Below are 57,671 nucleotides of genomic sequence, written 5' to 3'. Positions count from 1 at the left end.
GACGGCGCGAACACGAAGTTCTCGATGACGAGCACCGCGGCCGGCGAGACCACCGAGATGCGCATGGTCGACAAGGTCATGTACATCAAGCTGCCCGCCGCCCAGCAGCAGCAGATGGGCACGGACAAGGCGTGGGCCAAGATCTCGGCCGACGGCACCGACCCGATCTCGCAGGCGATGGGCAGCGCGATGTCGCAGTCGGCCGAGCAGAGCGACCCGAGCAAGATCCTGGACCAGATCTCGAAGACCGGCCGGATCATTTCGTCCGACCAGACGGAGCTGAACGGCGAGCAGGTCAACCACTACAAGGTGGAGCTCGACGTCGCCAAGGCCATCGACCAGTTCACCAGCCAGGTCCCCGAGTCGGCGCGCGCCCAGCTCACCGACAAGCTCAAGGGCAAGGACGTGAAGATCCCGGCCGAACTGTGGCTGAACAAGGACAACCTGCCGGTGCAGGTCACGATGGACCAGACCGCGATGCTGAAGGCGCTGGGCATGCCCGGCGGCACCGAGTCGAAGTTCACCATGAAGTACACCGACTGGGGCACCCAGGTCGACGTGGCGGCCCCGCCCGCCGAGCAGGTCGTCGACCTCGGCGAGCTGATGAAGAAGGCCGGTCGCTGACCGAACGACGCTGAGTAGCGGCGGCTCCCCCGAACGGGTTCGGGGGAGCCGCTGTGTTTTTGTGTGCACCATGCGCAAAGCCGCCGTCGTGCTGCTGCTCGCCCTGCTCGCCGGCGCGTGCTCGAGCCCACCCCCACCCCCGCCGGCGTACACGGACGCGCGCGAGCTGGCCGACGCGGCCACGGCGGCGGCGACGAGCGGCGGCTCGGCGAAGTTCGCCACGGACGTCGCGGTCGGCTCGATCCGCTCGAAGGGCCAGGGCCAAGCGCGGTTCGGAGCGGGCGGGACGGCCCAGGTGATGACGACGGACGTCCTCGGCGAGCCGATGGAGCTGCGGCTGGTGGCCGGGAAGCTGTACGCGAAGGTCCCGGAGAGCGCGCGGGAGGGGAAGCCGTGGGTGGCGGTCGCGGCGGACGGGTCGGACCCGTTTTCCCAGGTCCTCGGCGGCAGCCTCGCGCAGCTGGCGGCCCAGAACGACCCGGCGCACACACTGGGCGAAATCCGCACGGCGGGCACGATCGTGTCGGCGGAGCGCACGAACCTGGGCGGGGTGGCGGCGGAGCACTACCGAGTAGAGCTGGAACCGGCGCGCCTGGGCACGGACCTCCCGGCGGGCTTGGCGCCGGACTCCGCGGGGCGCCTCGGCAAGTTCCCGGTGGAGCTGTGGCTCGACGACGCGCACCGGCCGTTGCAGATCGTCCTGGACCTTTCGCCGGTCCTGCAGGGGTCCGAAGCCCGCATCACGACGCGCTACACGGAGTGGGGAAGCCCGGTCGACGTCCAGCCGCCACCGCCGGGCGAAGTGGGTTAGTCACGTTTTTCGCGGCCGTCTCGTCCAGGTCCCGGGTATCGGACTCGGGAGGCGGACATGCGGGTGATGGTGATCGGGGCGACGGGCATGCTGGGGCGCCCGGCGGTGGCGCGTCTGCTGGAGGCGGGCCACGAGGTGAGCGGCTTGGCGCGTGCGGCGGACCGGGCGTCGGCGGTCCTGTCGACGGGGGCCGAGCCCGTGGTCGGGGATTTGTTCTCGGCATCTTCGCTGGCCACGGCGTTGCGCGGGCACGACGCGGTGCTGAACTTGGCGACGCGGATCCCCCGGAAGCTGACCAGCAAGTCGGCTTGGGCGGAGAACGACCGGGTCCGGACGGCGGGGAGCGCTGCGTTGGCTGCGGCCGTGCGGCAGGTCGAGGACGTTCGGATCGTGGTTCAGGAGGGCGTTTCGTTCGTGTATGCGGACGGCGGTTCCTCGGAGCTGACGGAAGAGGCTCCGGTGCGTGCGGGCGGAGTGACGGCATCGTCGGTGGTGGCGCATTCGAACGTGGCGGCCCTGACTGATCGCACGGTGGTCCGGCTCCGGATCGGGCTGTTGGTCGGGCCGGACCCGATGACGTCGGCGCTCTTGGCGGCCGCGCGGCGCGGGGCGCCGTTGATCATGGGATCGCGTCGGGATTGGACGACGGTGATCCACCCGTCCGACGCGGCCGCGGCTGCGGTGGCGGCTTTGGGTGCGCCTTCGGGGGTTTACAACGTGGGGGCGCCGCCGGTCTTGAAGGCCGATTTGGGGGCGGCCATGGCTGAGGCTGCCGGGGTTCGGAAGGCTCGGGCTTTGCCGAAGTGGCTGCTTTCGCGGGTGCCGATGGCGGAGCCCATGGCACGGTCGCAGCGGGTGGTGTCCGGGAAGTTGATGGCGGCGACCGGGTGGCGGTGCGTGCTGCCCGTTCCTGGGCCGGAGTGGTTCACGGCGGGCTGATCAGGCCACTTGCCCACAAGTTATCCACAACGGGACCCACCTGTGGACAACCGAAGCGTTCATTGCCGAACGCAAGCTGGGGTGCAGGATGCTGGGGCCTGAATCGGATCACCGGATAGCCGCCGAGTCGGCTCGCCCAACCAGGCGGGAAGTGGGCTGAGCTGGGCCCAAGCTGGTCGCCGCGTAGTCAGCTCGTGGAGCGGCGGCGACGCTGGTCAGCGAGCTGACTCCGCCAAACCGCTCGCCGAGTTGAGTCCGCCGCCCCGGACCGACGAGCCAAGCTCGCCGAAGTTGGCGGCAAGTTACGTCACCGACCTGGCCGCCGAGTGAGTCGGCGTGGTCGCTCGCTGAACGCTGGAGGCGGTCGCCGAGATGGGGCCGCAGGTCCGGGGTCGCCAAGCTGGTCCACCGAGCCAAGTCCGCCGACCCACGCCACCAAAGCCAGTCGCTGAGATGGAACCTGCCGACCCTGGCCAGTCGCCGGATCGAGCCTGCCACCTCAGGCCGCAGAGCTGCTCATCAAACCCGGCGCGAGCCGCGCGTCAGAGCAGCTCCAGCAGGAACGGCAGCTCCTGCGGCGCGTACCAAGCGAGCTCATGATCCTCAGCATCCCCGAGCGTGAACTCCGCATCCGGATCCCCCAGATCAGCCGCATCGATCACCGCCGCGGCAGCAGCCACCGCGTCCGCAGCCTCCGGAGCATCGACGTGGATCGCCGCCACGGCCGACATCGGGATCGGCCCGCCGATCCGCACCACCGGGGCATCCAGGTCCGGCCGCAACGTCACCCCCTCGACGTCGGCCGACACCACCACCCGCCGCGGCTCGCCCTTCTCCTCCGCCGCGATCAACCGCAGCGAAGCCCGAGCCGCGTCCAGCAGGGCCGCGTACTCCAGTTCCTCGTCCGACCCGCTCACGTACGCCTCGCGCAACGCCGGGGTCAGCGCGAACGCCGTCCCGCTGCGGGCGCGGAACTCCCCCGAGGATTCGAGGTCGCGAAGCATCGCGATGGTCGCAGGCAGATAGACCCTCACCAGTGCGCACCCTTCAGCTCTTCCAGGGACTCTTCGATCATCCCGGCCACGAGGTCGACGTCGAACGCGGCTTTGCGGTCGCCGTTGAGTCCGAAGTAGACGCCGCCGTGGTAGGACGTCACCCCGATCGCCAGCGCCTGGGTGCGCATCAGCGGCATGACCGGGAACATCTCGACCAGTCTGGCCTCTCCCGCGTACATCGGCACCTGCGGGCCCGGCGAGTTGGTCACCATGACGTTGAAGATGCGCCCCGACAGCGAACCCGCCGCTCGCGCGCCGAGGGAGTGCAGCGTAGCCGGGGCGAAGCCGCCGACCCGGAGCAGCCCGCGCGCCGCCACCGAACGGCCCGAATCGTGGTGCTCGGCCATCGCGTGGCCGATGTGCTGCAGGCGCAGCACCGGGTTCGGCTCGCCGACCGGCAGGTCGACCAGGTACGCGTCGACCTGGTTGCCGACCAGCGCCGGGGTCGAATACTCCGCCGTCTCGGCGTCGCGGACCGCCAGCGGTACCAGCGCGGGGATCGTCGTCTCCGGCGTCAGCGGCTCCTCGCGCGAAAGCAGCCATTCGCGCAGCGCGCCCGTGATGGCCGCGAGCACGACGTCGTTGACCGTGCCGCCGTGCGCCGCGCGGATCTTCCGGAAGTCCTCCAGCCGCGTGCGCACCACCGCGAACACGCGCCCGCCCGACACCCGGACGTTCAGCGGTCCCGGTGGCGCCGGCCGCACCAGCGTCCGCAACGTCGACGCGACGCCGCCGACCGTGTCGGCGAGCTTGCCCGCCGCCGCGACCGCGTCGTTCGCCGCCGAGCGGACGTTCTCCACCACCTCGCCCGGCCGCTGCACGCCCTCGCTCACCGCGTCCAGCACCAGCTGCGTGCGGCTCGGCTCGCGGCGCGGCGTCCAGATGTCCTCGAACGGCTCCGGCTCGGCCGGCGTCGGGTCGAGGATGAGCTGGCCGAGGTCGATCGTGCCGATGCCGTCCACAACGGACTGGTGCGTCTTCGTCACCAGGGCGAGCCGGTCGCCGGCCAGTCCCTCGATGAAGTACGCCTCCCACAGCGGCCGCTCCGGCGCCAGCCGCCGCGACATCAGGCGCGCCACCAGGTCGAACAGCTGCTCGTCGCTGCCCGGCTGGGGCAGCGCCGAACGCCGGACGTGGTAGTTCAGGTCGAAGTCGACGTCGTCCACCCACACCGGGCGCGCCAGGTGGCCCGGCACCTCCAGCACGCGCTGCCGGTAGCGCGGCAGGTACGCCAGCCGCGCGCCGACGAGGTCGAGCAGCTGCGCGTAGCTGAACCCGGACCGCGGCCGCTCGAAGATCGCCACCCCGCCGACGTGCATCGGCGTCGCGTGGTCCTCGACGTACAGGAACGAGGCGTCCAGCGCGGAAAGGCGGTCGGGCATGGGCCGATCCTTACACAGTGCGAGACTGCCGGGTGTGGGTGATGAGTCGACAATCTCGCCGAAGGACCGCTTCCTGACCGTCTACGGCCGGAAGCCGGTGCTGGAGGCACTGGCGGACGATGGCCTGCGGGTCGACAAGGTGATCCTCGCCGACACCGCCCGCGGCCCGGGCGCGGCCGAGATCCAGCGCGCCGCCAAAGCCGCCGGGGTGCCGGTGCAGCGCGCCAGCGCCCACCGGGTCAAGGTCCTGGCCGGTAACGGCAAGCAGGACCAGGGCGTGCTCGCCGACGTCGTCGTCCCGCGGATGCGAGCGCTTTCCGCGGCGCTGGCCGACCGGCGGCCGCCCGCGCGCGTGCTGCTGCTCGACGGCATCACCACCCCCGCGAACGTCGGGATGATCCTGCGGACGGCGACCGCCGCCGGGCTCGACGGCGTGATCGTGCCGCGGCGCGGCGTCGCGGCGCTGGACCCGCTGGTGGTCAAGGCGTCGGCCGGCGTCGCGTTCCGCGCGCCGGTGCTGCGCTGCGGCTCCGCGCGCGAAGCCGCCGAGATGCTCACCGAAGCCGGTTACGGGCTTTACGCGCTGGGCGCGTCGGCGAAGACGACGGTGTTCGACGTCGACCTGCCGCAGCGCGCGGCGTTCGTGCTCGGGGGCGAAACCGCCGGAGTCGGGGGCGAAGTCGGTGAACTCGTCACGGAATGGGTGTCCATTCCGATGCCGGGTGACGTCGAGTCCCTGAATGTCTCGGCGGCCGCGGCGGTCCTGTCCTTCGAATTGGTCCGCCGCGCCCGCTGACGATCACCGATCTCGGAAAAGAACGTCGAGTTCGGCAAGGGTTTCGTCGACCGTCCGGTGGTGCACGCCGACCATGCCGGCCTGGACGGCGCCGCGGATGTTCGCGGCGGAGTCGTCGACGCAGGCGCAGCGGACGGCGGGCAGCCCGAGCCGGTCGGCGGCGATCAGGTAGACCGCCGGGTCCGGCTTGGCGACGCCGACCTCACCGGAAAACACCAGCGCGTCGAAGTAGTCGAACATGGTGTTCTTGACCTCGTCCGAGGCGCCGGGCGCGTTGGACAGCAGCGCCGTCCGGACCCCCCGCTCGCGCGCGGCCGCCAGATAGTCGTAGAAGCGGCCGGCGTCCGGATCCGTGAGAACTCCGGCGAAATCGACCAATAACCCCTTCAGCACCCGGCACACCATAGCCGTGGTGGCGACCGAGGTGTCGCGCAAGGCGCAACAAATACCCGTTGTGATCGCGACTTAGCGCACCGGGACCGAGGAATGCATCGTTCCGGTGGTTCGCCCCCGAATCGGGCGATTCCCGTCGCCTTTCCGGCCGGTTCCGCCCTCTAAGCGGTGGACGCGGCGAAATGCCGAGTCCGGGAGGGGAGGAAATGTCCGAGGAACATCGCCTGAGAACGCTGATCCACTGCGAAGCACCGCGACGGGCCGAGCGCCCGCCGACGGTGCCCCCGCGAGAGCACCGCGGCGGCGGCCCCCGGTGGCCGGTGCCGAGGCAGCTCGAAGCGGGCGAGGTGAGCCACGTGCTGAACACGCTGCTGGAGGCGTACGACGGCCGCCGCCCGGCGGCGCAGGTCCGCGCACTGGTGGCACCGGAGGTGTACGCGAGCTTGAGCGGGCCGCGCCTGGCCCGGCCCCGGCACCGGACGCACCGGGTCCACACGTGCACCCCGGCACCGGGCGTGGTCGAGGCGTGCGCCCGCGTGGAGGCGGACGGCCGGTCGTTCGCACTGGCGGCCCGCTTCACGCGGACACCGGATGGGTGGCGGTGCGAGCGCTTCACGGTGCTGAAGCCGCAGCAGAGGCCCATCCAGACACCCCGGCGAGCAGCGGCGTGAGGCGGCTACGTACGGCGCGGGCACCGCCTGGCCCCTTCAGGGCATCCAGTGCCGCGCGCCGGTCGTCGACGTCGGCCCCGCTTCAAGCGCCCCAATGTGGCCTTCGGTGCGTCTGACGCACCCAAGGCGGCCTTCGGTGCGTCAGACGCAACCAAGGCCACATTGGGGCGCTCGGGTCACGTGTCCTGAATTGTCGACCCGCTGGTCCGCCGGTTCGGTTCGGCGGGCCCGGTCACGCAAACCGGGCCGGGGCGCATGCGGTGTTCCCGCACGCGGCCCCGGCCCCGGAAAAGGTCAGCGACGCGGCCCCTTCTTGCCCTTCTTCTGCGCGTCACGCTGGGCCGCGCGGCGCTCGCGGCGCGTGCCCGACCCGCCGCCCGCGGACTGCTGCGGACCGTCCGAATGGGACTCGACCTCGCCGTCCTCGCCCGGGCCCGACAGCGTCATGCCCGACTGCGGGCCGCCGGCGCCGAGGCCCTTGCCGCGCAATGCGGCCGGGACCGACTCCGTGTCCGTTGCCGGCGGCTGCGGCGGTGCCGGGCGCGCGTGCCTGCCCTCCGATGCCTGGCCGTTGCCCGATGCCACACCCGTCGGCACCGCGGCCGCCTCCTCGGCGGGCGGGGCCTCCGCGCGCTCGACCTGCAGGTTGAACAGGAAGCCGACGGCCTCCTCCTTCAGCGAGTCGAGCATCGCGCGGAACATGTCGAAGCCCTCGCGCTGGTACTCGATCAGCGGGTCGCGCTGCGCCAGCGCCCGCATGCCGATGCCCTGCTTGAGGTAGTCCATTTCGTACAGGTGCTCACGCCACTTGCGGTCCAGGACCGTCAGCATCACCTGGTGCTCCAGGGTCCGCATGCCGTCCGGGCCGACGAGCGCGTTGATCTCCTCTTCGCGCTTGTCGTAGGCGCGGCGGGCGTCCTCGAGCAGCGCCTCGCGCAGGCTCTGCGCGTCGAGGTCGCCGTCCTCCATCAGGTCGTCCCACTCGATGCTGACCGGGTACAGCTGCTTCAGCGCCGACCACAGCTTCTCGTGGTCCCAGTCCTCGGCATAGCCGTTGGCGGTCGCACCATCCACATAGGCGTTGACGACGTCCTCGAGCATGCCCTCGATCTGGTCGCGCAGGTTCTCGCCCGCCAGCACGCGGTGGCGCTCGGCGTAGATCACCTTGCGCTGCTCGTTCATGACCTCGTCGTACTTGAGGACGTCCTTGCGCTGCTCCATGTTGATCTGCTCGACCTGGGTCTGCGCGCTCTTGATGGCCTTGGAGACCATCTTGTGCTCGATCGGCACGTCGTCGGGCAGCCGCATGGTCGTCATGACGCGCTCGACCATCGTCGCGTTGAAGCGGCGCATGAGTTCGTCACCGAGCGACAGGTAGAAGCGGGACTCGCCGGGGTCGCCCTGACGGCCGGACCGGCCGCGGAGCTGGTTGTCGATGCGGCGCGACTCGTGGCGCTCGGTGCCCAGCACGTACAGGCCGCCGGCCTCGCGGACCTCTTCCGCCTCGGCCTTCGACTCCTCCTTGACCTTCTCCAGGGTCGCCGGCCACGCGGCCTCGTACTCCTCGGAGTGCTCCACCGGGTCGAGGCCCTGCTCGCGCAGCACCTGGTCGGCGATGATGTCCGGGTTGCCGCCCAGCACGATGTCGGTACCGCGGCCCGCCATGTTCGTGGCGACCGTGACGGCGCCCTTCTGGCCGGCGCGCGCGACGATCAGCGCCTCCCGGTCGTGGTGCTTCGCGTTCAGCACCTCGTGCGGGACGCTCAGCTTCACCAGCAGCTTCGACAGGTGCTCGGACTTCTCGACGCTCGTCGTGCCGACCAGCACCGGCTGGCCCTTCTCGTGCCGCTCGGCGATGTCCTCGGCGACGGCCTCGAACTTGGCCTGCTCGGTCTTGTAGATCAGGTCCGGCTGGTCCTGGCGCACCATCGGCCGGTTCGTCGGGATCGGCACCACACCCAGCTTGTAGGTCTGGTGGAACTCCGCGGCCTCGGTCTCGGCCGTACCGGTCATGCCGGAAAGCTTGTCGTAGAGCCGGAAGTAGTTCTGCAGCGTGATCGTCGCCAGCGTCTGGTTCTCGGCCTTGATCTCGACCTTTTCCTTGGCCTCGATCGCCTGGTGCATGCCCTCGTTGTAGCGGCGGCCGACCAGGATGCGCCCGGTGAACTCGTCGACGATCATGACTTCGCCGTTGCGGACGATGTAGTCCTTGTCCCGGTGGAACAGCTCCTGGACCTTCAGCGCGTTGTTCAGGTACCCGACCAGCGGGGTGTTCGCGGCCTCGTACAGGTTGTCGATCCCGAGCTGGTCCTCGACGAACCGGACGCCCTTCTCGGTGACCGCGACCGTGCGCTTCCGCTGGTCGACCTCGTAGTGGTACTTCGAGTTGATCAGGTTCGCCTTCTCGGTGCGCTCCCGCGACCCCATCGTGGTGGTGTCGATGCCCTGCATCAGCGGGGCGAGGCGCGCGAACTCGACGTACCAGCGCGACGACTGGTCCGCCGGGCCCGAGATGATCAGCGGCGTGCGGGCCTCGTCGATGAGGATCGAGTCCACCTCGTCGACGATGGCGAAGTTGTGCCCGCGCTGCACGCAGTCGTCGAGGCTCCACGCCATGTTGTCGCGCAGGTAGTCGAAGCCGAACTCGTTGTTCGTGCCGTAGGTGATGTCGGCGTTGTACTGGGCGCGCCGGACGTCCGGCTGCTGCTCCGACAGGATCACGCCGACCTCGAGGCCGAGGAAGCGGTGGATGCGGCCCATCCACTCCGAGTCGCGCTTGGCCAGGTAGTCGTTCGTCGTGACGACGTGGACGCCCTTGCCGGGGATGGCGTTGAGGTAGGCCGGGAGGACGCAGGTCAGCGTCTTGCCTTCACCGGTCTTCATCTCGGCGACCTGGCCGAGGTGCAGCGCCGCGCCGCCCATCAGCTGGACGTCGAAGTGGCGCTGGCCGAGCACCCGCTTGGCCGCCTCCCGGACGACCGCGAAGGCCTCCGGCAGCAGGTCGTCGAGGGATTCACCGTCGCCGTTCCGCTTGCGGAACTCGTCTGTCTTGGCCCGCAGCTCGGCGTCGGTCAGGTCCTTGACGTCGTCTTCGAGGGTGTTGATGTGATCGGCGATGTTGCGCAGCCGCTTCACCATCTTGCCCTCACCCGCGCGGAGCAGGCGGTTCAGCACCATCCGGTCGACCTCACTAGCTGAATATGAGCACGCCCAGGCCGGTCCCGGGCAGGTTCTCCCGCGGTGGCGGCCGTGTTCGGCGCCACCTTCCCACCCCCATCGTAGGGAACGGTGGGCGTCGTGTGCACACGCCGTAGGTCCTGACATGCGGATGGCCCGCACGCGAGCGCGTGCGGGCCATCCGGCGAAGGCCTCCTTAGACCGGCTCAGCCGAGCCGGATCACGCCGTAGTCGAAGCCTTTCCGCCGGTAGACCACGCTGGGCCGGCCCGCTTCCGAGTCGTTGAAGAGGTAGAAATCGTGGCCGACCAGCTCCATCTCGTAGAGAGCCTGGTCCACCGTCATGGGCTCCGCGGTGTGCTGCTTCTCGCGAACGACGCGACCGGGCTGGTGACCCAGGTCGTCGTCGGCCCAGCTCTGCTGCTGGGGCAGGTGTATCTCTTCGGCACTCGCGAAGCCGTTCGCCTGCGGTTCGGCTTCGGGTGCTTCCAACACCGCGGTACGCGCGGCGGGACTGGCTGCGGCCGGGGCTCCGCCACCGGGCAGCATCGAGGTCGCTTCGGCGACCGATTCCGGGCGGCTGCGCCCGTAGTGCACACGCCTCCGGTCGTGTGTCCTCCGCAGCCGGTTCTCCAGCTTGGTGACTGCGGAATCAAGCGCTGCGTAGAAGTCGGCGGCACACGCTTCAGCGCGTACGGCCGGGCCCCGCCCCTTTCCGGTGATTTCGACGCGCTGGCAGCTCTTGGCCTGACGTCGGTTGGGTTCGTGGAACAGCTCCACGTCGTACCGGATGACTTTCCTGTCGTAGCGCTCGAGCCGGGCCAGCTTTTCGCTGACAAGCGCCCGATAGTGGTCGGGCACCTCCACGTTGCGGCCCTTAACGACGATGTCCATACACGACCTCCCTCGCTGAGATGACTGCGAGCTGTTGTGTTTTCACACGGCGCCGGTATTGCGGGGACGGAAGCCCGGATCGCGGGCTGAGAAGGAACTCGGAAACGGTGGACGACGTCTCGTTCCGATGACCGAGCGCGGACTCAGCGCACCTCCGGCGCCAGGGACATGGGCTCGTCACCTCCCTGCCTGCGGGGATTGCTGATTGCGGAGCACGTTAGCTTCCTCACGCCCGTTGCAACAGCCCCCGAGCCGGGGGATGTCGAGGAATGAGACTCCGTCACCCCGCGCAGTGATCGCGGGATGAACACCAGAAAACACCCGCTGGTCGGACGCGGTGCACGCAGCGTGTTTTCACACGGACGGCGCATCGCTGCCGAGCGGTGGACGCCGAGGGTGACGGCCCCGTCCGGCACAGCCGCCACTCCGGTGGAGTGGTGTGGCGGCCGAGTGGTCGTGGTCGACACCCTCATGCCCGGACAACGGGCGCCGGGCCGCTCGCGTTCCCGGCGGATGTCACTCATGTAGGTGACAGGTCGGTTCACCCGGGTGCGGGGTTCGGCGAGGGTGGCTCCTTTCCGGGATTTCACGGTTCGAGTGGTGAATTGACGCGCCTGGGGTGTTTGGTGCGGGTGAAGCGGGGAATGCGATCTTCGGACTCGGCTGAGAGGAGCAGGTGTGCGGCGGGCGCCGGGACGGTCGTGGATTGAAGATCGCGGGACCGATCCGCTGGCCGAAAGCGGTTTCAGCGTCACCCGGCCACGAGCAACGTCAGGACGGCCGCCACCGCGACACCCTCCGCCGACAACGCCTGCACGCAGGCCGCCGCCGTGGCGCCCGTCGTGATCACGTCGTCCAGCACCACCACCGGGAACCCCGGCGGCGGGCGACCGGCCTGGCGGAACCGGAGCCTGCCCGCGAGGTTGGCGATGCGCTCCGCACGTCCCAGGCCGACCGCATCGCGGGCTCCTCCCGCCAGCTCCAGAGCCGGGGCGACGGCCACTTCGATGCCTCGCCCGGCCAGCACACCCGCCGCCGCATTCGCCAGGCGCTCCACGTGCGGCCCGCCCCGCACCCGCGCGGCCGACGGCCGGCTCGGCGCCGGGACCAGGCAGATCCGCCGGACCGCCGGATCAACCGCAGCCGGGATCGGCAACACCGCCAGCGCCTCGGCCAGCGCCCGCCCCAATGACGGCGCCAGATCCCGCCGCCCCCGCTCCTTGTACGCGATCAGCAACCGCCGCCCCACCCCGCGGTAGCGGGCCAGGGCGAACACCCTCACCAGCCCCGCCGTCGGCGCACGGACCACCTCGGCCGCCGAGCGCCACACCTGCGCGCACCGCGCACAACACGGCGCCCCACGCGCCCCGCAGGCCGCGCAGCGACTCGGGATCAGGAGATCGAGCAGTTTCTTCAGCACACGGACAGTGTCGCGACCGGTACCGACAGTTTCGAACGTCCAGACGTCACCCACCCAGGTGAATCAGCCCGGGTAGAACGGATCCGCGTCCTTCATCGTGTGCGCCTGGGGCCGCCAGACCTCGCCCAGCGCCGAGGCCGTCCACAGCCCGCTCGCGTCGGCCACCACGATCTGGCGGCCCGGTGCCGCCGTCACGCCGTGGACCTTCGGGGTCAGGTTGGAGCTGTTGAACGCGTCCATCCGCTGGCCGTCCACCGTCACGCGCAGCACCGGCTGCGAGTTCGACGTCGTCACCGCGACCAGGGAATCCTGCGCGACCCAGTCGACGTCGACGACTTCCTGGAGGTCGTGCGGCTGGAGGTGACGCGGCTCGCGCAGCGACACCGAATCGCCGCTGCCGACCACCGAAGCCACCCACAGCTGACCGCCCACCACCGCCGCCACGCGGGCGCCGTCGCGGGAGAACCGCAGCTCCGTGATCCCGCCTTGCTGCGTCAGGTCCGTCGCGTTGACCTGCAGGGCCGTCCACTGGCCGTTCGGGTTGACGACCATGCGGCCGACCGAATACTGGTCGACCACCGTCCACACCTCGCCCGTGCCGGGACGCCACGTCGGACGGCTCATCGTCGTCCCGCTCAGGTTGACCAGCGGCAGCTCGTGGCCCAGGTCGCCGATCCGCAGCCGGACCTGACCGCCTTCGCGGGCCACCACCGCCAGGCGCTTGCCGTCGATCGACTGCGCCGCGTTCACCACCTCGTAGCCGCCGTTGCCCGCCGGGCCCGGCACCGGGGCGCCGTCGTCGAGGGAGCGGACCCGGCCGCCGACCGTCATCAGCCCCTTCAGCTCCAGGCTGGGCGAAAGCGCCGCGCCGTACGACGGCAGTTCGCTCAGGCGCCAGTCCGGGTGGTTCGCCACCAGCGGCGCGCCGTCGGCGAGGATCCGGATCCGCGCCGACGTGACGTACTGCAGCGACAGCACGATCTGCGCGGCGATCAGCTTCCGGGTGTCGTCGGGGACGCCAGCCAGCCCGGTCAGCGGCACCACCAGCGTGCCGTCGTCGAGGCTCTTGACGTTCGTGTCGATCTCGACCGGCTCGCCGAGCAGGTTCTTCACCGCGCCGGCCAGCGCCGTCGACGGCCCGGTGACCAGCAGGTCCATCACGCGGCTCGGCAGGCCCGACTGCGGCTTCGCGAGCACGTACCGCCGGTCCGGGACGAACGTCGCCGCCGACTCCGAATAGAAGCTCACCGCCACCGCGGTGTAGTTCGCGCTGAAGTCGGACTCCGTCGCGTAGAGGTCGGCGGGCGGGTCGACGATCCGCCACTGGCCGTTCGCCTGCTTGCGCACCTTGACCTGCAGCAACGCCGAGCTGTAGTCGGGCACGAAGGCGCTGTTCTGGTCCAGGGTGCCGACGTCGATCCCGCGCACGTTGACGACCAGCGTGTTCGGGTCCGGCTGCGGGTCGGTGTCGTAGACCGTGCCGAACGTGTCCTGGATGATCGTCAGGCTGCGGCTCGGGCGCCAGCTCGCCTGGCTCGCGTCGTCGAGGTACGCGCGGGCCGCCGCGTTGTTCTGCCCCGGCTTGAGCGTCGCGCCGACGAAGTCGCGGACCAGCGTCAGCGGGTCGATGCCCTGCGCCGGTTCGGGCACGACGTCGCCGGGGCCCTGTCCTTGGCGCTCGCCGGGGACGACGACGGGCTGCGACTCGAGCGGCACGTTCGCACAACCCGCGAGCAGCACGAAGCACAAGAGAGACACCAAGAGCTGCTTCATCCGGGGCTGCGCCCCGGGCCGGGGGCTCCGCCACCCGGACCCCCGAAATGCGTGTGGTGTCACTGCCCGACTCCCTCACGCTCAGCAAAGATCGCCTCCGGCGCCGGGGTGATCTCGATCAGCCCGAGCGGCACCTCACCGGCGACGCGGTCGGGCGGCGGCAGCACCAGCGGCGGGTCGCCCGCGGGCACGTCCTGGCGGCGCGGCAGCACCAGCCGGAAGCAGGCGCCGTGGCCCGGCTCGCCCCACGCGTCGAGCTCGCCGCCGTGCAGGCGCGCGTCCTCCTGGCTGATCGCCAGCCCCAGCCCGGTGCCGCCGGTGCGCCGGTTGCGCGACGGGTCGGCGCGCCAGAACCGGTTGAACACCAGCTCCGCCTCGCCGGGCCGCAGGCCGACACCGTGGTCGCGGACCGTGATCGCGACGGCCGTCTCGCTGGCCGCGACCGTGAGCACCACCGGCTTGCCCTCGCTGTGGTCGACGGCGTTGGCCAGCAGGTTGCGCAGGATCCGCTCGACGCGCCGGGCGTCGACCTCGGCGATCACGTCTTCGTCGGGCAGCACCAGCTCGACCGAGCTGCCCGCGTTGCCGGCGATGACCCGCACCTGCTCGACCGCGCGGGTGGCGATCGGGCGGACGTCGATGAACTCCGCGGCCAGCTCCTCGACACCGGCGTCGAGCCTGCTGATCTCCAGCAGGTCGCCGAGCAGCGCCTCGAACCGGTCGAGCTCGTCGACCAGCAGTTCCGTCGAGCGCGCGAGCCCCGCCGGGAACTGCTCGCGCGACGCGTGCAGCACGTCCGCGGCCATCCGGACGGTGGTCAGCGGCGTGCGCAGCTCGTGCGAGACGTCGGAGGTGAACCGGCGCTGCAGCCCGCCGAACTCCTCGAGCTGGCGGATCTGGCGCTGGATGCTGGCGGCCATCTCGTTGTAGGACACCGCGAGCTTCGCGAGGTCGTCCTCGCCGAGCACGGCCAGCCGCTGGTCGAGGTCGCCGCCGGCGAACTGCTCGGCCGCCGCGGCGGCCTGGCGGACCGGCCGGACCACCTGCCTGGTCACCAGGTTCGTGATGCCCGCCAGCAGGAGCAGCAGCACGAGCCCGCCGACGAGCAGCGTGTTCTGCACGGTCGAGACGGTGTTCTGCTCGGTCGTCAGCGGGAACAGCAGGTACAGCTGCAGCGGGCTGGCGACCGTGTTGAGCGACGTGCCGACGATCAGGTACGTCGTGCGCACGCCGTTCGGGTCGGTGACGGTGTGCTCGAGGTAGCTCGTCTGGTCGGCTTCGACGAACTGGCGCAGCCGCGGCGGCACGTTCTCGTAGGGACCGGCGTGCGACGACTGCTGCCCGGACTGGTCGTGGCCGCCGCTGGCGAGCACCGGGACGAACGTGCCGGCCGCCGAACCGGCGGCGTCCTGGCTGGTCGGCGTGATCGCGATCTTCTTGAGCGCGTTCGCCAGCCGGTTGTCCATCGCGTCGCGCGTCTCGCCGCCGAGGCCGACGAGCTCGCCGGCCGCCGTCTCGGCCGCCGCGCGGGTCTGCGCGATCGCGGCGTCGCGCTTGGTGTCCAGCAGCCGTTCGGTGATCTGGTTCTGCAGGACCATGCCGAGCACGAAGACCACGGCCGAGGACAGCGCCAGCGTCGAGACGGTCACGCGGAACTGCAGCGAGTGCTTCCACAGCTCGTTGAACGCGACCGCGCGACGGCGCGCGAAAACGACGACACGCCGCACCAGGCGTGCCGTCGAATGCGCGAACGCGGGGAGCCGTCTGCCGGTCTCAGCGGTCATCGACGGATCACGGCGGGCCGGCCTTGTACCCGACACCGCGAACGGTCAACACCACCTCGGGGTGTTCCGGGTCCTTCTCCACCTTGGACCGCAGCCGCTGGACGTGCACGTTCACCAGCCGCGTGTCGGCCGCGTGCCGGTAGCCCCAGACCTGCTCCAGCAGCACCTCGCGGGTGAACACCTGGCGCGGCTTGCGGGCCAGCGCCACCAGCAGGTCGAACTCCAGCGGGGTCAGCGGGATGGCCTTGCCCTCGCGGGTGACCTCGTGGCCCGGCACGTCGATCGCCAGGTCGCCGATGGTGAGCGACTCCGCGGGCTCGGCCTCGGTGCGGCGCATCCGGGCGCGGACCCGGGCGACCAGCTCCTTCGGCTTGAACGGTTTGACGACGTAGTCGTCGGCGCCGGACTCCAGGCCGAGGACGATGTCGACGGTGTCGCTCTTGGCGGTGAGCATGACGATCGGCACCCCGGACTCGGCGCGGATCGCCTTGCAGACGTCGATCCCGTTCATCCCGGGCAGCATCAGGTCGAGCAGGACGAGGTCGGGCTTCAGCTCACGCAGCGCGGGCAGCGCGCGCGAGCCGTCGGCGACCACCGCCGTGTCGAACCCCTCCCCACGGAGCACGATGGTCAGCATCTCCGCGAGTGCAGGGTCGTCGTCGACCACGAGAACACGTGCCTTCATGTCCACATATTCGCACTACTCGCGGCGCCCGCACGCACGACCCGCGTGTTTGACCACCAGAAAGATCAAGATCGGCACGCTCCCCTGCTCCATCCGGGTGCCGGTACCCGGCTCCGCGGCGCACCGGACGGCCCGCGGATTCGCCCACTCAGCCGATGCGAACCGCGCGAAACGGATAGTGTTGCGCTATGCGGAACCAGGACTCGGGCAACGCAACTCAGAGCCAGGTGCAGTCCGTCGACCGCGCGATCAGCGTGCTGGAGCTGCTCGCCCGCCACGGCGAAACCGGCATCACGGAGATCGCGGGCGAGCTGGGCGTCCACAAGTCGACGGCGTCGCGGCTGCTCAGCGTCCTGGAGTCCAGAGGCCTCGTCGAACAGCTCGGGGAACGCGGGAAGTACGCGATCGGGTTCGGTGTCGTGCGCCTGGCCGGCGCCGCGACCGGGCGCATGGACCTGGCGAAACTCGGCCGCGCGAGCTGCCTGGCCCTCGCCGAAGAGCTCGGCGAGACCGTGAACATCGCCATCGCCGACGACGGCGTCGCGATCAACATCAGCCAGGCCCGCGGCTCGGCCGCGATCACCACGCAGAACTGGACCGGCCAGCGCACGCCGCTGCACGCGACCTCCAGCGGCAAGATCCTGCTGGCGCACATGGGCGAAACCGAGCGCAAGCGGGTGCTGAAGCGGAAGCTGGAGCAGTACACGCCACGCACGACGGTCGAGCCGGAAGAGCTGCTGACCGAGCTGGAGCGGGTGCTCGAAGACGGTTACGCGGCCTGCTACGAGGAGCTCGAACTCGGCATGCACGCGGTCGCCGTGCCGATCCGCGGCCCCGGCGGCGACGTCGTCGCCGCGATGAGCGCTTCGGGGCCGTCGTACCGGCTTTCCAAGCAGCGGGTGAAGCAGATCGTGCGGCCGATGACCGAGGCCGCCGACGAGCTTTCCGCCCAGCTGGGCTATTTCCGCGACTAGCCGGGGCTCTCGCGGTACAGCTCGGTGAGGCGGTCGATCTCCGCCTCGCGCCGCCGTTCCCGGTCGAGCTCGGCGCGGCGGTTCTCCTCGGCCTCCTCGGCGAGCCGGGCGCGGGGTTCGCGCGTCAGCTCGGCCGTGCGCGCGCCGCGGACCGCCGCGTCGACCAGTTCGTCGTGCCGGACGCGATCCTCGTGCCGCCGGACCCGGGAGTCGATCTGGCGCCGGACCATGCGGTCGTAGGCGGTGGCCCCGCTGACCCACTTCGTCAGCACCGGCAGGCAGTCGATCAGCACCAGCAGCAGCCGGAACACCCACTGCGCGACCGTCACGGCGACGTTGCCCGCCGAGATCCGCGCGAGCGCGTCGATGCGTTCGAGGACGCCGATCCCGCCGTGGCTCGCGCGCCAGTCCGCGACCTTCCGCTCGATCGCGCTCGTGACCTGCCTGCCGTACCCGGCTTCGGCGGTGGTGAGCTGGTTCCGCAGGTCGGTCAGCCTCGTGTCGAGGGCGGCGACGTCGGCCCGCCGCTGCTCCAGGCGCGTGTCACGCCGGTACTGGTCGGCCATCTGGCGGTCGCGCGTGCATTCCGGTCCCTCGCCGGGAACGCCCGTCGTGCCGGGACCCGCGACGCCGGCGCACTCGGCCTTCGCCACGGTGTCGAGCTGCTCCCACGTGCCCATGTCGCGGCCGAGCTCGGCCGACTGGGTGTCCCGTTTCCGGCCGAGGTCGGCGAGCTGGGCGCGCACGGTGCCGGGCGAATCGGCCAGGTTCAGCCGGTGGTCGGCGCAATCAGCGGGAACGGCGGCTTCGTCGTCCGGCGGGTTGCACGTCCGCCACCGGCTGACGAACGCGGCCAGCTCGTGCTCCCGGTCCTCGGCCACCCGCTGGTCGATTTCGGCTTGGAACACCGAAAGCACCAGGGGTTCCGCGATCACGAACCCGAGCAGGGCCGCGACGAGCAGCCGGGGCAGGAACTGGCGCGCCTTCGCCTTCAGCGCGCCGTGCATGCTCGCGATGAGCCAGCTGTCGATCGTCAGGATGAACCCGCCCCAGACCACCATCACCAGCACGGTGACCAGCCAGGTCAGGCCGCCGAACGGCAGCCGCGTGGTGATGACCGAAGTGGACAGTGCGCTGATCGTCGCGGTGCAGCAGACGATCACGCCCAGCCTGGTGTAGCGGGGCCGCTCCTCCGGCACCTGGGCGAGCAGGGCTTCGTCGATGCCGATCACCCGGCGGAAGCGGCGGCCGAGCAAGTCGAGATCGGGCTTAGTGGTCAGCATCTTCTTCCTTCGCGGGGGACGGCGGAGCGAACAGGTCGACGCTGGTCAGCCGCACGTCGACGCCGGGGAGGTCGAGGGGACGGACGTCGAGGAGCGCGCGCACGCGGGCCAGCGCGTCCCGGCGGACCTGGCCGGTTTCGCGCGGCCCGCACCCGCGGCCCAGCTCGAGGAGCCGGTGGTGGTGGCGCAGGTGACCACGGATGAGCCCGGCCGCGTCGACTCCTTCACGCGCGACGCGGGCGGGATCGGTTGCCGTGCAGGCGAAACCGGCCACGAGCTGGAACGGCGCCGGACCGGCCGACGGGATCGGGACGACCACCGGCACGAACCGGGCCACCGTGCGGTCGACGACCGTGACGACGTCGGCTCGCCGCAGCAGCCGGGCGCGTGCCCGGCCGCCGGGATCGGCCACGCAGCCGTCGCCCGTTTGGAACACCAGGACTTCGTGCGGCTCGAGTCCGGGCAGCCGTCGGCGTCGACGCCCGCCGACCCGGATCACGCCGGTGATCGGATAACCACGCTCACCGGTATCGGCCCGGATGGCCGGCGGCGGGGGTTCGGGATCCGGCGTCGCCACCGGTTCGGCCGCGCCTTCGAGCGCCTGCATGAACTCCTTAGCTCACCCTCTTTGAGGTTCTGCGCGGCGGCGGCCGTCGCACGCAGGACGTCGCCCCGGAACCGGGGGTCGGCGAGCAAGGGCGCCGCCACCTTCCCGACCGCCTCGGCGAGCGCCGGGTCCTCGCGCAGCAAGGCGCCGAGGGCGAGTTCGTCGTCCTCGGGGTTCCAGGCCGTCAGCACCGCCCGCGTGGTCCGCGAGACGGCGTCCCGGGGGGCCGAGCCGCGGCCGAGGTCGGCCAGCAGCTCGAGGACGAGGCCCCCGCCACCGTCCTTCTCCGCGGTGAGGACACCGAACAACGTGCCGAGGGCGTCCGTCACCGCGTCGTCGGAGCGGCCTCGCTCCACCATCTTCTTCAGCTCCGCCACCGCTTCGGCCGGGAACTGGGCGCCGAGTTCACCCGCCAGAGCCAGCGCGGCGGTCTGCCGTTGGACCGCGGACCCGCCCGCCCAGCCGCGCACGACACCCAACGCGGCCGACCGGGTCCGCTCCTCGAGTGCCATGGCCCACACCACGAAAGCCGCCGTGGTCTGGCCGCTCCACCCCAGCGCACCGGCCGACCACGGGTCCAGACAGCCGGTTTCCACCGTTCCGAGATCCACTTCGGACAGTTGGGCGAGTCCGAAGGCGACCGCGACGTCGGCGCCCGTCGTCTCGACGATCTCGGCGAGCCAGGCCACGACGCCCGCCCAGAAGGACTTGGACTGCCGGGCGTTCAGCTCGGCGAGCACGTGCTCGCCGTACCGCGGATCGGCGAAGGCCCGCGCGCCCGGGGCGCCGGTCACGAGCCGCGTGGCCGTCGCCGTGGACGTACGGTCGCCGGGCGGCAGGTGCCGGTCGAGCGCCGTGCGCCGGGCTTCGAACTCCTCGCCGGTCAGACCCGCGCCGAACGCCAGCGCGGTCACCTCGACGAGGTCCTGCCTGCCGGGCCCCGCCTCGAACCAGGTCCGCACCACCTCGGCCGCGGTCCGGCCGAGCCCGCGCACGGCCTCGTCGACCGGCTCGCCGTCGGCCAGCCTGGCGGCGACCCCGGCGACCTCGGTCATGGTGCAGTCGGCGGGAAGGGCGGCGAGCACCTCGGCGGCGGCCTCGCCGACGTGCGACCGCACGACGTCTTCGAGCGGCGGCCACGCCCACGCGACGACCTTGACGGAGTCGACGTCGACGACCGGCTTCCGCCGGGTCACGACCAGAAACGCGCCCACGCGGCGCACGGCGTCCCGCACCAGGTGCCAGTCGAAGTCCGCGTGCCGGGAGCCTTCGGCGCCGACGTGGTCGGCCACCAGGTACCCGCGGCCCGGCTGGTAGCGGTATTCGCAGAGGTCCTTCACCGTGCTCGCGGGCGAGAGCCGGCGCAGCGGTTTCGGCGTCTTTTCGCGCAGCAAGGCGATGGCCGCGGTCTGCTTGCCGAGGCCGCGCTCCCCTTCGAGGAGCACGACGTGCTCGACGCCGAGCTTCGCGGCGGCCTTCGCGTGGCAGGCTGGCGACACGTACATCGCGACGGCCCCCTTCACGTCGTGTTCGTCCAGGAGCCCGGTTTGCCGACGCCGTTTGCGCGTCCGCCCGGGCGGACGCGTGGTCGCCGAGCCGATGACGCTGTGGCTGATGTACGCCTTCTCGAAGTTGATGACCGCGTCGGCCACCCTGCCGGGCTCACGCATGGCGCACCCCGAAAACCGAGTCCCGGGCGTGCAGCGTCCCCACGTTGATGATCACCTCCGTCGCACTCGCCGGTACGGTGGACGATGCCGCGTCCGGTTCGCGCTCGCCGGGGAGGTGGATCCAGCCGGACCCGCTGAAGTCCTTGACCGCCACGGGAACCTGCCGGAAGAGCCCGGCGTCCAGCCCGCGCTCACCGGAGCGGACGATGGTCTCGAACACGGTGTCGGAGACGATCAGCCCGATCTGGACGCCGGGGTGGCCGGTCATCGCCGCACGCAGTTCCGGCGCGTCGCGCAACCGCGCGGCGCGGGTCAGGGCGGCGCCGCTGATGTGCGGGCGCTCCACCACGGTCTGGCCGTGGTCGACCGCGACGCGGAGCCGCAGCTGGTGCTCCGCGTTCGCGACCGCGTTCACGGTGGAGAGCGCGAGCACCAGTTCCCTCAGCGCGAAGTCGGCGAGCACCCTCGCCGGGGCGACGTCGGGCGCGAACGCCAAGGTCGCGCTGTCGCCGTCCCGGCGGTCGAACACGGGCGCGAAGGGCGCGAGCGCCGTGGCGAGCACCCGGTCGTGGACTTCGTCGAGGTACGCCTGCCTGGCCCGGCCGCCGCCGCTGGAACCGACGATGTCGGTGGTGACGATGGTGTGGGGGCACGCCGGAGAAGCCATGGGGTTTCCCGTCATCGCTCGGGCGGTGGGGACCGCTGGTGAATGGATTCAGGTGCGCCATTGTGACGCACGAACCAGGGACCCTAAACGGTTTGTCCGGGACCGGTCCCACGCTTTTTCCGACAATTCACGAATGGGTGATCACCGAATGGTGAGCGATTCCGCGCTTTCATTCGGGCGCACCCACCACCAGTGGAGCACCCGGGATTTTCGCGCCTCGAACGCCACTCGTCGGCGGCGGATTACTCCTCGAAAGTGGGATCGGCACCTTCGTCCGGAAGGACGCGATGGCAGCACGGCACTCCCGGCCGAGCGATTCGACCCCCGGCCGCCTGCGCTAACCCAGGAGCGTCGCCGCCAGGGCGTCGTGGTCCACGCCCGCCACGCCGTCCAGGACGTGCCAGGGTGCCAGCCAGCCCGCCGCCGCCAGCTCGTCGTACACCGCGGCGCAGCGGCGCTGGAGGGCGTCGTCGGTTTCGAAGGCGTCGCGCTCGCGGTCGGTCTCCTCCTCCGCACGGCGTTCCGCGCGCTCGGCCGCCACCGCGGGCGCGACCCGCAGCAGCAGCTGCGCGTCCGGGCGCGGCAGCCCGAAGCGGCCGACCTCCAGCTCCCACACCCACTTCACGACTTCGCCGCCCGCGTCCTGCCGCAGCCGCGCGGCCGCGTACGCCGCGTTGGACGCGACGTACCGGTCGAGCAGCACGACGTCGTGCGCGTCCCGCAGCGCGCGGATCTCGTCCGCGGCGCCGCGGCGGTCCAGCGCGTAGAGCACCGCCATGCCGTACACCGAGTCGGCGAGGTCGCCGTGCCCGCGGTGCAGCGCCTCCCGGACCAGGTCCGCGTGCACGCTCTCGCCGTAGCGCGGAAACGCCAGCTTCGCCACGCTCGCGCCCTTGGCGCGCAACGCCGCCGTCAGCCCGTCGGTGAGCGTGCGCTTGCCCGCGCCGTCGAGCCCTTCGATGACCACCAGTCGACCCACGGACGTCACAGTATCGGTGGTGGTGGACCGGCGGGCTCGGTGGAAGGGGATCGACGCCGAGCCCGCCGGTTCGTCTTCAGGCGGAGATCCGCCGCAGGTGCAGCACGTACCCGGCGCCGCTGACCGCCAGGACGCCGGCCAGGATCAGCAGCGGCACCCAGCCCGTGTCGTGGCTCGAGGGCGCCGGGCCGCCGTCGCCGCGGGGCATCACCTGGGACGTCGCGTCGTAGCCGCCCGCCTCGCCGTCGCGGTCGTAGGCCGAGCCGGGGAGCTTGTCCGCGTAACGCGCCGAGACCGTCCGCTGGTAGTCGGCGACCGTGACGGCGGACTTGTTCTCCGACAGCGGGGTCACGCGGCCGTCGCGCACCGCGTACCAGGCGTCGACCTGCGGTTCGTGCAGGAGCTGGGCGCCCGTGGGCAGCGTCCGGGCGTACGCGCCTTCGACGTCGCCCGAGGCGATGTTGCCGACCTGCCAGGCGCCGTCGTCGCCGCGGACCGACCAGAGCGTCGCGGTCCGGCCGTCGGACGCCCGCGCGGGAACGGCGAAGTAGGCGAAGTCTCCCGGTGTCGCGCCCGGCTTGCCGACGACGAAGTCCGGGGAAAGCTCGTAGACGGGGTAGGCGTCCGGGGCGATCCGCACCGAGACCGGCCCGTGCGCGTCCGGGGCCTGGGCGAAGAAGCGCACCAGGGTGTCCTGGAGGCCCGCCGCCGCGGCGTGCGCGGCCACGGCGTCGGCGCTGCTGATGCCGGCGGCCTGGGCCGCGCCTGACACCGGAGCCGTCATCAGCAGCGCCGCGCCGGTCAGCACGGCGAGTGCCAGCACCCGCCTGCTCATCGGGCGATCCCGGTGAGCGTGTGCGTCCAGGTGAACGACGAGTTGTGCGCGTAGAACCCGTAAGCCGACCAGTGGTAGCGCTTCGCCGCACCCGGGTCGCCCCAGTAGACCCAGCCACCGCTGGTGTCGTAGCCGTAGAGGACGTGCGTGTGGCCGCCGCCCGAGCGGTAGCCGACCCGCGTCTCGACCGGGCGGCCCGCCGCGGTCTGCGTCCGGACCGCCGCGTAGGAGATGCGCCGGTCGAGGTAGTCGCCCGGCGACCGGAACCCGAGCCGGGCGAAGGCGCGCCGCGGATCCGCGAGCGTGCCGGGGAGGTTGGCGCAGTCGCGGCCGGTTTCGCCGTGCGCGAGCTGGCAGAACCGCAGCTGGCTGAGGACGGCACCGTGGTAGGCCGCGATGGTGTTGCCCGCACCGGCCCAGCACCACTGGTTCTTCTGCTGGGCCTGGATCACGATCTGGTCGCGGTAGGTCGAAGGCACTCCGGGCGCGGCTCCGGCGGTGACCGGCGCGACCAGGCACAACATCAGGCTCAGTGCCAGTACGGCGTGAACCTGGCTCGACTTCACCAGCACAGACGGCCTCCTGCGGAGGAGTGGGCGAACCAGCGGTGGTCACAACGGTGAACAACGTGGTCACCCGGAGCAAGAACGCCATCCGGAGGAACGGACCGTTCCGGGTCATAACCGGAACGCGGAACAGTCACCCTTACGTGGCCAACCACCCTGAACGGGGGTCGGCACGCCCACTCTACGCTGCTAACGTGAACGTTCCGCGGTGTTCACGCCCAGCGCACACACTGGTCGGGTGAAGGGACGAGCGGTGGCACAAGACGGGAACCTCCCACTGATCATCGATGGCGCTCGCACGAGCCGGTCGTCGGTCGCCGAGCTGCCGAAAGAGCTGACCGAGGCGCTCCGCACCGGCGAGTTCCACCACGCCCTTCGACTGGCGATCGCCTACCGCGGCCTTTCGCTCGCCCGGTTGCGGGCGCACCTCGCCCTGCGCGGGGTCCAAATCGGACAGTCCACGCTGAGTTACTGGCAACGCGGGCTGCGCCAGCCCGAGGTGCCGAAGGCGCTCCCGGCGGTCCGCGCGCTCGAATCGGTCCTCCAGCTGCCCGCCGACGCGCTGGTGGTGCTGATCGGCCCGCGCCTGGTCCGCCGCGGCCACCAGCCGGCGGCGTCCTTCCACGACCTGCGCTCCGGCGACATGGGGTCGATCGTGGAGGACCTGCTGGCCGAGCTGGGCGCGTACCCGTCGTCGAACCACTACAACGCGGACCTCGAGCTGCTGTCGGTACACGACACGATCACGTTCGACGCCGAGCACCGCCAGGTCAGCCTGCGCACCCGCTTGGTGACGCGCGCGCGTCGGCACGGCCCGGACCGGTACCTGACGGTGTACAACGGCGACCCGGGCTGCCGCATCGACGACGTCGAGCTGATCACCGACGAGGGCTGCCGGGTGGGCCGGATGCGCCGCAACCCGGACGCGGACACGATGGCGACGGAGCTGTTGTTCGACCGCAAGCTCGCCGAGGGCGACATCCACGTGTTCTGCTTCGAGGTCCGCGACGACTCGGGTTCGGCGTCGCCGGGGTACTACCGGATGCTGCGCGACCGGTGCGCGAGTTACCTCGTCCAGCTGCGCTTCGACCGCAACGCGCTGCCCGCTCGGTGCACGCGTCAGGTCCGGGCCCGGGACGACGCCCTGCCCGTGGTGGCGGAGGAGCTGGCCTGCGACATGGGCGGGGTGAGCAGCGCGTTCTTCAGCGACGCCGGGCCCGGGCTGGCCGGGGTCGCGGTGGAGTGGAACTGAAAACACCGATCACGGTTCGATTTCACGCACCGTGAGCCCGGGCGGGACAACGCGTGAAAGTTCCATTGCATGCCCCTTTTTTGTCTCACTCCATCAGGTGAATCGAAGCCGGATTCGGCTTCGATTCAGCACCCCCGTGATCGGGGTCACAGGAAGGCGTTTACAGTACAGCCTCCGGTCGGGGGTGACCGGATCGCGAGGGAGCGAACGTGCGCCTGAACCTGCCCGAACCGATCAGCGAACTGATGGCCGTCCAGGCGGCCGGCCTGCGGACCTCGCCGGTCCTCGCCGTCGAAGGGCCCGGCGGTTCCGGCAAGTCCGAATCGCTGCGCAAGGCATTGGAGAAATGGCGGCGCGAGACGCCGACCGCACTGGTCCGCCCCTCGGAAGCCGTCGATTCCGCGGAAAACGCCGTGCTGGGTGTGCTGACCGCGGTGATGATCGGCTTGTCCCCCGGAATCCGCGGTTACCCCGTGCAATTCCACCGCACGCTGATCGCGCACCTCGCGATCCGCGAGGACTTCTCGAAGCTGACCGCGACCGATGCGCTGAACCGGTTGAAGCAGGTGCTGCTCGACCACCGCGACCCCGCCGTGCTGCTCGCGTTCGTCCAGAGCGTGGTGCGGGCGGCGGGCGGGCTGGCGGCGGCCATCGCGGGCCCGCCGGTCGCGGCGGCCGCGCCCCCCGTGGTGGACCAGGTCGCCGTGGCCGTGGTGGCGAGCGTGCGCAAGTGGCGCTGGCGGCGGCAGATCGACTGGGCGGGCCCGGTGGCCTGGTTCGGCCACCAGGACATGGGCTTCGACTTCAACCCCCTGCAGACGCTGATCGACCTGAGCGACTGGGCGCGCAGCGAGCGGCCGTCCCGGCGCGAAGAGGCGGACCACCTGCTGGTCGCCGCCCTGCTGGCCGATCTGCGGCGCAGCCGGGCGGCGGCGGGCGGTGACGCGCCGGCCATCCTGGTGCTCGTCGACGACGGCGACCTGTCGGCCCCGTCGGCTTTCACGAGTTCACTGATTCACGTCCGCGGCCGGCTGGCCGCCGCGCGGACCGACCTGCCGCCGGATCCGCTGAACCTGGTCGTCGCCACGACCGGCCCAGTGGCGGAGGCGCTCGCCACCGCCACCGGCTGCGGCGGCGAGACCGGCTGGCCGGGGCCGTGGGTGCGGATCCCGGCCGGCGATCTCGGTCCGGACGAGGTGCGCCACCTGGCGGAGTCCTTCAGGTGGGGCAACGGACACCGGCACGGTCCGGTGGCCCACCGGCTCACCCGGGGCCACCCGGAAGGGACGGCCGTCGTCCTGGACGAGCTCGCCAAGGACAGCGAGCCCGGCACCGACGTCGATTCCCTGCTGCGCCGCCCGGCACCCGGGGGCACCACGGTCGAGCGACGGCTGCTGGAACCCTTCGTCCGCGGCCTCAACGCGCGCAAGCACGTCGAGGAGCCGCTGCTGGAGGCGCTCGTCACCCTCTCCGCCGCCCGCGACCGGCTCGAGGCCGAACGGCTGCTCCCGCTGCTGCCGCACCCGGTGCGGCACGACTCCCCCGTGTTCACCTCGCGGACGCTGTGGTCACCCGCCGGGGCGGACGACGGACGGCTGCACCCGCTCGCCCGCTACCTCGGCCTGCGGGCCCTCGCCGCGCGGGACGATCCCGCGACCGGCTGGACGGCGGCGTTCCGGAAGCTGCGGGACCGCGCCGGCGACCGCGCCGGGCGGCTGCACCACGAGCGTCTGCTGAGCGGCAAGGAAGGCGTCGCCGAGGAACTGGCCGCCCTGCTGCCCGAGCTGCCCCCGGCCGAGTGGCTCGCCCTGCTCGAGGCGGTCGTCGCGACGCCCGATCCGCGCGAGCGGGACCTGGCCGGCGTCCGCGGCCCGAAGCAGCCGTCGACGGCCGCCGACCACGTCGTCGTCCTGCTCGGCGTGCTCCCCGCGCTCGACCACGACCCGTGCTTCACCGACGAGCACGCCCTGGAGGAGCTGCGCGAGCTGGCCAAGGACAGCCTTCGCCACCTCGCCGAGCACGCCCGCGAACGCGGCCCGTTCCTCCTGCGGGCGAAGAGCTACTGAACCGTCCCCCCTCCCGGAAGGACCCACCTTGTCCTCGCGCTACTACGCGGGCGTCTGGCCCCGGCCTTCGCGCTTCCCGAAACTGTGGACCGACTGGATCCGCCTCGCCGTCGTGGTCACCCTGCTCCTCGGCGCCGGCGGCGTGGCCGTGTTCCGGCAGGGGCTGGGCAGGCTCGCCACCTGCAACGACGGCTGGCCGGGCGACTCCGCCTGGTCCGCCGGCGGCGAGTGCGTCGGGCTGTCCGACGGCGAGTACGACTTCGGCCTCGACCGGTTCACCGCCGTGCTGAAGGTGATCGACGTGCAGAACACGACGGCCGCCGACCGCTGCGACCCGCAGGGCACGGCCGTGACCGTCGGTGTGCTGACCACCATGACAGACCACTACACCGGCGGCCGCGCGGTGCACGAACTGGAGGGCATGGCAGCCGGGCAGCGGCGCGCCAACGGCACCGGCTGCGTGCACCCGATCCACCTGGTCGTCGCGAACATCGGCGCCTACGGCCCGGACAACGAAGGACTCGACGTCGCCCGGGAGCTGGCCGACCGGGGCGTCGTCGCGGTCGTCGGCCTCGGCCTCAGCCAGCAGCGGGCCGCCGAGACCGCGGACCTGCTGGCCGCGGCGAAGATCCCGATGGTGTCCGACCTGATCACCGCGGAGGGCTTCGACCAGACCGGCTCCCGCGGCGACCAGCCGCAGTTCGACTCCTGCGACCCGGACGCCACCTACCAGCGCGGGATCGGCCGGGACTACTTCTACCGCGTGGCCTACCGCAACCGCGTGCAGATCGACCGGCTCGCCGCCGTCGTTCCCGCGCAACCGGACTTCATCATGGTGCCCACCGGCGGGTCCGACCCCTACACCTGCACCGCGCTGCCGATGATGCAGCGCCAGTTCGGCGGGAACGTCACCGAGGTGAAGTTCGACGCCGACGAGTCCAGCACGGTGCTGCAGACGGCACGGCGGATCTGCGGCGCCGCCAAGGACGTGACCCTGTTGTACATCGCCCGCGGCAGCGACCTGGCCCGGCTGCTGTTCAGCCTCGACGAGGCGTTCGGCAGCGGGCAGTGCGCGGCGACGTCGGTGACGGTGGTGAGCACGTCGGACGGCCAGCGGGTGCGCGCGGTCGAGGACAACCCGATGCTCGAAGACCTCCGGCTGCGCGGCCTGCGGTCGGCGAGCTTCACCAGCGGCCGGATCCGGCTGCTGACCACCCTCGTCGCGGGCGCCGACCAGCGGCGCGCGAACAACCCGGGGTTCGCGGACCTGGAAGAGGCGTTCACCGGCGCCGGGTTCGACCTCGCGCACACCGACGACGGCTGGGCGGTCAACGCCTACGACGCGATGTCGGTGGTGTCCGAGGCGTTGCGCACCCTGCCCGCGGCCAAGGCCGTGCAGCGCAGCCAGGTCAACACGGCGATCAGCGGGTTCTCCGCGACGGGCCAGGCGGTCCGCGGCGCGGGCGGGATGATCACGTTCGACAACAGCGGCAACCGCGCGGACGCCGGCCCGCCGGTGGTCCGCGTCTGCCCGCTCCCGCCTGGCGCGGGCACCCGCACCAGGAGCGTCATCGTGACCCCGGGTGCCCCGGCGGAGTGCTGATCACCGGCCCCGGTGCTTGGCACGCGACTTGGCTTTCGCGAGCGCGCGACGGCGGGCGGCTTCGGCGGCGGCCCGGCGTTTCCGGGCCGCCTTGTTTTCGGACACCCGCTCGGCGACGGCTTCCTTGAGCGCCCGCTGGGCGGCCGTGCCGATGCCCGGCTCGTCGTGGATCCGCCGCTTCGGGCGCCGCTCGACCGGCACGGCCGGGGCTTCTCGCGCCCGGTCGGCGAGACGCACGAAGTCGCGGCCGGCCGCGAAGGCCGCCAGCTCCGCGTTGTTCGGCTCGGCGCCGAAGATGTGGCGCGCGGCGCGGACCAGGCCTTCTTCGTGGATTTCGTAGACGCCGACCCAGAACCGGCCGTCGTGGTACAGCGTGAACACCCCGCTCATCGGGAACCTCCAGGCGTGACGGATCAGCCTGGCGCCACCGGTTTCCCTTGCGGGACAACGAGTCCGTGCGGACCGCCCGGACTACCCACCGGGCCGTGAGGTTCGTGAAGCCAAGAACGGGACGAGTCTACGCGGGCGGGCCGCCGATGCCGATCTCGTTTCCCTCGCGGTCGCGGTAGATGATCTTGCGGACGCCGTTGTCGTAGGTCTCGCGGTCGGCCGGTTCGATGCCGCGGGCGGAGATCCCGGCGACGCGCTCGTCGAGGTCGTCGACGAACAGGGTGTGCATGGCGTGCCCGGTGGCGCGGTCGAGCCGCTGTTCGACGACGATCGAGCCGTGACCGGTGACTTCCCAGAGGGCTTCGGTGTCACTCACCACGTACGTCGGCGGGGAGCCGAAGAGCTTCTCGTACCAGGCGAGGGCACCTTCGTAGTCGCGGACGGGAATTCCGGCGAAGAGGTCGACCGTCACCACTCGCCCCGAGTCCAGTCGAGCGCCTCGCTGACGGCGGTGCCCCAGCCGCGGGACAGCTCTTCGATCTCGTCCAGACTCGGCACCGGGCCCTCCGGCTCGTAGGTGAGCAGTTTGCCTTCGGCGACGAGGCGGTTTCGCCGCTCGAGACCTTCAGCGATCTTTTCGTCCATGCTTCATCCATCGGCTGTCGCACGGACGGAACAGAGGGTCGCCCCGAACACTTCAGGGCGACCCTCGACCGGCCGGAACCTCAGTACCGGTAGTGCTCCGGCTTGAACGGCCCTTCGACATCCACATCGATGTACTCGGCCTGTTCCTTGGTCAGCTTCGTCAGCTCGCCACCCAGCGCCTCGAGGTGGATCTTCGCGACCTTCTCGTCGAGCTTCTTCGGCAGCCGGAAGACCTCGTTGTCGTACTCCTCGTGCTTGGTGAACAGCTCGATCTGCGCGATCACCTGGTTCGAGAAGCTGTTCGACATCACGAAGGACGGGTGGCCGGTCGCGTTGCCCAGGTTGAGCAAACGCCCCTCGGACAGCACGATGATCGTGTTGCCGTTCGGGAAGATCCACTCGTCGACCTGCGGCTTGATGTTGATCCGGCGGATGCCCGGGTAGCGCGCCAGCCCGGCCATGTCGAGCTCGTTGTCGAAGTGGCCGATGTTGCCCAGGATCGCCTGGTGCTTCATCTTCGCCATGTGCTCGACCAGCACGACGTCCTTGTTGCCGGTCGTCGTGATGACGATGTCCGCCTCCGGCAGCGCGTTCTCCAGCGTGCGGACCTGGTAGCCGTCCATCGCCGCCTGCAGGGCGCAGATCGGGTCGATCTCCGTCACGATCACCCGAGCACCCTGGCCGCGCAGGGACTCCGCCGCGCCCTTGCCGACGTCGCCGTAGCCGCAGACCACCGCGACCTTGCCGCCGATCAGGACGTCGGTGCCGCGGTTGATGCCGTCGATCAGGGAGTGGCGGATGCCGTAGCGGTTGTCGAACTTCGACTTCGTCACCGCGTCGTTGACGTTGATCGCCGGGAACAGCAGCTCACCGGCCGCGGCCAGCTGGTACAGGCGGAGGACACCCGTCGTGGTCTCCTCGGTGACGCCGCGGATGCCCTCGCCGATCTTCGTCCACTTGCCCGTGTCCGCCGCGACCGACTGGCGCAGCAGCTCGAGGAACACGCGGAACTCGTCCGAGGTGTTCTCGTCCGGGGTCGGCACGACACCCGACTTCTCGTACTCGGTGCCCTTGTGCACCAGCATCGTGGCGTCGCCGCCGTCGTCGAGGATCATGTTCGGGCCGTCGCCGTCCCAGGTGAGCATCCGCTCGGTGCACCACCAGTACTCCTCGAGCGACTCGCCCTTCCACGCGAACACCGGGACGCCCTTGGGCTCCTCCGGCGTGCCGTGCGGGCCGACGACGACCGCGGCCGCCGCGTGGTCCTGCGTCGAGAAGATGTTGCAGGAGGCCCAGCGCACCTCCGCGCCGAGCGCGACCAGCGTCTCGATCAGCACCGCGGTCTGCACCGTCATGTGCAGCGACCCCGAGACGCGTGCCCCGCGCAGCGGGTAGACCTCCGCGTATTCGCGCCGCAGCGCCATCAATCCGGGCATTTCGTGCTCGGCGAGGCGGATCTCCTTGCGGCCGAACTCGGCGGCATCGAGGTCGGCGACGGCGAACTCGATGCCGTTGCGGGTCTGGTGCCGCTGGGCAACGCTTTCGGGGGTCATAGTGGCGATTCCTCCAAGACTCGATGACACCGGAACACTACCGTTGTCCGCTCGACCATCCCTAGAACGGTTAGGAGACCCTTACCGTGCCCATGCCCGGCCCGGACACCCGCGTCGTCGAAATCCGCGTCGCCGGCCTGGTCGGCACCAGCGGGGAAACCCTGCTCGACGCGGTTTCGACCGTCGACGTCGCCGGCGACGGGCTGGGCCGCGTGATCCGCCCGGCGGACCGGCTGCGCCGCCCGGCGCCGGGTCCCGTCCTGCCGGCGCTGGGCCGGACGATCCCGCGGACCCTCGAAGGCTACCTCTGGCACGGCATGACGTCCGGGGGCGCCGCGAAGGCGACCTGGGCGCTGCTGTTCCCCTTCTCGCTGGCCAACGTCGCCTTCTGGATGCTGCCGCCGACGCCGCCGGGCCGCCGCCTCCCGCACGTGCTCGGCGCCGTGTGCCGCGGCCTGCTGCGCGTCGGCGCCCTGCTGCTGACGATGCTGCTCATGGGCCAGCTCGCGGCGACCGCGCTCGACCTGTTCGCCACGCAGTGCCTCGCGCCCGGGTCGGGCTGCCTGCCGGTGATCCCGGACGTGCTCCGCTCGGTCCCCACCCGGATCGCGGTCGGCGTGCTGCCGCTGCTGGCGGTGATCTTCGTGCTGCACCGGATCTCCTCGGCGACCTGGGCCGTGCACGCCGACGGCGACCTCACCGGCGGGCCGCTGCGGATGCGCGCCGACCCGGAGACGCCGGCGCTGCGCTGCCTGCACACCGTCGCGGCGCTGGCGTCGGTCGCGCTGCTGCTGCTCGGCGGGCCGTTCCAGGTGCCGGGTGACGTCTTCGGCGCGGTCGTCTGGCTCGTGACGCTGGCGCTGGTGCTCGCCGTCGTCGTCGCGGCCGCGATCGGCGTCGACACCGGGCGCTTCGCCCGCCCCGGCGTGCTCGCGTTCGCCACGCTGCTGGTCGTCGTCGCCGCGGTGCGGCTGCGGCCCGGCGCGGGCCCGCTGCCGGGCACCAACGGCGTCGTCGAAGGGCTCGGCGCGGCGCTGGTCGCCGTCACGGTGCTGTTCGCGGTGTTCCTCGCCCCGGCCGCGCTGCTGGCCCGGCCGGGCTGGCGGCACAAGCCGCGACGGCTGCGGCCGTGGATGGGCGGCTGGGCGGCCGCCCCGGTGCTCGCGCTGGCCGGCCTGCTCGGCGGCGGGTTCGGCGCCGGCCTCGCGGAAGCCCTGCGGCGGCTCTCCGGCGCGGACCAGCTGCGCGTCCCCGACACGTACGTGCTGGTCACCGTGCTGTGGGGCGCCGGGCTGGCGCTGGCCGCGGTGCTCGGCGTGCTCGGCTTCGCGGTCGCCGTTCCCCTGCGCAGGCTGCGGCGCGGCATCCCCGAGATCGTCGAGCTGATGGAACACGACAAGCGGCAGGAGGAGCAGGCCGCCGCGGCGTGGGCGCGGTCGGCGTGGGAACGGCGGCACCTGCACCACCTCGCGCTGGCCGTGGCGTCGGCGATGTCCGCGGGCGGCGCGGCCCTGCTGGTGCTGCGGTTCGGCTTCGGGCTGGTGCCCGGCTGGTTCGGGCCGCTGTCGGCGATCGGCGTCGTCGCGCTCGGCGCGCTGGCCGCGGGCCTGCTGCGCGTCGTCTACACGGCCGCGCGGACCCCGCAGCGCAGCCGTCACCTCGGCGCGCTGGCCGACCTGGTGTGCTTCTGGCCGCGAGCGGCGCACCCGACGGTGCCGCCCTGCTACGCGCTGAAGGTCGTCCCGGAGCTGGCCGCCCGCGCTCGCGAACACCTCGCCGACCCGGGGACGCGGGTCGTGCTCTCGGGCTACAACCTCGGCAGCCTGCTCACGATCATGGCCGCCGCCCGCCTGACGGCCGAACTGCCCGAGGCGGACCTCGAACGCGTCGGCGTGCTGACGGCCGGGTCCCCGCTGCAGTGGGGCTACCAGCGCGCGTTCCCGGCGCTGCTGCCGCAGGAGGCCCTGGAGCAGCTCTTCGCGGACCTGGACGGCCGGTGGCGCGCCCTGTGCCGCGGTACGGACATCTTCGGCGGCGGTGTGACGACCTGGCGGCACTCGGTGGCCGAGCGGCGCCTGCACGGCGTCGGGTTCCTGCCCGAGGGCGGCTGCGGACCGGTGTCGGCGAAGGCCGACGAGAACGGCGTCCTCATCCTCGGCGGCGACCACTGGCTGCCGGACCCGCTGCGCGGCCCGACCGGGCGGCACCGCTGGGCGCCGGGGGTGCTCAAGCACCAGGACTACGTGGTCGACGCGGAATGGGACCACGCCGTCGCGATGGCCGCCGGGCTCGGCAAACCCTCCGGCGGCGAACAGGGCCTGCTCTTCGGGGACTTCCCCGGAAAGCCGTGAGGGGCACCTTCACGGCTTCGAAGCCGTGAAGGTGCCCCTCGTGGAGCGTCAGCGAGGCGTCACTCGGAGGCCTTGCGGCGGAACTTCAGCAGCGCGAGCAGACCGCCACCGGCGACCAGCAGCAGGCCCGCGACCCAGATGAGCCAGCTGTTGTCGAAACCGGTGTTGGCCAGGCCGCCACCAGTGCCGGACTCGTTGCCCGCCGGGACGGCGGCCGGAGCGGTGGTGCTGGTCGGCGCGACCGAGGTGTCCGACGTCGCCGGGGTGCTCGGCTTCGAGGTCTCGGTGGAGGTCGGCGGCGTCGCGGTGGTGGTCTTGGTCGGCGGCGCGTCCTTCTTGGCGCCGCAGACGAACCAGTGGCTGATCGCCGGGACCTGCTTGCCGCCGTTCAGCGGGGAGATCAGGTCCTTCCACGGCGGGGTCTCGGGCAGGCCCTTCTCGCCGGGCACGTAGATGTTGTAGCCGTCGCCGCCCTTGACCACGATCGCGGTCACGGTGACGCTCTCGTCGACCTTGGTGATCGTCAGGGACTTGTCCTTGTCCGGCACACCGCCGGTGAACTCGATGAGGTCGGTCGGCTTGTCCGACGTCGCCAGCGTCTTGCCGGGCAGCTTGGCGTCCTCGCAGCTGGACGCGTTCTTGGGAACCGGGGTGGCGCGGCCGTCGGAGGGGTAGCAGGCCAGCGCGGCCCCGGCGGTGCCGATCAGGGCGGCCGTGGTCAGCGCCATGACGGTCACGGCGCCGCGGAAGGTACGTCTGCGCATTCGGAACTCCCAGTTACCGAGGGTGAGGAACCTGCCAAATCAGGGATCGCAACGCCCTCGAACGTGTTAATTACACGGCGGTAATTAGACCGTCGGTGGCTCGCGAAGGACCGAAAGGTATCGCACGTCACGCCACCCCTCACCTCGGGGACCCCGTAACACCCGAAAAGCTAGATCCTCTTGACCTGACCGTGACCGGGCGTTTCGGAAACGGACCGCGAAAAGCCCCGCCGACCTGGGAAACCGGGTCAGCGGGGCTTTTTCGGTGCAAGTCAGGCTTCGGGCGCCTTGACGGGTTCTTCCGCCTGCCGCTTGCCGAGCAGCGAGTGCCGCCGGCTGTACCCGAAGTAGATCACCACGCCCAGCACCATCCAGGCGAGGAACCGCAGCCAGGTCAGCACGGTCAGATTCAGCATCAGCCACAGGCAGGCGAGGATCGCCAGGATCGGGATCACCGGCACCCACGGCACGCGGAACGCGCGGGGCAGTTCGGGGCGCGTCCGGCGCAGCACGAGCACGCCCGCCGAAACGAGGACGAACGCGAAGAGCGTGCCCACATTGACCATTTCTTCCAGTTTGTCCGCCGGGAAGAACGTGGCCGCGACGGCGACCAGGCCGCCGACGATGAGCGTCGCGCGCTTCGGCGTCCCGTGCTCGCTGGTCTTCGCCAGCCCGCGCGGCATCAGGCCGTCGCGCGACATCGCGAAGATGATCCGGACCTGGCCCAGCATGAGCACCATGACGACGGTGGTCAGGCCGGCCAGCGCGCCGAAGGAGATGATGTTGGCCGCCCAGTCGACGCCGTTCGCGGCGAACGCCGTGGCCAGCGTCTTGTGGCTGCCGTCGCCTGCCGACGTCGCGAGGTCCTTGTAGGACACCATCCCGACGACCACCAGCGACACCGCGACGTAGAGCACGGTGACGATCGCCAGCGAGCCCATGATGCCGCGCGGCACGGCCTTCTGCGGGTTGCGCGTCTCCTCCGCCGTCGTCGCGACGATGTCGAAGCCGATGAAGGCGAAGAACACCAGCGACGCGCCGGCGAGCAGGCCGAAGACCCCGAACGAGCTGCTCGCGCCGCCCGCGATCAGGGAGAACAGCGACTGGTCGACGCCGGTCTGGGCCGAGCTGCCGCTGACGCCTTCGGGGATGTACGGCGAGTAGTTGGCGCCCTTGATGTAGAAGATGCCGAGGATGATCACGAACAGCACCACGGCGACCTTGATGCCGGTGATCACCATCGAAACCCGCGACGACAGCTTGGTGCCGATGACCAGCAGCGTCGTCAGCACGGCGACGACGACCAGCGCGCCCCAGTCGACGGTCACGCCGCCGACGTCGAACGTCGTCTTGGTGCCCTTTCCGAAGAGGTAGCCGAGCACCGTCTCGAGGTACACCGACCAGCCCTTGGACACCGCGGCCGCGCCGACGGCCAGCTCGAGGATCAGGTCCCAGCCGATGATCCAGGCCATGAACTCGCCGAACGTGGCGTACGAGAACGTGTACGCGCTGCCCGCGACCGGGACCGTCGAGGCGAACTCGGCGTAGCACAGCGCCGCCAGCGCGCAGGCGATCGCGGCGAAGACGAAGGCCAGCGACACCGACGGGCCGGCGTAGTCACCGGCCGTGCGCGCGGTGAGCGTGAAGATACCGGCGCCGATGACGACGGCGACGCCGAAGACCGTGAGGTCCCACGCGCTCAGGTTGCGCCGGAGCTTGGTGTCCGGCTCGTCGGTGTCCGCAATGGACTGTTCGATCGATTTAGTGCGCCACAATCCCGTTCCGGGCACCGTTGACCTCCTGCGGCTGGCCTGCATGTATCGCGGTAAGTCACCCTAACGGGTCACGCCCGTGACGGCTTGCCGACGGTCCGGAAGTGGATCTTGAGCTACTTCGCGAGGCTGCGATCGAGGTCCGGTTCGAGGTAGATCAGCTTCGCGACCGGCACCTTGGCGCGGACGCGGGCCTCGGCGTCGTCGATGGCCATCGCCAGCTCGGCCGTGTCGAGGCCGGGCACCATCGCGAGCTTGGCCGCGACGAGCAGCTCGTCCGGGCCCAGGTACTGGGTGCGGATGTGGATGACGCGCTCGACCTTGCCCGCGGCGAGCTCGTCGACGATCGTCGCGAGCACGCTCTCGGTGGCGCCTTCGCCGATGAGCAGGCTCTTCATCTCGACGATCAGGATGATCGCGATGACGCCGAGCAGCGCGCCGATGGCGAGGGTGCCGATGCCGTCCCAGACCGGGTCGCCGGTGATCACCGACAGCCCGACGCCGAGGAGGGCGAAGACGAGACCGAGCAGCGCGCCGGCGTCCTCCAGCAGCACGACGGGCAGCTCGGGTTCCTTGGCCTGCCGGATGAAGCCCCACCAGCTCGCGTCGCCCTTGATCTTCCGCGACTCGCCGACGGCGGTGTAGAAGCTGTAGCCCTCGAGCGCGACCGCGACGACGAGGATGATCACCGCGACGATCGGCGAGTCCAGCGGCTCGGGGTGCCCGACCTTGTGGATGCCTTCGTAGATCGCGAAGGCGGAGCCCAGGGTGAAGAGCATCAGGGCGACGATGAAGGAGTAGAAGTACCGGTCCCGGCCGTAGCCGAAGGGGTGCTCCTTGTCGGCCGCCCGCTTCGACGTCTTCTGGCCGAGCAGCAGCAGGCCCTGGTTCGTGGTGTCGGCCAGCGAGTGCACCGACTCCGCCAGCATCGACGACGACCCGGTGACGAGGAAGCCGACGAACTTCGCGGCCGCGATCCCGGCGTTCGCCCCGAGCGCCGCGATGATCGCCTTGGTTCCGCCTCCAGCTGACACGACCGCTCCCCTGGTAGGTCCTGAATGTCCGGGTGGAGCCTAGTAGGGCGCGCCCGCGGCGGCTGCCACCGGCCGCCTTCGGCGGAGGCGCCGTTTCTGTCGGACCCCTCCGCTACCGTGGCTCTCCCTGCTCACCAGACTGGGGAAGGTGACATGGCGCACTTCGCCGTGCTCGGTCCGCTCGCGATCGAAAGCCCGCCCGGCCACTGGCCGGTCCTGCGCGGGGATCGCCAGCGCACGCTGCTGGCCGTGCTGCTGCTGAACGCCAACCAGCACGTCCACGTCGACGTGCTGGTCGAAGCGCTGTGGCCCGAGCGGCCGCCGAAGTCGTGGACCTCGAACCTGCACACCTACCTCTCGCGGCTGCGCGACCGGATCGACGGCCTGCGCGTCGAGCACGGGCCGCTCGGCTACCGGCTGCGGGTCGAGCCGGACGAGCTGGACCTGCTCGTCTTCCGGTCCGCCGTCGCCGAGGGACAGCGGGCCGGGGATCCCGTGGCCGCGTCACGGCACTACCGGCGGGCGCTCGCGCAGTGGCGGGGGCCGGTGCTGGCCGGGCTGCACGTCCCGCGGCTCGACGCCGACGTCGCGCGGCTGGAGTCCGAGCGGCTGGCCGTCTTCGAGGACTGCGTCGACGCCGAGCTCACCGCCGGGCGGCACGGGGAGCTCACCGGCGAGCTGCAGGCCATGATCACCGAGCACCCGCTGCGGGAGCGGCTGGCCGCGCAGCTGATGATCGCGTTGCACCGGGCCGGGCGTCAGGGCGACTCGCTCGAGATCTACCGGCGGCTGCGGACCACGTTGATCGAAGAGCTGGGCGTCGAACCGGGCGCCGAGGCGCGCCGGGTGCACGCGGCCGTGCTGCGCGGCGAAGACCCGGTGCCCCGGCTGGCCACGGCGTCCACGCCGGTCTGGCCGGTGTGCCAGCTGCCGCCGGACATCGGGGACTTCACGGGCCGCGACGCCGAACTGGCCGAGCTCACGGCGGCGCTGGGCGGCGGCTCCGGCGTCCCGGTCGCGGTGCTCAGCGGCGAGCCGGGCGCGGGCAAGAGCACCCTCGCCGTGCGGGCCGCGCACCGCCTGCGGGCGCGCTTCCCCGACGGCCAGCTGTACGTGCCCCTCGGCGGCCGCGACGTCGGCGAGGTGCTGGCCGACCTGCTGCGCACGCTCGGCGTGCCCGGCCCCGCGGTGCCGGACGACGTGCGGGCCCGCGCGGCGGTGTTCCGCGGCAGGCTCACCGACCGCCGGGTGCTGGTGGTGCTCGACGACGCCGCCGACCCCGAGCAGGTCCGCACGCTGCTGCCGGGCACGCCGGGCTGCGCGGTGCTGGTGACGAGCCGCCGACGGCTGAGCGGGCTGGCCGGCGCGCACCGGCTGCCACTCGGGCCGCTGTCCGGCGACGACGCCGCCGAGCTGCTGGGCCGCCTCGCCGGGGCCAGGGTGGCCCGGGAGCGCGAGGACGCCGAGCGGATCGTCGCCGCGTGCGCGCGGCTGCCGCTGGCGCTGCGGATCGCGGGCAGCAGGCTGGCCATCCGCCCGCACCTGCCGCTCGGCGAGCTGGCGGGCAGGCTGGAGGACGAGGTCCGCCGTCTCGACGAGCTGATCGTGAGCGATCTGGCCGTCCGGAGCAGCATCGCGCTGAGTTACGAGGGCCTGCGGCCACCCGCGCGGCGCGCGTTCCGCCTGCTCGGCCGGTGCCGCCTCGCCGACCTGCCGGCGTGGGCGGTGACGACGCTGGTCGGCGCCCCGGACGCGGACCAGGCGGTCGAGGAGCTCGTCGAGGCGAGCTTGCTGGAGGCGCGCGGAGCCGACCGGACCGGCGAAGCCCGGTACCGGATGCACGACCTCGTCCGGCTGTTCGCCGCGGAGCTGGGCGACGTGCCGGACGAGGGGCGCCGGAGCGCACTGGCCGCGACGCTCGCCCTCGCCGACGAGGCGGCGAGCCGCCTGCCGCGAACGGTGCCGATGCCGCCACCGGCCCGGAAGCCACCAGCGCAGCCGTTGCCGCACGAGCTGGTGACCCGGCTGCTCGCGCGTCCGGACGACTGGTTCGCCGCCGAGCGCGCGAACCTCCTGCTGCTCGTCGGCACGCTGGGCGCGCAGGACGCGCTGCTCCTGATGGACCGGCTGAGCGTGTACCTGTACCTGTACGGGCACTACGCCGACATGCGCGCGGGGTACGAGATGGTGCTGGCGGCCGCGGACGACCGTCTTGTGGCGACGGTCGCCGAGGCCAACCTGGCGCTGTTGCGTCACGCGCGCGGGCAGTACGAGGAGGCCGCGGAGCGGTACCGCTCGTGCGCGAAGGAGCTGGAGGCGCAGGGTGATCACCGGACCCATGCGTGGGTTTTGGCGAACCTGGCCCATTGTTTGATCGGCTTGGGGCTCGCCGAAGAAGCGTTGCAGACGGCCGCGCACGCGCGTGAACTGTTCACTGTGGACGGTTCCGAGCCGGTTTGGGTGCGGTCTGCCGAGGCGGCGGCTCTGCACCGGTTGGGCCGGATCGCGGAGGCCCTCGAAGTCGACGGTGAAACGGTTGCGCTGGCGAGGAAATCCGGCGATCTCCGGCAGCTCGGTATCGCGTTGCACGGCGTCGCGTGGTCGCAGTTCTTGGGCGCGCGGCCGGACGAAGCCGCGGCGGCGATCACGGAATCGGTGGCTCTGCTGCGGACTTCGATGGCTCGTTCGGCGCTCGCGAAGTCGTTGCGCACGTTGGGCGCGATCGCGGCCGCGCGGGGGCGGCGCGGCGAGGCGGTCGAGGCCTTCGGGGAGGCTCGGGACATCGCGCGGGAGCTTGACGAACGTCCGCGCGAGTTGTCGTGTACGCGAGCGATCGCGGCGAGCTGGATCGGCGAAGGCCGTGCTGCGCAAGCGATTCCGGTGCTTCGCGCTTGTCTCGACGAGTTCCGCGAGATGGGCGGCAAGCCCGCGACCGGGCTCACGTGGCTGGTGCTGCGGCGGGCTTACGAAGCGACGGGGGACGGTGCTGCGGCGGAGGAGGCCGCGTTGGAGGCGGCTCAGTTGGCCGAGCCACGGGACGCCAGCGCCGCCGCCCTCCGGCGGGCGTTGCTCGCCCTCACGGAACCGGCCTGAGCGAGGCCGCACACCCAGCGCGCGCACTGGCCGAACCACGCGACGCCAGCACCCCTCCTCTCCGGCGGGCGCTGCTCGCCCTCACGGAACCGGCCTGAGCGAGGCCGCACACCCAGCGCGCGCACTGGCCGAACCACGCGACGCCAGCACCCCTCCTCTCCGGCGGGCGCTGCTCGCCCTCACGGAACCGGCCTGAGCGAGGCCGCACACCCAGCGCGCGCACTGGCCGAACCACGCGACGCCAGCACCCCTCCTCTCCGGCGGGCGCTGCTCGCCCTCACGGAACCGGCCTGAGCGAGGCCGCACCGGCGGTCGGACAAGGTGGCGCCCCCACGCCGACCTCGGCCGCCCCGTGCGGTGCCAGCGCCCCCCAGCCTGGCACCGCTCCCCCCTCCGGCGAGCCCTCCCCGAACCCGCCGCCGGTCATACGAGGTGGTGCCGCCCCCTCGCGACACCACCTCACGCCCACGGGCGCCGGGCCCTCAGGACCGGCGCCACCCCCAGGGGGCTGCTAGACCTTTCGGGCCTTCGCGTACCGGTTGACCGGCGGCAGCCACGCCAGCACGACGACGACCAACCCCGTCACCAACGCCAGCCAAGCCACGCCGTGGATCGCGGCCGTTCCGCCCTCCGCGTCCGTCGCCAGCCGCAGGGCCACTCCCGCGTTCGTCAGCGCCGCCAGCGTCAGCAGCAAGCGCACCCACACCGCTCCCCGCAGCGCGAGCAGACCCCAGAACAGCAGCACCACCCCGAAGAACACCGCCACCCCGCCGCGGACCGCGAGCGTGCCCTGCACCTCGTCGAGCGCCGCCTGCAGCAGGGCTCCGCCGTCGGCCTTCACCGCTTCCGCCGATGCTCCCGTGATCGAGGCGATCGTCTGCGCCGCGACGTCCAGCGCCATGTCACGGCCGCCCACGAACAGCAGCACTCCGTCGATGATCGACGCCAGCGCCGACACCACGGCCGCACCCACCAGACCCAGCAGCAGTCCGGGCCGGGAACCAGCCGTGACCGGGGAAGCCTGGGGAAGCCCGGTCGCGGCGTGGGGATAGGAAGTCACCAGCTCGTTCTCCTTGAAAATCGACACCACAGGGCGGCAGAACCACCCTGATGGTCGATAGTGGAGAAGAGCACCACACGGAACGTACACAGACGCCCGGTTCAGTCCTCGCAGGTTCCCGCCGTCGCGCGGAACAGCTGGGACCGGGCTCCGTCGAGGGGCCGGACCTTCACCGGCGGGTCCGCCGCCGGCAACCACACCGACTGGCCGCGGCGCAGCTCGACCTTCTCGCCGTCGTCGGCCGTCACCAGCAGGTCGCCCGCCGTGCACAGCAGGATCTGCGGGCCGACGCTGTCGACCGCGATCTCGTCGTCCTGCCCCGCCGCCCACTCCACGCGCGACAGCTCGAACTCCGGCGCGTCCGTCCGGTACACCGCCATGCGACCACCCGTGTCACCGCACTGGACCGGCATCTCGCCGCACGCGAAGTCGACGACCCGCAGCAGCTCCGGCACGTCCACGTGCTTCGGCGTCAGGCCGCAGCGCAGGATGTTGTCCGAGTTCGCCAGGATCTCCACGGCCGTGCCGTGCAGGTACAGGTGCAGGTTGCCGGCGGGCAGGTAGATCGCCTCGCCCGCGCGCAGCGTCAGGCGGTTCAGCAGCAACGCCGCCAGCACGCCCGCGTCGCGCGGGTGCGCCTCGCCCAGCTCCAGGATCGTCCGGCACTCCACGGCGAACTCGCCGTGCTCCTTCACGTGCCGGACGCACGACTCCAGCACCTCGGGCAGCAGCTCGTCGAGCGACGCCTGGGGCAGCGTGATCCACGTCGTGAACAGCGCGCGCAGCCCCGACGGGTCCGGCTCCGCCTCCAGCAGCCCGGTGTACTTCGCCAGTCCCGGCGTCTCGATCGCCTTCAGCAGCTTCACCGTGCGGTCGGGCGCGCGGAACCCGGCCAGCGCGTGGAACTCCGTCAGCGCGCAGACCAGCTCCGGCTTCGCCGTCGGGTCCGGGTAGTTGCGGTTCGGCGCGTCCCGCGGAATGCCCAGCTGCTCCTCGCGGGCGTGCCCCTCCGCGGCCTGGGCCGCCGACGGGTGCGCCTGCATCGACAGCGGCTCCTCCGCGGCGAGGATCTTCAGCAGGAACGGCAGCCGCCCACCCCACCGCTTCGCGCAGCGCTCACCCAGCTGGCCGAGCGGGTCGGCTTCGACCAGCTCGAGCAGGCTCCGCTCGGTCCCGTCCGGGCCGATGACGTGCGACGGGTCGCCCGGGTGGGCACCCATCCACAGCTCGGCCTCGGGGTGCGGCGCGGGTACCGGACGGCCCAGCAGCTCGGGGATCGCCGTCCGCGATCCCCACGCGTAGGGCCGCACCGCGTTGCGCAGCAGCTCCACTGTCACCTCAACTCCACTCCTTCGGCACCGGCCGGGGCCGGTGCTCGGCGGGTCTCACGCCGTCGCGGGCGCGAAGCGGCCCGCGCCGCCGATGCTGCCCGCCGCCAGCCCGAGGTAGACCGCCGCCAGTTCGAACCGCAGCGCCAGCACCGCGGCCCGCACGATCTCGTCGGCCTCGATCTCCTCGGCCGGGGCGATGACGTCCGCACCGGGCAGCAGGTCCTCGGCCTGGTAGCGCGCCGCGTCCGCGGCCGGACCGGTCCGCACCGCGAGCAGCAGCACCCGGGTCGGGATGTCACCAGAGGGATCGTCCGGATCGGCGAAGATGTCACGCTCCCCGCTGCCTGATTGCGCCGCCCGCCGCAGTGCGGGGCGCGCCAGGGCCTGACGATAGTCCTCGACGTCGCACACGGTAGCCGCGTGGGCGGCGAACGCGTGCGCAGCGTGCTCGCCGACGGCGACCGCGACCGGGTCCAGCCCCCACAGGAGCGGCACGCGGTCGGCGACGCGCAGCGCGAGCGCCTTGGCCGGGTTCGCGAACGACTCCCTGGCCAGGTAGTCCTTTTCGGCTTCCAGGTCGAGCTGGTCGGCCAGCACCTGGATGTCCGACATCAGCAGGCCGAGGGCGTTGGCGGTGAGCAGCCCGGCGGCCAGCCCGCGCGGGAACGCCAGCTCGGGCGGCACCGGGATGCGCGGCGCCAGCAGCAGGCCCTTGCCCGCGACGGCGGCCGCGACCGGGCCTTCCGACGGCGCGGAGAGCACCACCGACGCGCCGTAGCGGGCGGCGCGCTCCAGTGACGCCGCCAGCTCGCGGTCGCCGGGGTCGTCGGTGTGCGCGAAGACGACGTCGAGCGCGCCGATCCAGCTCGGCACGACCTCGGCGACGACCACCGGCACCGGGCACGACGGCGCCAGCAGCGCGGCCAGCAGCCGGGTGACCGTGCGGCTCACGCCCGGCCGGTCGATGAGCACGACGGCGCGCGGGCGGCCCATGTCGAGCCGCTCCGAGAAGCTTCCAGCTCGGCGGCGAGCTCGGCGGTCGCCCGCACCTGGGCGCCGGCCATCGCGGCCGCGCGGAGCAGCCCCGCGCTGTCGGCTTCGGCCAGCCGCGCGGGGTCGTCGAGCAGCGAGTCGTCAAGCACTGTCGGCATCGGAGTTCCCGGGCACGGTGGCCTCGTCGAGCAGCAGCACCGGGATCCCGTCACGGACCGGGTACACCCGGCCACACTCGGTGCAGGTCAGCGCGTCGGCCTCGGGGTCGTCCGGCGCCCCGGGACGCAACGGGGCGTGATCCGGCGACGGGCACGCCAGGATCTCGAGGAGCTGGGCGTCGAGCGTGATGGCCATGGTTCCTCCATACCACGCAAAGGGGTGTGGTGAAGGGCACCTTCCGGACACGGTTGCGCCCTTTCACCGTGGACTTCTCAGCTGCGGATGATCGCGAGTACTTCGTCCACCAGCCCCCGCACGGCTTCGGTGTTGGCCGCTTCGACGTTCAGCCGGAGCAGCGGCTCGGTGTTCGACGGCCGCAGGTTGAACCAGGCACCGCCCGGCAGCTGCACGGTCAGGCCGTCGAGCTCGTCGATCTCGACGCCGGAGCGGGTGCCGAAGCTGTCCTTGACGGCCATCATCTTCGCGACCTGGTCGTCGACCGTGGAGTTGATCTCGCCGGAGGCCGCGTAGCGCGAGTACGCGCTGGTCAGGTCGCTCAGCGGGCCGCTCTGCTCGCCGAGCGCGGCGAGGACGTGCATGGCCGCGAGCATGCCGGTGTCGGCGCGCCAGAAGTCGCGGAAGTAGTAGTGCGCGGAGTGCTCGCCGCCGAAGATGGCGCCGGTGCGGGCCATCTCGGCCTTGATGAACGAGTGCCCGACGCGGGTGCGGACCGGCTTGCCGCCGTGCTCGGCGACGATCTCCGGCACGCCCTTGGACGTGATCAGGTTGTGGATGATCGTGCCGCCCGGGTCCTTCGCCAGCTCGCGGACGGCGACCAGCGCCGTGATCGCGCTCGGCGAAACCGGCTCGCCGCGCTCGTCGACGATGAAGCAGCGGTCGGCGTCGCCGTCGAAGGCGATGCCGGCGTCCGCGCCGACCTCGCGCACCTTCGCCTGCAGGTCGACGATGTTCTTCGGGTCGAGCGGGTTGGCCTCGTGGTTCGGGAAGCTGCCGTCGAGCTCGAAGTACATCGGCACGACCTCGATCGGGAGCCCGGCGAACACCGTCGGGACCGTGTGGCCGCCCATGCCGTTGCCGGCGTCGACGACGATCTTCAGCGGACGGCTGCCGGACAGGTCGACGAGGTTGCGCAGGTAGGCGGCGTAGTCGGCGAGGACGTCCCGCTCGGTCACCGTGCCGCGCTGGCCCTCGAACTCGGGGACGCCCTGCTCGACCGTGTCGCGGATCTCGGCGAGGCCGGTGTCCTGGCCGACCGGGGACGCGCCGGCGCGGCACAGCTTGATGCCGTTGTACTTGGCCGGGTTGTGGCTCGCGGTGAACATCGCGCCCGGCATGTTCAGCGAGCCCGACGCGAAGTAGAGCTGGTCGGTGCTGGCGAGGCCGATGCTGACGACGTCGAGACCCTGCGAGGTGACGCCCTCGGCGAACGCGGCCGACAGCCGCGGCGACGAGTCGCGCATGTCGTGGCCGATCACCACCGCGGGCGCCTCCGGCTTGATGAGCAGGGCGAACGCGGCACCGAAGTCGCGCACGAGGCCCGCGTCGAGCTGTTCGCCGACCACGCCGCGAATGTCGTAGGCCTTCACGATGCCCGAAAGGTCTGGCACGCCGTCTCCCCGCGAATAGTCGTCCTGGCGCCCGCTGCGCCGCGCGGAAAGCCTACCGGCGGGGTGGGTGGGTGACGCGTTCAGGCGCGACCGGGCAGGACCCGCAGGTGACCGCGGCGCCCGGACGGGCCCTCCGGCTCCGGGGCGGGCGCGGGTTTGTCGGAGCGGCCGGCCTCGCGCACGGCCTCGGCCAGCGCGGTCAGCTCGTCGGCCGACGGGTCCGGCGCGGCGAAGGCACCTTCGTGCCGGACGACCTCCCAGCCCTTGGGCACGGTCAGCCGCAGCGCGTGGGCCTCGCAGAGGTCGTACGAATGCGGCTCGGAGGCGGTGGCCAGCGGGCCGACGACGGCGGTCGAGTCGCTGTAGGCATACGTCAGCGTGGCCACAGCTGGCTCGAGACAGCCAGTACGCGAACACTTCCGTACGCTCCGCACGATCCGAAACGATAGCGCGTCGCCGCAAGCCCGGAGGAGCGACACGCGCTGCGACTCGCCGACCGCATAGACTTCGGGGGTGGCGACGGCTCGTGACTACCGACAGCGGCGGCGCCTGCGACGGGACCGGCACGGCCGGGGCCTGCGCGGGACGCTGTACCCGGCGACCCTGCCCGCCGCCGCGAGCCGCGCGGAGCGGTTCGACGCGCTGGTGCTCGACGCGCTGGAACCGATCGAAGCGCGCTGGCGCCACGAGCTGACGAAGCTCGACGTGGCGGTCGACGACGTGCCCGAGGTGCGCGAGAACGGCCACGCCCCGGCGGACGGCGTCCTCCACGACGGCGCGGTGCCGCTGTCGCGGCTGGTCCCGGCGGGCGTGGACCGCACGGGACTGCCGACGCGGGCCCGGATCGTGCTGTACCGGCGGCCGCTGGAGGCGCGCGCGAAGGACCCGTCGGAGCTGGCCGAGCTGGTCCACGACGTCCTGGTCGAGCAGGTGGCCGGCTACCTCGGCGTGGAACCGGACGTCATCGAAGGCGAGTAGCGGCACAACCGGCGCGCACCAGGCTCAAGCGCCCCAAGGCGGCCTTGGTTGCGTCTGACGCACCCAATGTGGCCTTCGTTGCGTCTCACGCACCGAAGGCCACATTGGGGCGCTTGGGACCGGGTCAGGGGCGGCGGCGGGCCGGGACCGCCGTCAGGAGCGTGAACAGCACCGCCGCCAGCTGGGCGAGCAGGAGCAGGTTCCGCTCCGTGCCCGGGAACTCGACCGTCACCTCCGACGACGCCGGCGGCACCGACACCGCCACCTGGTGTCCCCACGCCGGGACGATCGGCACGCTCTTGCCCGCCACCGACGCCTTCCAGCCCGCTTCCTGTTCCGCGGCCAGCACGAGCAGCCGCCCGGTCGGGCCGTCCGACACGCGCACGCGCACGGCCGGCAGGTCCGCCCGCACCGGCGCGACGCCCGGTGCGTTCCCGGGCGCGCCGCCGCCGGTGACCGCCGCCTTCGCCTGCTCCGGCGAGATCAGGATCACCTGGCCCGCCGGGGGGAGCAGCTTCAGCACGCCCCGGCCGTCGGACGTCGGGGCGGCCACCGAGACCAGGTCCTTCGCCAGCGGCGGGTACGCCCGCGGGTCGACACCCGGCGGCAGCACCAGGTACTGCACCCCCGCCGCGGCCGCCGCCGCGAACGTGCGCTGCACGGCCGCCGCGTCGCCCTGACCCAGATCGCGCCGCCAGGCCGCGAACCGCGCCGGCGTGCCGGGCGTCGGGGCCAGCTCGTCGTCGCCGTAGTGGGGCAGGCGGCCGCCGATCTGGCGGGTCGCGTCGGAAGCCACGTCGAGCACCGACCGGCCGGACGCGGCCAGCTCCGCCGTCACCTCCGGCGCGAGCGACGGCCGGGCGCCGGTGCGCAGCGGTCCCTGCGAGCCGACCACCAGCGCGCTCGCCGCCAGCGCCAGGAACACCGCGACCCCGGCCACCGCGAACACCTTCGGCAGCCACGTCGCCGGCACCCCCGCCGAACCGCCGCGCTGCCACGACCCGAGCACGACCCACAGCAGCCCGGCGCCGACGATCAGCAGCGGCACGCCCGCGTGGCCGTGCGCGGGTGCGCCGCCCTGCATCGGCGTCGCCGTCACGAGCCGGACGAGCACCAGCCCGCCCGCACCCAGCGCGGCCAGCGCGAGCCCGCCCGCGGCCGCCTTCGTCGGCCGGACGACCAACGCCACCAGCGCCGCCGCGATCACCGCCACGCCGACTGGCCACGCACCCGGCCCGCCCGGGTCGAGGCCCGCGAGGTCGGTGCCGGACACCGTCGCCGCGGCCCCGCCGAGGCCCTGCACGAGCAGCTCGGGGTGCCGGAGCAGCACGGTCGGCCACGGCAGCAGCAACGCCAGCGGCAGCAGCACCACGATCCCGACCGACGCGATCCGCCGCGCCAGCCCGGTCGGCGCGGGCAGCACGACGAACCCGATCAGGAGCCCGGCGAGCGCGAGCCCGTGCGCCAGCGGCGAAAACGCGCCGAGCAACGCCACCCCGAACGCCGACAGCGCGGAGATGTGCAGCCAGCGCGTGTCCGCGCGCACCAGCAGCCCGGCGATGCCCGCGGCCACCAGCGGCAGCACCAGGTGCACCACGACGACGTCGAGCCGACCCTGCGCGACACCCGCCGTCGCCGCGGGCAGCAGCGCGTACGTCGCGGCGACGACGGCGCGAACCCAACGACGCACGCGAAGGCGCCGCGTTGCCGCGTACGCGCTCAACGCGGCCAACGGGATGTCGCCGAGGAGCAAGATCGCGACCAGCGCGGCCGGGCCGCCGATCGGCGCGAACACCGCGCCGAGCGCGCCGAGCACCGGCAGCGTCGCCGACGCGGGAGCGCCGGTGCCGCCCGCGATCGCGTGCCACGGCGTCAGGTACGACGTCCACAGCTCCCCCAGCCCGCCGACCGGGAGCAGCTTGCCACCGAAGAGGTCGAGGCCGAGCCGGGCGCGGTTGACGACCAGTCCCAGCGCCGTCATCACGACGAGCAGCACCACCGGCGGCGCGAAGATCGTGGCCGCGAGCACGCGCTTGCGGTTCACCTCGACGAAGACGAGCTCCGGCTCTTCGGCGGGCGCGGCGTGCTCTTCGGACTCCGGGACCGGTTCGGGCGCCGGGGTTTCCGGCAGCGCGACGGCGACGAGCGTGCCCGGCTTGCGCAGCCCGGACCCGCGCGAGCTGACCCCGCGCAACGCGCCCGCGGGCAACGCGGCGGGGCCGACCGGACGCGTCTCGCGGGCGTCGAGCGCCTCCGGCGTCACCCACGCCGACTCGGTTTCGACGGTCTCGGGGACCCGCCCGAGCGCGACGTCTTCCTCGACGCCGCGGCGCACGAGCCCGACGACGCCGGCGCGGAAGGCGTTGCGCAGCCGCGTCCCGCGTCCGGTGAAGAGCCCGCGAACCGTGCCGGGCCGCGGATTCCGCCGTCGGCTGGCTCGCGCGGCGCGCAATCCGCCGCGTCCACTGAGGAGATACGCGGCGGCGGCGAACTCGGCGCGCGCCTCGCCGGTGCGGCGCAGCACGAGGAAGGCCAGCGCGCGCAGCACCGACAGCAGCGGCAGCCGGATCATCCCCAGCCAGAAGGAAAACGGCGAGCAGTTCACCAGGAACACGCGCAGCCCGTGGGCCCGGTTGGCGGTGGCGAGCGGGGCCGCGACGGCGTCGGCCGCGCGTTGCCCGGTGGTGACGGCGCGCGCGTGCCGCACCCGCGCGGTCGGCACGGACAGGACGAGCCCGCCGGCGGCGTTCGCGCGCCAGCCGAAGTCGAGATCCTCGCGCAGCAACGGGAAATCCGGGTCGAAGCCGCCGAGGGAGTCCCAGGCGTCGCGGCGCACGAGCGAGCCCGCGCTGGGCACGGCGAGCACCTCGGCCGGCTCGTCGCCGGTCGCGGCGATCTGCTGGCGGTGCCCGGACGCGTCGGTGGACAGGCCGGCTTCGACGATCAGCCGCGGGTCGGTCCAGTCGAGCCCGAGCGGGCCGAGCACGGTCGCCGACGGCGTTTTCGTGGCGACCTGCAGGAGTTCTTCGAGGCAGTCCGGTTCGGGCGCGCAGTCGTCGTGCAGCAGCCACAGCCACGACCCGGGGTCGCCCCAGCGTTCGGTGGCGTGCTCGACGGCTTCGGCGACCGCGGCGGCGAAGCCGGTTTCACTCGACAGTGTGATGACGCCGGAGAGCACGGGCACGGAATCGAGCCCGGGATCCTCGGCGGCTTCGGCGAGCAGCCGCGGGGTCGCGTCGGTGGATCCGGTGTCCACGGCGAGCACGTGCCGGGGCCGGACGGAACTGCGGCGCAGCGAAGAAAGCGCCAGCGGCAGCCAGTTTTCGCCGTTGTGACAGACCACAATGGCCAGAACGGGCGCGGTGCGCAGGACGGGCGGCGCGGCGGTGCGGGACAACGAAGACTCCGGATCAGGCGGCGGATCGGTGCGGCCACCCTACGGCCCCGGTCCGTCACCCGGTGGTGAACCCACGCCGTGTGTTCACCACGTGGAATCACCGGTGACGCCACGCATCACCGGTGATCCCCCCTCTAGACAGCCCGTTTCTTCAGCTTCCGGCGCTCCCGCTCGGACAGACCGCCCCAGATGCCGAAGCGCTCGTCGTGGGCCAGCGCGTACTCAAGGCACTCGTCCTTGACCTCGCAGCCCAGGCAGATCCGCTTGGCTTCCCGGGTGGAGCCGCCCTTCTCGGGGAAGAACGCCTCCGGGTCCGTCTGCGCGCACAGGGCGCGTTCCTGCCAATCCTGCTCTTCCTCGGTGGCATCGATGAGCTCGGTGAGATCTCCCAGAGCCTGCTCCGGGATCTCGCCCCAACCCATGACGTGCCCCCATTCCTTCCCATCGGCTTCCAACCGCACGTCCGCCTCCTCGCTCCCTAGCACTCCCCAGGCTGGCGGTGGTGAAACGACACCCGCCGTCCCCTCTCGGCGGCGAATGACATCACTGTGATTACACCCGTGTAGTGCGGTCAGGTCAAGCGGAGTAGCGAGTTCGGGGGACCCTTCGGCCCGATCGCGCAAGGGGACACGCCGGTAACTTCACACCGGGCATACGGAAGACTGGGAACCGTGCAGAAGTCAGCAGTGCGCCCCAGCCCGGTCTTCCTCGGCATCCTCGCGCTCACCGTCGCCGGTGGCGCGATGGCCGCGTTCGGTGACATCAACACGGTGTTCGTCCGCGATCGCGATCCGCTGCTCATCGCGGGCGTGGTGATCTTCGTCGCCGCCGGCTGGGTGGCGTCGTTGTCCTTGCACGAGTTCGGCCACGCGATGGTCGCCTACCGCGGCGGCGACTACAGCGTCGCCCACAAGGGTTACCTCACCCTGGACGTCCGGAAGTACACGGACCCGGTGCTGTCGATCGTCCTGCCGCTGATCTTCCTCATCATCGGCGGCATCCCGCTGCCGGGCGGCGCGGTCTGGATCAACCGGGGCGCGCTCCGCTCGCGCGGGACGTCGTCGTGGGTGTCGCTGGCCGGGCCGCTGAGCAACCTCGCGGTCGGTGCCGCGCTGGCCCTGATCGTCGCGCTGGTGCCGATGTCGGGCGGGCTCGTGATCGCGATGTCCTACCTGGCGCTGCTGCAGATCGTGACGTTCATCCTCAACATCCTCCCGATCCCCGGCCTCGACGGCTGGGGCGCGATCGAGCCGTACCTGCCGCCGCGCGCCCGCGAGATCGGCGCGCAGGTGCGTCCGTGGGCGCCGATCATCCTGTTCGCGATCCTGTGGTTCATCAAGCCCGCGAACGCGGCCCTGTGGGACGGCTCGTTCTCGCTGTTCGGCCTCTTCGGCGGCTACGTCGACGGCGCGCAGATCGGCGCGAGCGTGTTCCGCTTCTGGAGCTGACCCAAGCGCCCCAAGGCGGCCTTCGGTGCGTGAGACGCAACCAAGGCGGCCTTCGGTGCGTCAGACGCAACCAAGGCCGCCTTGGGGCGCTTGGAACCGGACCGGTGGCGCGCGGCGGGTCAGGCGCGGTGCTCGGTCAGCCAGGTGTGCGCGCGCCGCCAGACCTTCTTCAACCCCGACCGCTCGCCGAAGTAGTCGCCCGCCGCGCCGACGATCGGCAGCATGCCGACCGCGCGGTGGAGGATGTTGCCGTGCGGGCGCTTCTCCAGCTCCTCGGTGATGCCGTACAACGCCCGGCCGAGGCGCCACAGCGTCCCCGCGGCCGCCTTGATCGTCGCCTTGCCGTGCTTCTTCTCCGACGCCGTCAGCTCTTCGGTCAGCTTCGCCGCTTCGTCCGCCTCCGCGGCTTCGTCGTGCTCCGGGTGCTTGCCCGCCGCGAGGTCCGGGTCGATGTCGCGTTCGAAAAGGACCGACGCGATCAGCCGCACCCGCGTGCCCACATCCGTGACGCCGTACTCGCCCGCGATCGCGCACAGCAGCAGCCCCTGCGACGCCGCGCCCAGCGCGTCCTGCACCGGCAGCCGGTCGGCCAGCGCGCCGCCGAGGCCGGGGATCGACGTCAGCAGCGCCGTGAAGCGGCCGACGCGGTTCATCCACCAGCTCGACCGGTCGTAGCCCGTCATCCGCGCCCACGCCGCCGTGCCGGGCACCTTCACCGACGTCACGCCGTGGATCAGCTTCGCCTTCAGACCGGACTCGACCTCGGCCAGGTCGTCCTTCGCCCGGGCCTGCAGGCCGAACGGGTCGGACTCGCGCAGCGCGTCGAGCATCGGCCCGCACGCCCGCACGAACGGCCGCAGCACGGCCACGACCTGGCGGTCGGAGATCGCCTCACCCACGTTCCGGATTCCTTCCCTTCGCGCGGCCCAGCCCACCGCCGAGCACCATGGCGCCCGGCAGCGCGCTCGCGCCGAGCAGCAGCAGGGCCCGCCAGTCCTGGATCAGCACCAGGTCACCGCCCGGACCCAGCATGCCGAGCCCGAACACGACGAGCACCCACACCGCGAGGGGTACCCACGAAAGTGCGGGCCGCACCAGCCTTCCGGTGGTCGCCACGAGCCACGGCGTGGTGACCGCGCCGACCAGGACGGTCACCGGCAGCGGCACGACGCCGATCCGCAGCGGCAGGAAGAACAGCTCCAGCACGGCCAGCAGCACGGTGTCGACGACGAGCAGCGCGAGCAGGAGCCCCTGCTCGAGCGTCAGCCGCTCGTCCACGCTCACAGCCCGCCGAACAGGTCGTGCGCGGCGCCCTCGGCCGGGCCGTGGGCCAGCACGTAGGCATCCTCGGCGAGGATCGGCTGCGCGATCTCGTTCGTCAGCGCGAAGTAGGGAAGGTCGCCGTCGACCACGGCGAGCTGCGTCGCGTGCGCGCGCAGTGCCGCGATCTTCGCCGGGACGTACGCGGCGACGTCGAGCGTCGTCGTGATCTCCTCGTCCGGCGTCGTGGGCAGCTCGTCGTCGTCCGGGACGTCGAAGATCGGGTCGTCGTCACGCAGCGCGGCCAGTCCGGCGCGGACCGCGTCGCGCGAGGTCACCGTGTGGAACACCCGCTCGACCGACGTCGCGCGGGGCGCCGCCGCCATCGTGATCTCGTGCGCGCGGATGTGGTCGGGGTGGCCGTAGCCGCCGAAGGCGTCGTAGGTGACGACGACCTGCGGCTGAACCTCGTCGAGGATCTCGGCCAGCTGCGCGGCCTGCTCGTCGGCGCTGCCGCCGGTGAAGGCCCGCGGGTGCGACGCCGACGGCGTGCCCGCCATGCCCGAATCGCGCCACCGGCCGAGCCCGCCCAGGTAACGATGTCGTGACACCCCCAGCGCGGCGCACGCCCGCTGCAGCTCCGCGACGCGGTAGCCGCCGAGCTGGTCGGCGGCCTGCGCACCGAGCCCGGCCAGCTCGGGCAGGTCGGCCATGACCTCGCCCTCCTCACCGAGCGTGCAGGTCACCACGGTCACCTCGGCGCCCTCGGCGGCGTATCGTGCGATCGTGGCGCCGGTGGTGATGGTCTCGTCGTCGGGATGGGCGTGGACGAGCAGCAGCCTGCGCGATACCGGGGAGATCACGGGTTGAGCGTAATTCCCGTGCTCCGACCTTAGTCGGGGACACCCTCGGTTATCCTCGCGCGAGTCGCGACCGCCGCGTCGCGATCGTCTGTACCCCCACGAAGGGCATCTTGGTGAGCACTGAAGCAACTTCGGCGGACGTCGCCGGTGTGTCGGGTTCCGTTCTGTCCATCTCCGACCTGAGCGTGTCGTTCCGCACCGAAGACGGCGTCGTGGACGCGGTCAAGGGCATCGGCTTCGACGTCAAGCCCGGCGAGATCGTCGCCGTGGTCGGAGAGTCCGGGTCCGGCAAGTCCGTCACGTCGATGTCGGTGCTGGGCCTGCTGCCCAAGACCAGCAAGATCGCCGGTGAGCTGCGCCTCGGCGAGCGCAACCTGGCCGATCTCAAAGAGAAGGAAATGCAGAAGATCCGCGGCAACAAGGTCGCGATGATCTTCCAGGAGCCGATGACCGCGCTGAACCCGGTCTACACGGTCGGCTGGCAGCTGCGCGAGGCCCTGCGCTCGCACCTCGACATCTCGAAGGCGGCCGCCGACAAGCGCGCCGTCGAGCTGCTCGACATGGTCGGCATCCCGAACCCGCCGCTGCGGTTCAAGCAGTACCCGCACCAGCTGTCGGGCGGTCTGCGCCAGCGCGTCGTGATCGCCATGGCGATCGCGTGCGACCCGAAGGTCATCATCGCCGACGAGCCGACCACGGCGCTCGACGTCACGGTCCAGGCGGAGATCCTCGGCCTGCTGCGCAAGCTGCGCGACACGCTCGACACGGCGATCGTGCTGATCACCCACGACATGGGCGTCGTCGCCGACATGGCCGACCGCGTCATCGTGATGTACCAGGGCGAGATCGTCGAAGAGGCGCCGGTGCGCGAGCTGTTCGCGTCGCCGAAGGAGGACTACACCCGGCGGCTGCTGGCCGCGGTGCCGGTGCTCGGCCAGCGCCCCGAGGGGCGTCGCCTGCTCGACGACGCCGGCATCGCCTCCGACAGCACCGAGGCGGCGAAGATCGCCGAGGAGATCCGGCTGGCCGACGAGGAGCTCGAGGCCGTCATCGAGGAGGCCGCGCCGGCGCTGGAGATCAAGAACCTGGTGCTCGAGTACCCGGGCCGCCGCGGTCAGGGCAAGAACCGCGCGGTCGACGACGTCTCGCTGACCATCGCCAAGGGCGAGATCGTCGGCCTGGTGGGCGAGTCCGGCTCGGGCAAGACGACGGTCGGGCGCTGCGCGATCCGCCTGCTCGACCCGACGTCGGGCACGGTGTCCATCGCGGGCAAGGACATCACGAAGATGTCGGCGAAGGAGCTTCGCCCGCTTCGCCGGTACTTCTCGATCGTGTTCCAGGACCCGGCGTCCACGCTGGACCCGAAGATGACGATCGGCGAGTCGATCGCCGAGCCGATGGTGCTGCACAAGGTGCTGTCCGGCAAGGAACTGTCGGCGCGGGTGCGCTCGCTGCTGGACAAGGTCGAGCTGGGCGGGCACTACATGAACCGCTACCCGCACGAGCTGTCCGGCGGCCAGCGCCAGCGCGTGGCGATCGCGCGTGCGCTGTCGCTCGACCCGGCGCTGCTGATCGCGGACGAGCCGACGTCGGCGCTGGACGTGTCGGTGCAGGCCCGCGTGCTGGACCTGTTCCTCGACCTGCAGCAGTCGCTGCAGTTCGCGTGCCTGTTCATCAGCCACGACCTGGCGGTGGTCGACCTGCTGGCCGACCGCGTCGCGGTGATGCAGCACGGCAAGCTCGTCGAGGTCGGCACCCGTGACCAGGTGCTGCACGCGCCGCAGCAGGAGTACACGAAGCGCCTGCTGTCGGCGGCCCCGGTGGCCGACCCGGTGCTGCAGGCCGAGCGCCGCGCGGCCTGGGAGGCCGGCAAGCTGGCCCCGGTGGCCGACTGACGTAGACCGCTGAAGGGCCCGCACTCGCGTTGGGTGCGGGCCCTTCGCCATGCCCGGCCCCGAGCGCCCCAAGGCGGCCTTGGTTGCGTCTCACGCACCGAAGGCCGCCTTGGGTGCGTCAGACGCACCGAAGGCCACATTGGGGCGCTTCTAGCCGACGCGGATGCGGGGGTCCAGGATGCCGTACATCAGGTCGGCCACCAGGTTCGCCACCACGACGCTCGCCGCGATCACCACCAGCCAGCCCATCAGCACCTGGGGGTCGTTCTTGTTGACCGCCTCCACCAGCAGCGTGCCCATGCCGTGCCAGTTGAACACCGTCTCCGTGATGATCGCGCCCGTCACCGTCGCGCCGAAGTTGACCGAAAACAGCGTCATCACCGGGATCAGCGCGTTGCGGAACGCGTGCCGCCAGATCACGCGGCTGTTCGAGACGCCCTTCGCGCGCGCGGTGCGCACGTAATCCGCGCCCAGGACCTCCAGCATCGACGCCCGCTGGAAGCGGCTGTACGCCGCGAACGTGATCGCCATGATCGACAGCGTCGGCAGCAGGAACGCGCCGACGTACTTCGCGAGCGCGTCGCCCACTCCGGTCGCCGAGAGGCTCTCCGGGCTCGTCGTACGCAACCACGGGTCGCCGAGGACGTCGGACAGGCCCAGCTGGCGCACCCAGCCGTTCAGGCGGATCGCGTAGCCCTTGAGGACGATCGCGATGCAGAAGATCGGCATCGAGAACATCAGGAACGCCAGCGTCGTGGCCAGGTAGTCCCAGATCGAGTACTGCTTGACCGCCGCCAGCACGCCGACCAGCACACCGAAGATCAGGGCCAGGATCGACGCCGCCACGACCAGCTCGAGCGTCACCTTGAACGCCGCCATCACCTTCGGCGCCACCGGCTGGAAGGCGTTGCCCTGCGCGATGGAGATGCCCCAGTCACCGCTGAGGAAGTGGCCCAGCCAGGTGAAGTACCGCGCGACGATGCTCTGGTCGAGCCCGAGCTGGTGTTCGGTGGCGGCGATGGCCTCGGCGTTGATGCCGGGCTTGTTGCGCAGCTCCCCGAGCGGGTCGCCGGTGTTGGCCACCATGACGAAGCAGAGGAACGTGCCGACCAGCAGGACCGGGATCGAGATGGCCAGCCGGCGGAGCACGTAGAGCACGAGATTCATCCGAAACCCCCATGTTCCGGCGATCGTCGCGCGAAAACGGACGCGGGGGCGACCGGAACCGGTCACCCCCGCGTCGGCGTTCAGGCCTTCATTCTCCGCTGGCGCGGGTCGAAGGCGTCGCGAAGACCGTCACCGATGAAGTTGATCGTCAGCGAAATCAGCACGAGCACGATGAACGGCCCGAAGAACAGCGCCGGCCGCGTCTGCAGCTGGGCGTAGTTCTCCAGGATGACGCGGCCGAGCGAGGTGTCCGGCAGCTGGACACCGAGGCCGATGAACGACAGCGCGGCTTCCGCCAGCACGGCCTGCGCGACCGCGAGGGTCGCGTTGACCGTGATGCTGCCGACCATGTTCGGCACCAGGTGCTTGAAGATGATCCGGAACGTGCCGGCACCCGAAGCGCGCGCCGCGTCGACGAACTCGCGCTGGGACAACGACATCGCTTCGGCCCGGGTGATCCGGGCGATCTGCATCCAGCCGAACGCCGCCAGCACCAGCGCGACGATGTACCAGGAGCCGCTCCCGAACACCTTCGCCAGGATCGCCGCCGCGGCGATCTGCGGGATGATCAGGAACAGGTCCGTCACCCGGGAGACCGCCGAGTCGGTGAAGCTCCGCAGGTAACCGGCGAGAGCGCCGAGGACGACGCCGACCAGGGTCGACAGGATCGACACCGTGAGCGCGATGAGCAGCGAGAACTGGGTGCCGCGCAGGATCTGCGACACCATGTCCTTGCCGACCTGGGTGGTGCCCAGCGGGAAGTCGGCGCTCGGCTTCGCGAACGACGGGAACGAGCTGTCCTCGTAGCTGTGCTTCCAGAAGATCGGCAGGATGATGCTGAGCAGCACGATCAGCACCAGCACCGCGGTCGACGCCATGGCCAGCTTGTGGTGCAGGAACTTCCGGAGCACCAGCTTGCCCTGGCTCCGGGGTTCGGGCAGGGCTTCCGGCGGGAGGGTGCCGTCCTTGGTCGCGGTTTCGCTCG

The 57,671-nt window shown here is 71.7% G+C and carries 49 protein-coding genes and 1 pseudogene (2 of these 50 running past the window's edge); 14 read left to right on the top strand and 36 right to left on the bottom strand.

Annotation, left to right across the window (positions count from 1 at the left end; all coding sequences use genetic code 11):
* The 3 genes from QP939_RS22685 to QP939_RS22675 form a co-directional block, all read left to right on the top strand.
* Positions 1-624, top strand: partial view of an SCO4651 family lipoprotein gene (locus QP939_RS22685; protein ID WP_285458823.1) — the 3' portion only. Its footprint begins 261 nt before the window's first position; only the last 624 of its 885 coding nucleotides appear in the window; its start codon lies off the left edge, out of view; its stop codon occupies positions 622-624.
* A 70-nt stretch (positions 625-694) separates the two neighbouring features.
* Complete coding sequence (locus tag QP939_RS22680) at positions 695-1,435, top strand: SCO4651 family lipoprotein (RefSeq protein ID WP_285458822.1); 741 nt, start codon at positions 695-697, stop codon at positions 1,433-1,435.
* Positions 1,436-1,492: 57 nt separating this feature from the next.
* Positions 1,493-2,374 carry an NAD-dependent epimerase/dehydratase family protein gene (locus QP939_RS22675; protein WP_285458821.1) on the top strand — a complete coding sequence of 294 codons (882 nt, stop codon included), beginning with the start codon at positions 1,493-1,495 and terminating at the stop codon, positions 2,372-2,374.
* Between the two features lie 542 nt (positions 2,375-2,916).
* On the opposite strand, the gene QP939_RS22670 is transcribed toward QP939_RS22675, so the two are convergent.
* Positions 2,917-3,408 (bottom strand): DUF6912 family protein, encoded by a 492-nt coding sequence (locus QP939_RS22670; RefSeq protein WP_285458820.1) that lies wholly within the window; start codon positions 3,406-3,408, stop codon positions 2,917-2,919.
* A complete protein-coding gene (locus tag QP939_RS22665; protein ID WP_285458819.1) occupies positions 3,405-4,811 on the bottom strand; it encodes a WS/DGAT/MGAT family O-acyltransferase in 1,407 nt (468 codons plus the stop codon). The genes QP939_RS22670 and QP939_RS22665 overlap by 4 nt, the downstream gene beginning before the upstream one ends.
* Before the next feature lie 34 nt (positions 4,812-4,845).
* Here QP939_RS22665 and QP939_RS22660 point away from each other — a divergent pair, with 34 nt between their 5' ends.
* The gene (locus QP939_RS22660) at positions 4,846-5,607 is read left to right on the top strand and encodes a TrmH family RNA methyltransferase (protein WP_285458818.1); all 762 of its coding nucleotides are present in this window, start codon (positions 4,846-4,848) and stop codon (positions 5,605-5,607) included.
* A 3-nt stretch (positions 5,608-5,610) separates the two neighbouring features.
* Here the strand turns inward: QP939_RS22660 and QP939_RS22655 are convergent, their stop codons facing one another.
* Positions 5,611-5,985, bottom strand: coding sequence for an HAD-IA family hydrolase (locus QP939_RS22655; RefSeq protein WP_285459822.1), 375 nt, complete (start codon positions 5,983-5,985; stop codon positions 5,611-5,613).
* A gap of 221 nt (positions 5,986-6,206) precedes the next feature.
* On the opposite strand from QP939_RS22655, the gene QP939_RS22650 reads away from it, so the two are divergent.
* Positions 6,207-6,671: an Rv3235 family protein gene (locus tag QP939_RS22650; protein WP_285458817.1), complete on the top strand. Its 465-nt coding sequence runs from the start codon at positions 6,207-6,209 to the stop codon at positions 6,669-6,671.
* A gap of 294 nt (positions 6,672-6,965) precedes the next feature.
* Here the strand turns inward: QP939_RS22650 and secA are convergent, their stop codons facing one another.
* The 6 genes from secA to mtrA all read right to left on the bottom strand — a co-directional run bounded on the left by secA (position 6,966) and on the right by mtrA (position 16,403).
* A complete protein-coding gene (gene secA / locus QP939_RS22645; protein WP_285458816.1) occupies positions 6,966-9,848 on the bottom strand; it encodes a preprotein translocase subunit SecA in 2,883 nt (960 codons plus the stop codon).
* Between the two features lie 206 nt (positions 9,849-10,054).
* Positions 10,055-10,741: a ribosome hibernation-promoting factor, HPF/YfiA family gene (hpf, locus tag QP939_RS22640; protein ID WP_285458815.1), complete on the bottom strand. Its 687-nt coding sequence runs from the start codon at positions 10,739-10,741 to the stop codon at positions 10,055-10,057.
* A 751-nt stretch (positions 10,742-11,492) separates the two neighbouring features.
* Positions 11,493-12,158: a ComF family protein gene (locus QP939_RS22635; protein WP_434219680.1), complete on the bottom strand. Its 666-nt coding sequence runs from the start codon at positions 12,156-12,158 to the stop codon at positions 11,493-11,495.
* A 66-nt stretch (positions 12,159-12,224) separates the two neighbouring features.
* Positions 12,225-13,934 (bottom strand): LpqB family beta-propeller domain-containing protein, encoded by a 1,710-nt coding sequence (locus QP939_RS22630; protein ID WP_285458813.1) that lies wholly within the window; start codon positions 13,932-13,934, stop codon positions 12,225-12,227.
* A gap of 59 nt (positions 13,935-13,993) precedes the next feature.
* The gene (gene mtrB, locus QP939_RS22625) at positions 13,994-15,718 is read right to left on the bottom strand and encodes an MtrAB system histidine kinase MtrB (protein WP_285458812.1); all 1,725 of its coding nucleotides are present in this window, start codon (positions 15,716-15,718) and stop codon (positions 13,994-13,996) included.
* A gap of 7 nt (positions 15,719-15,725) precedes the next feature.
* Positions 15,726-16,403: an MtrAB system response regulator MtrA gene (gene mtrA, locus QP939_RS22620; protein ID WP_005150760.1), complete on the bottom strand. Its 678-nt coding sequence runs from the start codon at positions 16,401-16,403 to the stop codon at positions 15,726-15,728.
* Positions 16,404-16,591: 188 nt separating this feature from the next.
* Between mtrA and QP939_RS22615 the strand changes: the two genes are divergently transcribed.
* Positions 16,592-17,377 (top strand): IclR family transcriptional regulator, encoded by a 786-nt coding sequence (locus QP939_RS22615; RefSeq protein WP_285458811.1) that lies wholly within the window; start codon positions 16,592-16,594, stop codon positions 17,375-17,377.
* Here QP939_RS22615 and QP939_RS22610 read toward each other — a convergent pair.
* From QP939_RS22610 to QP939_RS22580, 7 genes are all read right to left on the bottom strand, one after another.
* Positions 17,374-18,660 (bottom strand): DUF4407 domain-containing protein, encoded by a 1,287-nt coding sequence (locus tag QP939_RS22610; RefSeq protein WP_285458810.1) that lies wholly within the window; start codon positions 18,658-18,660, stop codon positions 17,374-17,376. The two genes, QP939_RS22615 and QP939_RS22610, sit on opposite strands and share 4 nt — an antisense overlap.
* Positions 18,647-19,159 (bottom strand): hypothetical protein, encoded by a 513-nt coding sequence (locus tag QP939_RS22605; protein ID WP_285458809.1) that lies wholly within the window; start codon positions 19,157-19,159, stop codon positions 18,647-18,649. Before QP939_RS22605 ends, QP939_RS22610 begins: the two co-directional genes overlap by 14 nt.
* A complete protein-coding gene (locus QP939_RS22600) occupies positions 19,156-20,937 on the bottom strand; it encodes a hypothetical protein (RefSeq protein ID WP_285458808.1) in 1,782 nt (593 codons plus the stop codon). Before QP939_RS22600 ends, QP939_RS22605 begins: the two co-directional genes overlap by 4 nt.
* On the bottom strand, positions 20,930-21,604 hold the full coding sequence (locus QP939_RS22595; RefSeq protein WP_285458807.1) for a hypothetical protein: 675 nt from the start codon (positions 21,602-21,604) through the stop codon (positions 20,930-20,932). The genes QP939_RS22600 and QP939_RS22595 overlap by 8 nt, the downstream gene beginning before the upstream one ends.
* A gap of 337 nt (positions 21,605-21,941) precedes the next feature.
* Positions 21,942-22,592, bottom strand: coding sequence for a dTMP kinase (locus QP939_RS22590; protein WP_285458806.1), 651 nt, complete (start codon positions 22,590-22,592; stop codon positions 21,942-21,944).
* 67 nt (positions 22,593-22,659) lie between these two features.
* Complete coding sequence (locus QP939_RS22585; RefSeq protein ID WP_285458805.1) at positions 22,660-23,418, bottom strand: hypothetical protein; 759 nt, start codon at positions 23,416-23,418, stop codon at positions 22,660-22,662.
* Positions 23,415-23,990 carry a papain-like cysteine protease family protein gene (locus QP939_RS22580; protein WP_285458804.1) on the bottom strand — a complete coding sequence of 192 codons (576 nt, stop codon included), beginning with the start codon at positions 23,988-23,990 and terminating at the stop codon, positions 23,415-23,417. Before QP939_RS22580 ends, QP939_RS22585 begins: the two co-directional genes overlap by 4 nt.
* A gap of 247 nt (positions 23,991-24,237) precedes the next feature.
* Between QP939_RS22580 and QP939_RS22575 the strand changes: the two genes are divergently transcribed.
* The 3 genes from QP939_RS22575 to QP939_RS22565 all read left to right on the top strand — a co-directional run bounded on the left by QP939_RS22575 (position 24,238) and on the right by QP939_RS22565 (position 28,905).
* On the top strand, positions 24,238-25,236 hold the full coding sequence (locus QP939_RS22575) for a hypothetical protein (RefSeq protein ID WP_285458803.1): 999 nt from the start codon (positions 24,238-24,240) through the stop codon (positions 25,234-25,236).
* Positions 25,237-25,445: 209 nt separating this feature from the next.
* Positions 25,446-27,302: a hypothetical protein gene (locus tag QP939_RS22570; RefSeq protein ID WP_285458802.1), complete on the top strand. Its 1,857-nt coding sequence runs from the start codon at positions 25,446-25,448 to the stop codon at positions 27,300-27,302.
* A gap of 28 nt (positions 27,303-27,330) precedes the next feature.
* On the top strand, positions 27,331-28,905 hold the full coding sequence (locus QP939_RS22565) for an ABC transporter substrate-binding protein (RefSeq protein ID WP_285458801.1): 1,575 nt from the start codon (positions 27,331-27,333) through the stop codon (positions 28,903-28,905).
* Here QP939_RS22565 and QP939_RS22560 read toward each other — a convergent pair whose 3' ends face one another.
* From QP939_RS22560 to ahcY, 4 genes are all read right to left on the bottom strand, one after another.
* Complete coding sequence (locus tag QP939_RS22560) at positions 28,906-29,295, bottom strand: YjdF family protein (RefSeq protein ID WP_285458800.1); 390 nt, start codon at positions 29,293-29,295, stop codon at positions 28,906-28,908.
* Positions 29,296-29,422: 127 nt separating this feature from the next.
* Positions 29,423-29,767, bottom strand: coding sequence for a VOC family protein (locus QP939_RS22555; RefSeq protein ID WP_285458799.1), 345 nt, complete (start codon positions 29,765-29,767; stop codon positions 29,423-29,425).
* On the bottom strand, positions 29,764-29,940 hold the full coding sequence (locus QP939_RS22550; protein WP_285458798.1) for a hypothetical protein: 177 nt from the start codon (positions 29,938-29,940) through the stop codon (positions 29,764-29,766). The genes QP939_RS22555 and QP939_RS22550 overlap by 4 nt, the downstream gene beginning before the upstream one ends.
* Before the next feature lie 80 nt (positions 29,941-30,020).
* On the bottom strand, positions 30,021-31,493 hold the full coding sequence (gene ahcY / locus QP939_RS22545; RefSeq protein WP_285458797.1) for an adenosylhomocysteinase: 1,473 nt from the start codon (positions 31,491-31,493) through the stop codon (positions 30,021-30,023).
* Between the two features lie 92 nt (positions 31,494-31,585).
* On the opposite strand from ahcY, the gene QP939_RS22540 reads away from it, so the two are divergent.
* Entirely contained in the window at positions 31,586-33,844 is a 2,259-nt protein-coding gene (locus QP939_RS22540; protein ID WP_285459821.1) for a hypothetical protein, read from the top strand.
* 59 nt (positions 33,845-33,903) lie between these two features.
* Here QP939_RS22540 and QP939_RS22535 read toward each other — a convergent pair whose 3' ends face one another.
* The 3 genes from QP939_RS22535 to QP939_RS22525 all read right to left on the bottom strand — a co-directional run bounded on the left by QP939_RS22535 (position 33,904) and on the right by QP939_RS22525 (position 37,414).
* Positions 33,904-34,608, bottom strand: coding sequence for an LPXTG cell wall anchor domain-containing protein (locus QP939_RS22535; protein ID WP_285458796.1), 705 nt, complete (start codon positions 34,606-34,608; stop codon positions 33,904-33,906).
* Positions 34,609-34,880: 272 nt separating this feature from the next.
* The gene (locus QP939_RS22530; protein WP_285458795.1) at positions 34,881-36,398 is read right to left on the bottom strand and encodes an amino acid permease; all 1,518 of its coding nucleotides are present in this window, start codon (positions 36,396-36,398) and stop codon (positions 34,881-34,883) included.
* Positions 36,399-36,496: 98 nt separating this feature from the next.
* Positions 36,497-37,414: a cation diffusion facilitator family transporter gene (locus QP939_RS22525; protein WP_285458794.1), complete on the bottom strand. Its 918-nt coding sequence runs from the start codon at positions 37,412-37,414 to the stop codon at positions 36,497-36,499.
* Positions 37,415-37,567: 153 nt separating this feature from the next.
* Between QP939_RS22525 and QP939_RS22520 the strand changes: the two genes are divergently transcribed.
* On the top strand, positions 37,568-40,507 hold the full coding sequence (locus tag QP939_RS22520) for an AfsR/SARP family transcriptional regulator (protein WP_285458793.1): 2,940 nt from the start codon (positions 37,568-37,570) through the stop codon (positions 40,505-40,507).
* 511 nt (positions 40,508-41,018) lie between these two features.
* Here QP939_RS22520 and QP939_RS22515 read toward each other — a convergent pair.
* The 6 genes and pseudogenes from QP939_RS22515 to QP939_RS22490 form a co-directional block, all read right to left on the bottom strand.
* A complete protein-coding gene (locus QP939_RS22515) occupies positions 41,019-41,567 on the bottom strand; it encodes a hypothetical protein (protein WP_285458792.1) in 549 nt (182 codons plus the stop codon).
* Between the two features lie 101 nt (positions 41,568-41,668).
* Complete coding sequence (gene manA / locus QP939_RS22510) at positions 41,669-42,898, bottom strand: mannose-6-phosphate isomerase, class I (protein WP_285459820.1); 1,230 nt, start codon at positions 42,896-42,898, stop codon at positions 41,669-41,671.
* A 54-nt stretch (positions 42,899-42,952) separates the two neighbouring features.
* Positions 42,953-44,049, bottom strand: a pseudogene (locus tag QP939_RS22505) (hypothetical protein).
* Entirely contained in the window at positions 44,033-44,245 is a 213-nt protein-coding gene (locus tag QP939_RS22500) for a Trm112 family protein (protein ID WP_285458791.1), read from the bottom strand. Before QP939_RS22500 ends, QP939_RS22505 begins: the two are co-directional and overlap by 17 nt.
* Before the next feature lie 77 nt (positions 44,246-44,322).
* The gene (locus QP939_RS22495) at positions 44,323-45,678 is read right to left on the bottom strand and encodes a phosphomannomutase/phosphoglucomutase (RefSeq protein ID WP_285458790.1); all 1,356 of its coding nucleotides are present in this window, start codon (positions 45,676-45,678) and stop codon (positions 44,323-44,325) included.
* 80 nt (positions 45,679-45,758) lie between these two features.
* On the bottom strand, positions 45,759-46,112 hold the full coding sequence (locus tag QP939_RS22490; protein ID WP_033261311.1) for a DUF3499 domain-containing protein: 354 nt from the start codon (positions 46,110-46,112) through the stop codon (positions 45,759-45,761).
* 79 nt (positions 46,113-46,191) lie between these two features.
* On the opposite strand from QP939_RS22490, the gene QP939_RS22485 reads away from it, so the two are divergent.
* A complete protein-coding gene (locus QP939_RS22485; RefSeq protein WP_285458789.1) occupies positions 46,192-46,656 on the top strand; it encodes a metallopeptidase family protein in 465 nt (154 codons plus the stop codon).
* A gap of 124 nt (positions 46,657-46,780) precedes the next feature.
* On the opposite strand, the gene QP939_RS22480 is transcribed toward QP939_RS22485, so the two are convergent.
* Positions 46,781-50,053: a glycosyltransferase family 2 protein gene (locus QP939_RS22480; protein WP_285458788.1), complete on the bottom strand. Its 3,273-nt coding sequence runs from the start codon at positions 50,051-50,053 to the stop codon at positions 46,781-46,783.
* A 134-nt stretch (positions 50,054-50,187) separates the two neighbouring features.
* Positions 50,188-50,475 (bottom strand): WhiB family transcriptional regulator, encoded by a 288-nt coding sequence (locus QP939_RS22475; protein ID WP_167385067.1) that lies wholly within the window; start codon positions 50,473-50,475, stop codon positions 50,188-50,190.
* Between the two features lie 264 nt (positions 50,476-50,739).
* On the opposite strand from QP939_RS22475, the gene QP939_RS22470 reads away from it, so the two are divergent.
* On the top strand, positions 50,740-51,501 hold the full coding sequence (locus QP939_RS22470; protein WP_285459819.1) for a site-2 protease family protein: 762 nt from the start codon (positions 50,740-50,742) through the stop codon (positions 51,499-51,501).
* A 119-nt stretch (positions 51,502-51,620) separates the two neighbouring features.
* Here the strand turns inward: QP939_RS22470 and QP939_RS22465 are convergent, their stop codons facing one another.
* Genes QP939_RS22465 through mshB form a run of 3 tightly spaced genes read right to left on the bottom strand, consistent with a single transcriptional unit; the run spans position 51,621 to position 53,624 of the window.
* Positions 51,621-52,400: a hypothetical protein gene (locus QP939_RS22465; RefSeq protein ID WP_285458787.1), complete on the bottom strand. Its 780-nt coding sequence runs from the start codon at positions 52,398-52,400 to the stop codon at positions 51,621-51,623.
* Positions 52,393-52,785, bottom strand: a complete 393-nt coding sequence (locus QP939_RS22460; protein WP_285458786.1) for a hypothetical protein — start codon at positions 52,783-52,785, stop codon at positions 52,393-52,395. The genes QP939_RS22465 and QP939_RS22460 overlap by 8 nt, the downstream gene beginning before the upstream one ends.
* The gene (gene mshB, locus QP939_RS22455) at positions 52,782-53,624 is read right to left on the bottom strand and encodes an N-acetyl-1-D-myo-inositol-2-amino-2-deoxy-alpha-D-glucopyranoside deacetylase (protein ID WP_285458785.1); all 843 of its coding nucleotides are present in this window, start codon (positions 53,622-53,624) and stop codon (positions 52,782-52,784) included. Before mshB ends, QP939_RS22460 begins: the two co-directional genes overlap by 4 nt.
* Before the next feature lie 113 nt (positions 53,625-53,737).
* Here mshB and QP939_RS22450 point away from each other — a divergent pair, with 113 nt between their 5' ends.
* A complete protein-coding gene (locus QP939_RS22450) occupies positions 53,738-55,519 on the top strand; it encodes an ABC transporter ATP-binding protein (protein ID WP_285458784.1) in 1,782 nt (593 codons plus the stop codon).
* 150 nt (positions 55,520-55,669) lie between these two features.
* Here QP939_RS22450 and QP939_RS22445 read toward each other — a convergent pair whose 3' ends face one another.
* Together QP939_RS22445 and QP939_RS22440 are read right to left on the bottom strand one after the other, a co-directional pair.
* Positions 55,670-56,686 (bottom strand): ABC transporter permease, encoded by a 1,017-nt coding sequence (locus QP939_RS22445; RefSeq protein WP_285458783.1) that lies wholly within the window; start codon positions 56,684-56,686, stop codon positions 55,670-55,672.
* Positions 56,687-56,766: 80 nt separating this feature from the next.
* Positions 56,767-57,671, bottom strand: the 3' portion of a protein-coding gene (locus QP939_RS22440; RefSeq protein WP_414641914.1) for an ABC transporter permease. It continues 25 nt past the right edge of the window; 905 of the gene's 930 nt are visible here — the last part of the coding sequence; the start codon falls outside the window, past its right edge; its stop codon occupies positions 56,767-56,769.

Origin of the sequence: Amycolatopsis nalaikhensis (genome assembly GCF_030264295.1) — a bacterium.
In the GTDB taxonomy this organism is placed as follows: Bacteria; Actinomycetota; Actinomycetes; order Mycobacteriales; family Pseudonocardiaceae; genus Amycolatopsis; species Amycolatopsis nalaikhensis.
The sequence above is the reverse complement of the archived record's forward strand: the minus strand, read 5'-3'. Positions and strand labels throughout refer to the sequence as shown.

Excerpts from the sequence above, each read along its gene's own strand:
- QP939_RS22680 (WP_285458822.1), top strand. The coding sequence starts at position 695 with ATGCGCAAAGCCGCCGTCGTGCTGCTGCTCGCCCTGCTCGCCGGCGCG.
- QP939_RS22675 (WP_285458821.1), top strand. The coding sequence starts at position 1,493 with ATGCGGGTGATGGTGATCGGGGCGACGGGCATGCTGGGGCGCCCGGCG.
- QP939_RS22665 (WP_285458819.1), bottom strand. The coding sequence starts at position 4,811 with ATGCCCGACCGCCTTTCCGCGCTGGACGCCTCGTTCCTGTACGTCGAG.
- QP939_RS22650 (WP_285458817.1), top strand. The coding sequence starts at position 6,207 with ATGTCCGAGGAACATCGCCTGAGAACGCTGATCCACTGCGAAGCACCG.
- secA (WP_285458816.1), bottom strand. The coding sequence starts at position 9,848 with ATGGTGCTGAACCGCCTGCTCCGCGCGGGTGAGGGCAAGATGGTGAAG.
- hpf (WP_285458815.1), bottom strand. The coding sequence starts at position 10,741 with ATGGACATCGTCGTTAAGGGCCGCAACGTGGAGGTGCCCGACCACTAT.
- QP939_RS22630 (WP_285458813.1), bottom strand. The coding sequence starts at position 13,934 with ATGAAGCAGCTCTTGGTGTCTCTCTTGTGCTTCGTGCTGCTCGCGGGT.
- mtrB (WP_285458812.1), bottom strand. The coding sequence starts at position 15,718 with ATGACCGCTGAGACCGGCAGACGGCTCCCCGCGTTCGCGCATTCGACG.
- mtrA (WP_005150760.1), bottom strand. The coding sequence starts at position 16,403 with ATGAAGGCACGTGTTCTCGTGGTCGACGACGACCCTGCACTCGCGGAG.
- QP939_RS22615 (WP_285458811.1), top strand. The coding sequence starts at position 16,592 with ATGCGGAACCAGGACTCGGGCAACGCAACTCAGAGCCAGGTGCAGTCC.
- QP939_RS22610 (WP_285458810.1), bottom strand. The coding sequence starts at position 18,660 with ATGCTGACCACTAAGCCCGATCTCGACTTGCTCGGCCGCCGCTTCCGC.
- QP939_RS22600 (WP_285458808.1), bottom strand. The coding sequence starts at position 20,937 with ATGCGTGAGCCCGGCAGGGTGGCCGACGCGGTCATCAACTTCGAGAAG.
- QP939_RS22595 (WP_285458807.1), bottom strand. The coding sequence starts at position 21,604 with ATGGCTTCTCCGGCGTGCCCCCACACCATCGTCACCACCGACATCGTC.
- QP939_RS22585 (WP_285458805.1), bottom strand. The coding sequence starts at position 23,418 with ATGAGCAGGCGGGTGCTGGCACTCGCCGTGCTGACCGGCGCGGCGCTG.
- QP939_RS22560 (WP_285458800.1), bottom strand. The coding sequence starts at position 29,295 with ATGAGCGGGGTGTTCACGCTGTACCACGACGGCCGGTTCTGGGTCGGC.
- QP939_RS22550 (WP_285458798.1), bottom strand. The coding sequence starts at position 29,940 with ATGGACGAAAAGATCGCTGAAGGTCTCGAGCGGCGAAACCGCCTCGTC.
- ahcY (WP_285458797.1), bottom strand. The coding sequence starts at position 31,493 with ATGACCCCCGAAAGCGTTGCCCAGCGGCACCAGACCCGCAACGGCATC.
- QP939_RS22540 (WP_285459821.1), top strand. The coding sequence starts at position 31,586 with ATGCCCGGCCCGGACACCCGCGTCGTCGAAATCCGCGTCGCCGGCCTG.
- QP939_RS22535 (WP_285458796.1), bottom strand. The coding sequence starts at position 34,608 with ATGCGCAGACGTACCTTCCGCGGCGCCGTGACCGTCATGGCGCTGACC.
- QP939_RS22520 (WP_285458793.1), top strand. The coding sequence starts at position 37,568 with ATGGCGCACTTCGCCGTGCTCGGTCCGCTCGCGATCGAAAGCCCGCCC.
- QP939_RS22500 (WP_285458791.1), bottom strand. The coding sequence starts at position 44,245 with ATGGCCATCACGCTCGACGCCCAGCTCCTCGAGATCCTGGCGTGCCCG.
- QP939_RS22475 (WP_167385067.1), bottom strand. The coding sequence starts at position 50,475 with ATGGGTTGGGGCGAGATCCCGGAGCAGGCTCTGGGAGATCTCACCGAG.
- QP939_RS22445 (WP_285458783.1), bottom strand. The coding sequence starts at position 56,686 with ATGAATCTCGTGCTCTACGTGCTCCGCCGGCTGGCCATCTCGATCCCG.